Raw genomic sequence first — 49,026 nt, 5'->3', positions numbered from 1 at the left:
GGCCAGAAGAAAGTCACCAAAGAAGAGGCCCTGAACCGCACACCAGCACCACATGCACGAGCTGCGCCGTGCAGCAGCCCAACGGCTGTCGCGCACACGCGACCCGCTGCGCTCTCGCCGCTGTCCCTGTCACCAGCACCATCCATCGCACCACCTGCCCGCTTAACGCCGGCTGCACGCCGGGCTCACGAGGAATGCCAAAACAGCGGCGCTCGGGCGCCGCATTCAGCCGCGCTGACCCGTCCGACGCGTCGCCCCAGCGACGCCGCATTCGCATTCGCTGATAAGCCCGGCGTGCAGCCGGCGTTAACCGGCGTGAAGGGACGGTGGATGGTGCTCGTCATAGGGACAGCAGCGAGAGCGCAGCGGCTCGCGTCGGGGCGCAATGCCAGTGGGCGTTCTCGCGCGCCGCTCATGGCGTCGTCGCGATCGTGTGCGGTTCAGCGCCTCTTCTTTGGTGACTTTCTTCTGGCGCCGCAGAAGAAAGTTACCCGCCCGCCGGGGCGGACTCCCGGCACCACATTCGGCATCAACCAGGCGCAACGAGGCACCTCCCATAGATTGCCCGTTGAAAGCACCCCATGACAACCCAACTCCACTCCCCGCGCACAGCCGGGAAAGTCACCAGCACGCTGCGCATCAAGCTGGCCGTCATCCTCATCTACATGCTCTTCGGCGCCCTGCTCAACAGCGTCGGTGCCGTCAACCTGCTGGTCGTGCAGACCCTCGGCGTCGCCAGGCAAGACGCGGCGCTGCTCGACGCCTGGAAAGACCTCCCCATCGCCATCACGTCCTTCCTGGTGGCCTCGCTCCTGCCCAGGCTGGGCTTGAAGAAATCCATGCTGCTGGCCGTCGCTGCGGTCGGCGTCACCTGCGCGCTGATGCCGACGCTCTCCGCGTTCTGGGCCATCAAGCTGCTGTTCAGCACCCTCGGCGCCGGCTTCGCGCTCGTGAAGGTCTCGGCCTATTCCATGATCGGCCTCGTCACCCACGACAAGGCCGGCCACGCGCGCTTCACCAACCTGCTCGAAGGCCTGTTCATGGTCGGCGTGCTGGGCGGCTTCCTGCTGTTCAGCAACGCCGCCCGCGCGCAAGGCACCGGCTGGCTGCAGGTCTATCCGGTGCTCGCTGGCATCGCCGCGGCGGCCTTCGTGCTGCTGCTCGTCAGCCCGCTGGACGAAGGCCCCATCCAGTCGCCAAACACCACGCTGCGGCAGGACCTGCTCGCCATGGCGCCGCTGCTGAAGATGGGCCTCGTCGCCGTGTTCCTGCTGTCGGCCTTCCTCTATGTGCTCATCGAGCAAGGCATCTCCACCTGGCTGCCCAGCTTCAACAACGAAGTGCTGCACCTGCCCACCGCCATGAGCGTGGGCCTGGCGGTCATCATGCCGGCGACCACCGCGTTAGGCCGCCTGACCAGCGCGGCCGTCATCGGCCGGCTGGGCTGGTTCGCGGTCGTCATGGCCTGCCTCGTCGGCATCGCGGTGCTCATCCTCATCACGCTGCCGCTGTCCCGCAACATCACGCCGCTGGGCGCCGACGCCGGCTGGCTGAATGCACCGCCCGCGGCCTACCTGCTGCCGCTGACGGGCCTGCTGCTGGCGCCCATCTACCCCGCGATCAACTCGGCCATGCTGAGTGCGCTGCCGCAGCGCCAGCACGCCGCGATGACCGGCCTCATCGTCGTCTTCTCCGCGCTGGGCGGCACGCTGGGCAGCTTCATCACCGGCCGGCTGTTCGTCGCCTTCGATGGCGCGACCGCCTTTGCGCTGCTGCTCGTGCCCGTCGCGGCCCTCGCCGTCTCCCTCGCCCGGCTGCGCCGGCGTCTTGCGTCATGACCTCTTCCTGCCCGAGCCCTGCTGAGCCCTTGGCCACCGCCACGCCCCAAGCGCTCTACGGCGAGCTGTTCGTCGCCGTGCAGATGGCGCGCGTCTTCCCCGACGGCAAGAGCTTCGTCGATGCGCGCCCCAAGGCGGCGCCCGCGCTGATCCGCGCCCGCTTTGACGTCGAGCGCCACTCGCCCGGCTTCTCGCTGGCCGACTTCGTGCAAGCGCATTTCGTGCTGCCCGGGCATGACGAGCCCGCCGGCCCGCGCCCGACGAACCCGGGGCACATCCGCCAGCACATCCGCGCGCTGTGGCCGCTGTTGGTGCGCGAGCACCGTACCGCTGCCGAGGGCGACAGCCTGCTCGCGCTGCCGCGGCCCTACGTAGTGCCCGGCGGGCGCTTCCGCGAGCTGTACTACTGGGACAGCTATTTCACGATGCTGGGCCTCGTCGCCGACGGGCGGCGCGACCTGGCCGAGCACATGCTGGCCAACTTCGCGCACCTGATTGCCAGCTACGGCTTCATCCCCAACAGCAGCCGCAGCTACATGCTGAGCCGCTCGCAGCCGCCGTTCTTCTTCCGCATGGTCGAGCTGCTGCATGCCGACGACCCGGCCGCCGGCTTCGCCAAGCACCTGCCATCGCTGCAGGCTGAACACGCTTTCTGGATGGACGGCGAGGCCACGCTCGCACCGGACCACGCCCATCGCCGCGCGCTGCGCACCGTCGACGGCGCGCTGCTGAACCGCTACTGGGACGACCGCGACACGCCCCGCGAGGAGAGCTGGCGCGAGGACGTCGAGACCGCCGAAGCGAGCGGCCGGCCGCACGAACAGGTCTGGCGCGACCTGCGCGCCGGCGCCGAAAGCGGCTGGGACTTCTCCGGCCGCTGGTGCGCCGACCCGGCCGACATCGCCACCATCGAGACCACCGCGCTGGCGCCGGTGGACCTCAACGCGCTGCTGGCCGGCTTGGAAGGCGCCATCGCGCTGGGCGCCGCCCGCGCCGGAGACACGGCGACCGCCAGCGCCTTCGAGGCCCGCGCCGCCACGCGCACCCGGTGGCTGCAAACCCGCTTCTGGCGCGCCAAGGATGGCGGGATGGGAGGCCACTTCGCCGACCTGAACTGGCGCAACGCCGCCGACCTCCGACCGCTGACCGCCGCGGCGCTGGTGCCGCTCTACCTGGGCCTGGCCACGCCGTCCCAGGCCGACGCCATGGCGGCGCAGGTCCAGCGCCATCTGCTCGGCGCCAACGGCCTGCTGACGACGGCGCTGGCCACCGGCCAGCAATGGGACGCCCCCAACGGCTGGGCGCCGCTGCAGTGGATGGCGACCCAAGGCCTGGCCCGCTACGGCCACACCACGCTGGCCCGCGACATCGCCCGGCGCTGGTGCACCAGCGTGCAGCGCGTCTACCTCGCCACCGGCCGGCTGCTGGAGAAGTACGACGTTGCCGAGGACCGCCCCGGCGGCGGCGGCGAGTACGAAACGCAGGACGGCTTCGGCTGGACCAACGGCGTGTTCGCGGCGCTCAGCGACGGGCTGCTGCAAGCCGCCAACCCCTGAGGTCTAGGGGGCCGCGGCGGCCTGTGCCGCCATGGGCTCGGGCTAAGCTGGCGCCACATGCCCGCCGACACGCCCGCGCTCAGCCCCGCCGCCCTCGCCCGCTGCGTCCCGTTCGTCGTTTTCATGGCCCTGCTGGCGCTGCGGGGCTACCTGCCGGCCGACCTGGGCGTGGACGCGCGCTGGATCTACGGCGCCCAGACCGTCATCGTCGGCGGCCTGCTGGCCTGGTACTGGCGCGGCTACGGCGAGCTGGTGCGGCAGAACCTGCCCGACGCCCGCCAGACCGGCTGGGCGGTCGTCGTCGGCATCGCCGTCTTCGCCATCTGGGTGCAGCTGGACGCGCCCTGGATGCAGCTGGGCTCCGCCACCGCCACCTTCGTGCCGCTGGACAGCGCCGGCCAGCCGATCTGGCCGCTGATCGCGCTGCGCCTGGCCGGCGCGGCGCTGGTGGTGCCCGTCATGGAGGAGCTGTTCTGGCGCAGCTTCCTGATGCGCTGGATCCAGCACCCCGGCTTCGAGCGCGTCGACCCGCAGACCGTCGGCCTCAAGGCTGTGGCGCTGTCCACCTTCGTCTTCACGCTGGCCCACACGCTGTGGCTGGCCGCCATCGTCGCCGGCCTGGCGTATGCGCTGCTCTACCGTCAGACCGGCAAGCTGTGGACGGCCGTCATCGCGCACGCAGTGACGAACGGGCTGCTGGGCATCTGGGTCATCCGGACCGGGCGTTGGGAGTTCTGGTGAGCAGGGTCAGCACAAGGGCAAGCTTGACGGCGCGTCATCCCCTGGCCGACCCGGCCTGCGCGATGACGCGCCACCCGTCGTGGCCAGGCGATGCCCCTTCGGGCGGAGGCCTCGCCGCGCCGGCCGCGTCGTTGCAGCGCTTGCCAAGGCGAAGGGCCTTGGCCGCGCACTGCGCCTAGCCGCCAACCCGGCCAGGCCCCCGCGCGCCGCCAATCTCGCCCTTGCGCTGGCCCAGTCCTGGCCGCTCCAGATCCCGGAACGCCTCGAACACCCACGACCGCAGCCCGATGACGACGCTGTAGGGCCGCTTCTCGGCCGACGGCAGCTTCTGGTCCAGCAGGTGCTGGCGCGCGAAGTCGTCGGCGGCGCGCTGCAGCCGCTCGGCCAGCTCGCGCGCATGGCCGGCGCCGAACTCGCCGTGCACCAGCGTCAGCAGCTCGCCCTCGCCGTCGAAGCCACCGGCGAAGAAGTCCGCCATCACGCGCTCGCGGAAGAAGGTCATCACCGGGCCTTGCGGCCGCCAGCGCAGCGTCTTGGCGACCTTGAGCTTGTAGCGGTTGCCCGGCCGCAGCTCGATGACGCCGAGCCGGTCCAGCTTGGCCAGCGCGGCAATGGCGTCGGCCTCGCTGAGCCGGTAGCGCGCCAGCACGTCCTCCAGCGCCCAAAGGCTCAGGCAGCAGATGGCCACTAGCAGCAGCTTGGGGTCGGCGACGACGGCCTTCTCCTGCTCCAGGCTCAGCTCGCGCTGCGTTGGCGCCTGGGCCGCGAGGCGGCTGGCCAGTTCGGCGAACTCCAGCTTCAGCACGCGGCAGATCTCGTCCACGCGCGACAGCGGCATCTCGCCGCCCGGCGCCAGCATGCGCTTGACGCTGGACTCCGACAGGTCCAGCGCCTGGGCCAGCTCCGCATAGCTGATGCCCTGGCTCTTCAACTCGCCCTTGATCAGCGCGACGAGGGATTGGGTGCTCGACATGGGCGCGAACGGTAGCGCATGGCGCCCCCATCGGACGCAACCGCCGCGCCGGCACGACAAAAACGCGGCCGGCGCCCCGCCTCGCCACGAAGCTCGCGGCCTTCTTCACTGCCCGAGCGCCATCGTCATGTTGACCCGACGCCATCTGCTGTGCTGCGGCGCAGCCGCCGGCCTGTTCACCTCCCTCGCCGGCCCGGCCCGCGCCGGCCTGCTCAACCCCTGCCGCGGCGGGCTGCCGGAGCCGCTGCGGCCGCTCGTCGAGCGCACCTTCGCTGGCCTTGATCCACAGCAGCTCTGGGACGTGCACACCCACCTGCTGGGCACCGGCGACTCCGGCTCGGGCTGCACGGTCAACGCGCAGCTCAGCCAGTGGTGGCACCCGATGGAGATGCTGCGCAAGCGCTTCATCCTGAACGCCGCCTGCGTGCCGGCCGATGCGCCCAGCGTGGACCGCGCCTATGTCGAGCGCCTGTGCGCACTGGCCGCCGATTTCCCGCAAGGCGCACGCTGGATGCTGTTCGCCTTCGACCACGCCTGCGACAGCGCCGGCCGACCGCATGCCGCGCACACCACCTTCCATGTGCCCGACGCCTATGCGGCCCGCATCGCCGCCGAGCACGCGCAGCGCTTCGCCTGGGTGGCGTCCATCCACCCCTACCGGCCCGATGCGCTGGCGCGACTGGACGCGGCATTGGCCGGCGGCGCCGTCGCCCTGAAGTGGCTGCCGTCCAGCATGAACATCGACCTGCGCGATGCCAGGCTGCGACCCTTCTACGACCGCCTGGCCGCCGCGCGCCTGCCCGTCATCGTGCATTGCGGCGAGGAGCGCGCCGTGCCCGGCGCCGGCCGCGACGAGCTGGGCAACCCGCTGCTGGTGCGCTCGGCGCTCGAACACGGCGTGCGCGTGGTCATCGCGCATTGCGCGTCCCTGGGCAACGCGCTGGACCTGGACCAGAAACGTCCCCGCGAGACGCCGGCCTTCTCGCTGTTCACCCGGTTGATGGACGAGGACTGGGACGGCCGGCTGCTGGGCGACATCTCCGTCGCGCTGCAGACCAACCGCCATCCCGACGTGGGCCGCACGCTGCTCACGCGCCAGGACTGGCATCCGCGCCTGCTGCACGGTTCGGACTACCCGCTGCCGGGCATCCCCGCCGCGGTGCGCCTGCCTGTCCTCGTCAGCGCCGGCCTACTGGACGCCGCCGATGCGCCCGCGCTGGATGCCCTGCGCGAGCACAACCCGCTGCTGTTCGACCTGGCCCTCAAGCGCCTGGCCCGGTGGCGCGGCGCGCGCCTGTCACCGGCCGTCTTTGCCACCCGGGCGCACTTCCAACGCCCGTCGGTGTCATGAAGCGCTACCTTTCGGCGCTTGCCACGCGCCTCGGAACTATTCCCGAGGCCGACACCGGCCGCTTCACGCAAGATCGCGGCCATTCCAAACCACAGGGAGTTCTTGAGATGCCTTCCCCAATGACCATCCGTCGCGACACCAGCGCCTGGCGCCTGCAGGTCTGGGTCTCGTTCGGCATCAGCGTGCTGCTGTGCGCCTCCGGCCTGGCCTGGCTGCCGGGGCAGGATCTGGACCGCGCCTTCATGGTGATGGGCTATGTGTTCTGCCTGTCCACGGCGTTCGCGCTGGCCAAGTTCATCCGCGACAACCAGGGCCGCCAGGTCGACACCCCCATGTGGCGCGTCGTCGTGTGGGCCGGCTTCGTGCTGGCCATGGGCCTGACGGGCTGGGGCCTGTGGCGCATGGAGATACAGCCGGTGTGGAAGGCCTACCTGGGCGTCTGCTGGCTGTACCTCATTTCAAACGTCTTCACGCTGGCCAAGATGCTGCGCGACGCGCACGAGGCCGACCTGATGGAAGCCCGCATGCAAGGCCGCCGCGACGCGATGGCCGGCGACACCGAAACGCTGTGAAAAGGACCCACCCCATGAAACCCCTGCTTGCCGCCCTCGCGCTGTCGCTGGCCCTCTCGGCACACGCGCAATCCGAACTCAGCGCGATCTCCGTGGCGCCGGTGGCGATTTCCGTCGTGGCCGTCAGCGCCACCGGCGCGGCGCTCAGCGTGGCGCCCTCGGCCATCCTGTCGGCCGGCGTGACGCTGGTGGTCGTCAGCGTCGAGGTCGTCGGCGGCGTCACGGTCTGGGTGCTGGAGCGCGCGTCGGACGGTGCCCGCATCAGTCTGCGCACGTCCGGCCAGCTTGCCAAGGGCGTGGTCGTGTCCACCGGCGCGGCGGTGGCGGTCAGCGTCATCGGTGCGGGCACGGTGCTGTCGGTGGCCGGCGAGGTCATCGCCTTCATCCCGAACGAGATCGGCAAGGCGCTGCTGCACAACGAGCAGGTCACGCGGTGAGGCGCGCCGCCGCGCTGGTGCTGCTGGCCGCAACTACGGCCGCCCACGCCGGCCGCCCCTGCGAGGAGAAGGCGCAGACGACGCAGCAGGTCGAGCAGGGGCTGAGCCTGGCGCAGGCCGCCGCACGGCAGCTGGACGCGAGCGGCGCCCAGGTCGCCATCCTGGCCCGCGCGGGGCAGGACCTCAGCAAGTACGGCCTGCAGTGGTCGCACCTGGGCTTTGTCTACAAGGACACCCACCAGCAACCATCGGTCTGGCGCGTGATGCACAAGCTCAACCACTGCGGCACCGACCACGCGGCGCTGTACCGACAAGGCCTGGGCGAGTTCTTCCTGGACCGCCCGCACCGCTACGACGCCGCCTTCGTCGTGCTCAAGCCCGAGCTGCAGCAGGCGCTGCTGCCCGTGCTGGCCGACAACGCCCGCGTCGCGCGGCTGAACGAGCGCCGCTACAGCATGGTGGCCTACCCGTTCGCGACGACCTACCAGCAAAGCAACCAATGGGTGCTCGAAACGCTGGCGGCCGCCGCCGCGCCCAACGTCAACAGCCGCCGCGACGCCCAGGCCTGGCTGAAGGCCCAGGGCTACCAGCCCACCGACCTGCGCCTGTCCGCGCTGGAGCGGCTGGGCGGCCGGCTGACGCAGGCCAACATCGCCTTCGACGATCATCCGACCGCGCGGCGCATGACCCGGCACATCGACACGGTCACCGTGGACTCGATGTTCGCCTGGCTGCCGCGCGCCGGCCTTTCGCAACCCTCACAACTCGTCCAGCAATGAGCACCGAGCATCCCAATCAGTTCGCCCTGCTGGGCCAGCGCCGCTTCGCGCCCTTCTTCTGGACGCAGTTCCTCGGCGCCGCGAACGACAACGTCTTCAAGTTCGCGTTCACGCTGATGATCACCTACCAGCTGCAGCTGGAATGGCTGCCGCCCAGCCACGCCGGCCTGGTCATCGGCGCGCTGTTCATCCTGCCCTATGTGCTGTTCTCGGCCACCAGTGGCCAGCTCGCCGACAAGCACGACAAGGCCCGGCTGATGCAGCTGGTGAAGAGCCTGGAGATCGCCATCATGGCCATCGCCGGCTGGGGCTTCTACACGGCCAACGTGCCGGTGCTGCTGCTGTGCGTGTTCCTGATGGGGCTGCACTCCACGCTGTTCGGCCCGGTCAAGTACGCCTACATGCCGCAGCAGCTCAGCGAGCGCGAGCTGACCGGCGGCAACGGCATGGTGGAGATGGGCACCTTCGTGGCCATCCTGCTGGGCCAGCTGGCGGGCGGCATCCTGGTCGACACGCCGGTCGTCGGGCCGCAGCATGTGGCCTGGGCCTGCCTGGCACTCGCCGTGCTGGGCCGCGCCACCGCGCAAGCGATTCCGCCCAGCCCGTCGACCGACCCTGATCTCGTCATCAACTGGAACCCCATCACCGAGACCTGGCGCAACCTCAAGCTGGCGCATGAAGGCCTGGCCGTGTTCCGGTCCCTCTTGGGCATCTCGTGGATGTGGTTCTTCGGCGCGGTGTTCCTCAGCAACTTCCCGGCCTTCGCCAAGGAAGTGCTGCACGGCAGCCCGCAGGTCGCGTCGCTGCTGCTGGCGGTGTTCTCCATCGGCATCGGCATCGGCTCGCTGATGTGCGAGATGCTGAGCAAGCGGCATGTCGAGATCGGCCTGGTGCCGCTGGGCGCCATCGGCATGAGCGTGTTCGCCATCGACCTCTACTTCGCCGCCAGCGGCTTGGCCGCAAGCGCGCCGTACAGCGTCGGCGCCTTCCTCAGCGTGCCGGCGCACTGGCGCGTGCTGGCCGACCTGACGCTGCTGGCGCTGTTCGCGGGCCTGTACAGCGTGCCGATGTACGCGCTGATCCAGCTGCGCGCCCAGCCCACGCACCGGGCGCGCATCATCGCGGCCAACAACATCCTGAACGCGCTGTTCATGATCGCGAGCAGCGTCATCGCCGGCGTCATGCTGAGCGCGGGCCTGAGCATCCCGCAGATCTTCCTGGCCGTCGGCATCGCCAACGCGGTCGTGGCGTTCTACATCTTCCTCATCGTGCCGGAGTACCTGCTGCGCTTCGTCGCCTTCGTGCTGACGCGGCTGGTCTACCGCTTTCGCATCGTCAACGACGAGCGCATCCCCACCACCGGCCCGGCGGTGCTGGTCTGCAACCACGTCTCTTTCGTCGACGCCGTGCTGCTGATGGCCGCCAGCCCGCGGCCCATCCGCTTCCTGATGGACCACCAGATCTTCAAGACGCCGGTGCTGGGCTGGATGTTCAGGCTCGCCAAGGCCATCCCCATCGCACCGGCCAAGACCGACCCGGCGACTTATGAAGCCGCCTTCACCGCCGCCCGCGCCGTGCTGGCCGACGGCGAGATGGTCTGCATCTTCCCGGAGGGCGGCATCACGCGCGACGGCGAACTGCAGCCGTTCAAGGGCGGCGTCATGAAGCTCATCGACGGCATGCCCGACGTGCCCGTCATCCCGATGGCGCTGGGCAATCTGTGGGGCAGCTATTTCTCGCGCGTCGAGGGTGGCAAGGCGATGGCGAAGCCGCTGCGGCGCGGGTTCTGGAGCCGGGTGTCCTTGAACGTCGGTGAAGCGCTGCCGACGACGGCCGTGTCCCCAGATGGCCTCAAGACACGCGTGCAGGCGCTGTTGAGCGGAGCGGTGGCATGAGCACGGATGCCCAAACCTCTTTCGGCCGGATGGTGCTCATCAGCCTGCTGATCGTCGCCACGCTGGGCTTCGGCCTCGCGGGCCTGTGTGGCGCGGCGTTCACGGTGATGACGCTGCCCGACATGTTCTCCAGCCGCGTCGAGAACTACTCGGGCGCCTTCCTCATCATCTCCGTGCCCAGCCTGCTGATCGGCGGCATGCTCACCTGGCTCTGCGCGCGCAAGCTGTCGCGCATGCTCAAGCGCGACGCTTGATCACCGACGCCACCACCGCCGCCTGGGTCCACACGGCCTTTGCCTACGCCGGCATGGCCGTCGGCGCGGCGTTGTGGCGGCGCGCGATGCGGCAGCAGCAGCGCGGCGGCGCACTGGCGCCGGGCAACTTCGGCCTGCTGGTGGGCTTGCTGATCGGCGCAGCCATCGGCAACAAGCTCGTCTTCCTCATCGAGCGGCCGGACGTGGCACTGACCATGTGGCGCGGCGGGGCGCTGATGTTCCCGGGGCAGAGCATCGTCGGCGGCCTGCTCGGCGGACTGATAGGCGTGGAGATCGCCAAGAAGCTGACCGGCCAGACCCGCAGCACCGGCGACGCGATGGTACTGCCCATCGCCATCGGCCTCTGCATCGGCCGCGTGGGCTGCTTTCTCGCCGGCCTGCATGACGACACCTACGGCCTGCCGACTTCGCTGCCTTGGGGCGTGGACTTCGGCGACGGCGTTGCGCGCCACCCGACGCAGCTCTACGAGATCGCCGTGGTGCTGCCGCTGGGCCTGGCGCTGCACCGCGCCCGCCTGCCCACGCCGGGCCTGGCGTTCAAGCTGTTCCTGAGCGCCTACCTGCTGTGGCGCTTCGCCGTCGAGTTCCTCAAGCCCGTGCCGGTCGCTTATCCGCTGGGCCTGTCGGGCATCCAGTGGACCTGCCTCGTCGCGCTGGCCACCTACACGCCCCTCGTGCTGCGCGCCTGGCGCCGCCCACCTCGATTGGCCACGCCATGACACGCAAGGTCCGCCCCTACCTGTTCTACGACACGACGCAGTCGGTCTGCACGACCTGCCTGCGCCCCGTAGAAGCCAAGATCGTCATCAAGGACGATAGGGTCTACATGGACAAGTGGTGTCCCGCCCACGGCACCGAGCGGGTGCTCGTCAGCGACGACGCCGGCTACTACCGCCAATGCCGCGAGGTCTTCGTCAAGCCGCCCGAGATGCCGCAGCGCTTTGCCACGCCGATGAAGTACGGCTGCCCCTACGACTGCGGCCTGTGCCCCGATCACATGCAGCACAGCTGCCTGTCCCTCATCGAGATCAGCGACCACTGCAACCTACGCTGCCCGACCTGCTACGCGGGTTCGGGGCCGGAGCGGCTGTCGCACCGCACGATGGGAGAAGTCATCGCGATGCTGGACGCCGTCGTCGCCAGCGAGGGCGAGGCCGACGTCGTGCAGATCTCCGGCGGCGAGCCGACGCTGCACCCGCAGTTCTTCGACATCCTCGACGCGGCCAAGGCCCGGCCCATCAAGCACCTGATGGTCAACACGAATGGCCTGCGCATTGCGCAGGACGCCGCGTTCGCCGAGCGGCTGGCGGGCTATGCGCCGGGGCTGGAGGTCTACCTGCAGTTCGACTCGCTCAGGCGCGAGGCGCTGATGGACCTGCGCGGCGCCGACCTGCGCGGGCCACACGACGCGGCGCTGGCGCGGCTGGACGCGCTGGGCATCTCGACGACGCTGGTCATGACGGTGAAGCGCGGCATCAATGACGACGAGATCGGCGACGTGATCCGCCACGGCCAGCGCTACAGCTGCGTGCGCGGCGTGACGCTGCAGCCGATCCAGAACGCCGGCCGTGTCGAGGCCTACGACGCAGCGAAGCATCGCTTGACCGTCAGCGAACTGCGCCGCCGCATCGCCGAGCAGAGCGGCATCTTCACGCTGGCCGACGTGCTGCCGGTGCCCTGCAACCCCGACACGCTCGCCATGGCCTACGCGCTGCGTGGCCCCAACGGCCTGGTACCGCTGACGCGCTATCTGGACGCAGCCACGCTGCTCAGCGGCGACCGCAGCACCATCGTCTTCGAGGGCGACCCGGCGCTGAAGGCCTCGGTCTTCAAGCTGTTCTCCACCAACCACTCGCCCGAGAGCCAGTCCAACTGCCTGTCCGAGCTACTGTGCTGCCTGCCCAAGATCGACGCGCCGCAGCTCAGCTACCGCGACGTCTTCCGCGTGCTCATCGTGCAGTTCATGGACGCGCAATCGCTGGACATCCGCGCGCTGAAGAAGAGCTGCATCCACATCGCCCGGCCCGACGGCCGGCTCATCCCGTTCGAGGCCTACAACCTCTTCTACCGCGACGAGCGCCAGGCCGAGCTGTCGACCATCCGCGCCGAGATCGACGCGCAGCGCGAGCAGCGCCTGCAGTTCAGGCCGGCGGCACCTCTCGTGCGCGCCTGAAGAGGCGCTTGACGCGCAGCTTGATGGCCCGTGCCGTGCGCCACACGGCGCTGGCGCGCACCCAGGCCAGCAGCTCGGCCTTCCAGGCGGTCCAGCGTGCATGCACGCGGGCGAACCACGGCAGCTGCATCAGCGCGGGCTGGATGAGCTGGAACAACCAGGCCAGCAGCGCCGTGCCGATCAACTTGGCCGCGACGATGACGGCAATACCCAGCGTCACGCGGCCCTCGGCCACCAGCCACACGGCCAGCAGCTTGACCGGCAGGATCAGCAGGCTGGGCAGCACCAGCACGACAAAGGCCCAGCGCGGCGGCAGGCGTTTCAGCAACGCCTCGAACTGCCGGATGACCGGCAGCTTCGCGATCAGCGCGAAGACGCGCCGCAGCGGCTCCCAGCCCCATTCCTCGAAGAGGATGAGCAGCGCGAAGAAGACCCGGACCGTCCAGCGCAGCGGGGCGAGCAGGTGTTTGAGCATGAAGATCAGAGCCTGACCTTGCAGCGCAGCCCCGCCGGCAGTTCACCCTTGGCGTTGTCGATCTCCGCCACGATGCCGAAGGTGCCGGCCGCCGCGTCGAGCACGCGGTCCACCGTGCGCACCCTGGCCTGGATGGGTTTGTCGGCAAACGGCGCCTCGGGCGTCACGCTGACCATCTGCCCCGGCTTGACCCGCGTGAAGGCCTTGACGGGCAGCAGCGCCTGTACCTTGAGCGGATGCGTCTGCGCGATCTTCAGCACCGGCTTCTTGGTGTCGCTGCTGTCCATCAGCGCGCCGGGGTAGAGGTACTGGTCGACGACGACGCCGCTGAACGGCGCCAGGATCTGGCGGCGGCGCAGCTGGTCGACGGCCTGGCGGTGGTCGAGGCGGGCAATCTGGTTGTTCTCCGTGGCCGTTTTCAGTTCGGCCTCGGCCAACTTGAGTTCGGCCTGCGCGTCTTCAACCGCCTGCGCTGAAACAAATTCCTCGGCCAGCAGGTCCTGCAGCCGCCGCGCCTTCTCGCGCAGCGCATTCACCTTGGCGCGCGACATCTCGGCCTGGCCCTGCGCCTCGGCGCGCGCCCTGGCCGACTCCGCGGCGCTGGACTCGACGCTGCTCTCGATGCTGACCAGCACCTGGCCCTGGCGGATGGCCTCGCCGCGACGGGCGTGCACGCGCTCCAGGATGCCGACGACGGGGCTGCGGATCTCCACCGTCTGGGCGGGTTCGATCATGCAGTCGTAGTCCTGCGCCACGGCGGGCAGGCTGAGCAGGGAGAGAAGGAGGGGCGTGGGCTTCATGTCGTGGAACCGGCAATGCCAATGATGCGATGGAGTTCGCGGTCCTGGCGCAAGGTTTGTTTTCTCATCTGCCAGGCGCGGCGTTCGGCATCGCCTTGGGCGATGCGCACGGCGAGCGCCAGGCCCTGGCCGCGGGCGAGCGCGGCGCGCAGCGGTGCCGGCAGCGTTCTGAAGAGCGGATCATCCGCCGCCACCAGCGCCCGCACCGTGCCCGGCTGGCCCTGGCGGCCGCTGCGGCCGAAGAGCTGGCGGTCCACGCGCGGGGACTCGTGGTATTCGGTCAGGATGACGTGCAGGCCACCGGCGGCGAGCGCCGTCGCGTCGGGCTTGATGTCGGTGCCGCGGCCGGCCATGTTGGTGGCGACCGTGATGCGGCCCGACGCGCCGGCGCGGCCGACGATGGCGGCCTCTTCGGCGTCCTGGCGCGCGTTCAGCACGACGACCTCGGCGCCGCGTTCGGCCAGCGCCGCCGCGGCCGCCTCGCTGGCCTCGACGCTGCGCGTGCCCACCAGCACGGCCTGGCCGCGCGCGGCGGCGGCGATGGCGTCGTCGGCCACCGCCTGCCACTTGGTCGATGCGTTAGCGAAGCAGGCCGCCGGCAGCGCGCGGCGCTGGATGGGCTTGTTCGTCGGCAGCCGGCGCACGCGCAGCCGGTAGGTCGCCCACAGCTCGCGCGCGGCCTCGGCCGCGGTGCCGGTCAGCCCGGCCAGCAGGTAGTAGCGGCGGAAGAAGCGCTGGAAGGTCATGCGCGCCAGCGTGTCGCGGCCGGCGGTGAGCTTCACGCCCTCCTTGGCCTCGATGAGCTGGTGCAGGCCCTGCTCCCAGCTGCGGTCGGCCATCACGCGGCCGGTGCTCTCGTCGACGATCTGCACCTTCAGGCCGTCCTCGGGCTTCTCGCCGGGCGCCAGGATGTAGTGCTGGTCACGCGCGTAGAAATGCAACGCCGTCAGCGCCTGGCGCAGCAGCTGCTCGCGCCAGGGCCGCGCGCGCCAGACCGGGCGCACGCCGTCGGGCAGGGGCGGGCAGGCGTCGAGCGCGCCGGGCTTCAGCTCGACCTCGCGGGACGCCAGCTTCAGCGAGAAGTGTTCACCGTCGCGCAAGGCCCGCGCGGCACCGATGGCCCAGGCCAGCAGCGCCGGCTCATGGATGCCCTCGGCCTCCTGCGAAATGATCATCGGCGTGCGCGCCTCGTCGATCAGCACGCTGTCGGCCTCGTCGACGATGGCGAAATGCAGCGCCGGGATCAGCGGCTCGGGCGCGTCGCCTCTGACGAAGCCGCGCACACCTGCCACGCGACCGGGCAGCAGGCCGTGGCCGGCGAGGCGGTCCTTCAGGTAGTCGAACACCAGCTCCTTGCCGCTGACGTAGCAGACGGCATGGCGGTAGGCCGTGCGGCGCTCGTCGGGCTCCATGCCGCCCTTGACGAAGCCGCCGGCCAGGCCGAAGAACTCGAACAGCGGCCGCATCTCCTCGCAGTCGCGCTCGGCCAGGTAGTCGTTGGTGCTGACGACATGCACCCGCGCGCCGCTGGCGGCCATGACGGTGGCGGCCAGCGCGGCGACCAGCGTCTTGCCTTCGCCGGTGCGCATCTCGGCCAGGCGCCCGGTGATGAGGATGCGCGCGCCGGCGAACTGCACCGGGTGGGGCCACAGGCCCAGCGTGCGGCGGGCGGCTTCGCCAACGGCGCCCAGCGCGCGGGCCAATGCAGCGTCGTCGTTCGCGTCGGCGCGCAACGCGGCCATGGCGTCATGCAATTGCCGGACGAGCGACTCCTCGCTCGCCTCGCGCAGCGGCAGCGCGGCGATGGCGGCGTTCAGCGCGGCAATGCGCGACGCAGGCTCGCTGCGCACCGGCAGCCAGCCCGGCAGGTCGCGCAACCAGCGCTCCAGCTTCTTGCCGCTCTCGTCGCCGCGCTCGTCACGCAGCGTGTCGGCGCGGCGGAATTCGGGGCCGGCCAGCGCACGAATCCAACGGAGGTCGCTCGTCATGACCGTCATGGCGCCACCCGCAGTGGATGACCCTGCATTTCAGGCCGAGCGCCGGGCCGTCCCAAGCCGGCCCGGTGGGCGATGTGCTTGCCGGTCGATCCGGCAAGCATCGCCGTCCCCTCGGGGGACCGGCTGGGCTGGCCCGCGTCCAGCGGTGCCAGACCGGGCGAGGGGCATGTCACTCTAGACATTGAGGCGCGCCAGGAAGGCCTGCCGCAGGCGCAGCAGCCATTGCGCTGCCAGCGGCGTGGCGCCCAGGTCGAAGCGCACCCAGACCTTGTCGCCAAACACCGCGCTCGGCGAGGGCTTGTCGAGCTGCAGCTCGATATCGAACACGCGGCGCAGGCTGTGCTTGCCGCCCTCCTTGGCCGGGTCCACGCCGATCTCGCCGCCTCCCGACGAGCCCAGCGCCGGCGACACCAGCTCGAAGCCGCCGCCCGGAACCTCGCGGCGCACACGCGCATCCAGCATCGCGTGCGGCGCCTGCATCAGGCGCACCTGCACGGCCTGCGCACGGCGCTTGACCATGCCAGCGTCTTCCTGCGTGACGGCCACGCGCACGCGGTCCGTCGGGCCGGTGACGAGGTAGCCCAGCAGCTCGCCGCGCTTCACCGAGCGGCCGGTCAGCTCGGTCGGGGCGTCAGGCACCCAGCGGCCGGCGCTGCCGGCAGCCACGTCCAGCGCGGCGACGCGGGCACGCGCCTCGTCGTAACGGGACTGCCTTGCGGCCAGCTCGGTGCGCAGCGGGATGGCCTTGGCCGGTTCGGCCACCTCGGCGCGGCGCAGCGTGGCCTCGGTCTGCGCCAGCGCCGCGGCGGCCTGCGTCAGCTCGGCCTGCAGCGGCAGGTTGTCGATCTTCAGGATGGGCGCGCCGCGCGCCACGGCGCTGCCCGCGTCGGCCTGCACGGCGCTGATCTGGCCCGGCGCCTCGGCCCGTACCAGCGCTTCGTCCGGCAGCCAGATGACGCCCTGGTGCACCGAGTAGAACGGCAGCGGCACCAGCCCCAGGAAGCCCAGCACGCCGGCCAGCAACAGCAGCGCGCGGCGCTTGGACGTCTCGCGCTGGCGCGCCAGCGAGCCGCCTTCGTCGAGGTGCTTCCAGGCCTTCCAGATGGGCACCACCAGCGCCTGCCAGGCCGCCATGACGGCCATCAGGGCGCCCAGCAGCAGGTACTCGCTGGCGACGAACCAGATCAGGCCGACGGTGATGAGGAAGCGGTAGACCGGCGCGATGGCGCCGTACAGGAACAGGATCCAGCGCTCGCCCTGCGAGGCCAGCGGCGGCTCGGCATCCTTGGCGCCGAACAGGAAGCGGTCGCTGAGATACACCCAGTAGGCCTGCGCGCGCTGCGCCAGGTTGGGCAGCTCCAGCAGGTCGGTGGCGATGAAGTAGCCGTCGTAGCGCATCAGCGGGTTGCCGTTGACAAGCAGCGTCGACACGCCGGCGATCAGGATGACGTTGTAGGCGATGGCCGTGACCAGCCCCGGCTCGGCCGCCAGCCACACATAGACGGCCACCGCGCCCAGCGCCAGCTCGGCCAGGATGCCGGCGGCCGCCACTTGGGCGCGCGCCCATTTGGACGGGAAGGCATAGGACGAGGTGGCGTCCACATAGGGCACCGGCGTGAAGATGATGAACAGCAGCCCGATCTCGCGCACCGTGCCGCCGCGCGCCTTCACCGCCAGGCCGTGCGCCCATTCGTGGATGCCCTTGACGACCGGGTAGACGAACCACAGCAGCAGCAGGTTGCTGGCCGACAGCACCCGGTCCGACAGGTTCTCGGTCAGCGCCTGCCAGTGCTGAGCGCCCAGCACGGCGGCCGGCACGACGAGGGCCAGCCACAGCAGCGCAACAGGCAGGCTGAACAGCGCCCGCGCCAGTGCCGTCTGCCGGTCGAACCAGGCATCGGGGTGGAACAGCGGCAGCCGCAGGCTCATCAGGTTCAGCCAGTTCTGCTTGAACTTGGCCTTGCGCTGGCGCTCGAAGCGCTCGAACACCTCGCCGGCGTCGGGCGAGACCTGCGTCTGCAGCAGGTCGTTGGAATGCAGCGACGACACCAGCTGCACCAGCTCGTGCTGGGAGATGCTGGCGCCGCCGTCTGCGTTGTCCTCGCTGGCCGCCGCGCAGGCGGCATCCCAAACTTGATCGAGCGTGCGGCGGCCGTCGCACAGCGACAGCACCCGCCAGACCTCGGGCGTCATGCGGTGAAAGCGCTGGCTGACGGGGTCGGACAGCAGCACCCACGAGCGGCCGCGCAGGCGGCGGTGCAGCGGCTCGACGCCGTCTCTGAGCCTGGGCCTCAGATGGCGGAGCGCGTGCCAGTGTTCGGAGAGCAGCGCCTGCATGTCAGCACCCCCAACAAGATGCGGGTCGAGCGCCGGGCCACACCCAAGCCGGCCCGCACTGGCGATGTGCTTGCGGCCCAATGCCGCAAGCATCGCCGTCCCGGAGGGAGCCCGACCGGGCTTGCCCGCGTGCAGCGGGGCAAGACTGGGCGAGGGGCTTCATGTCAGATCCAGTACTGCCACAGCTTCAGCCGCAGCCAGGCGAGGGACTCGCGCGTCCAGATCGTCAGCAGGTTGGACGTGCCGACCACCACCTTGGCCACGCCCTGCATGCCGGGGCTCAGCGGCGGCACGTCGCCCACCCAGGCGGCCTCGGCGCGAAAGCCGTTGGTGCCGTCCTGCACGCTGGCCGTGGCCGTCACGCGGCTGAGCTCGAAGTCGTGGCCGTCCTGCGGCTGGCCAGCCAGGCGCAGCACGCCGCGCTGGCCGGTGCGCACGCGGGCGATGTCGTGCTCGGGCACATGCAGCACGACGCGGTAGCCCTCGGAGGCGATCTCGAACATCTCCTTGCCCAGCTCGGCCGGCGCGCCGACCTGCTGCACCCAGTCGCCGGTGACGATGAGCCCGTCGATGGGCGCCACCAGCCGCGCGCGTGCCAGCTTCGCCTCCACCAGCGCGAGCTGGCCTTCGGCGCCCTGCAGCTCGGCGCTGGCGAGCGCGACGCCGGCGGCCTCGCGGTCGGCCATGGCTTGGCGCAGCCTGCCCGCGGCCTGGTCGCGCTCGCCGCGCAGCTTGGCCTGCTCCAGCTTCAGGTCGCGATCGTCCAGCCGCAGCAAGACCTGGCCCTGCCGAACCCGGTCACCCGGCCGCACCAGCGCCTCGGCGATGAAGCCCTCGAAAGGCGCGGTGACGAGCTGGCGCGTGCGCCCCTCGATGACGGTGTGCGCGGTGACGCGGTCGTCCACCGGCACCAGCAGCAACACGGCCAGCACCAGCACGGCCGCTGCCGCGCCGGCCTTCCAGGCCCAGTGGCCCGGGCCGCTGAGCCGCGCGCCGACGCGGCGCAACGCGCGCCAGGCGTGCACCGGCAGCGGCAGCTCCGCCGTGCGCCAGTGGCGCAGCAGCGGCTCCGCCAACGCCGCGCTCGTGCGCAACACCTGCTGGGCTGCGGGCGGCGTCTGGCCCTGCGCGACCAGCACGGCCACCACCTCGCCCTGGTTGAGCAACGGCAGCGCCCAGACCTCGCGCTCCACCAACTCACGGCCTTCGACAAAGGCGCGTTGGGCGATCTCCGTGGCCGCCCGCACGGCCGGGCTGCCGGTCTCGGCATGCGCCACGTCGGCCGCCACCCACCAGCGTGCGCGCTCATGGCGCACCTCGAACAGCGACAGGCGCAGCTCCGCCTCGGGGGGCAGCTCGCGGCGCGCCCAGGCGGCCGTGCGGTTGACCCAGTCCTGCGCCGCGCCGCGCGCCTCCTTTTGCGAGGCGACATGGCCCATCAGCTCCAGCAGTTCGGCCGCGCGCTGGTTGTGCGCCAGGCTGGCGGCGGAGAGCGTCAGCTGCAGCCAGCCCAACGACAGCAGCAGCAGCTGCAGGCTGCGGTCGTTGTGCGGCGGGCTCAGCAGCGCGCCGACGATGCCGGGCTGGCCGCTGGGCAGCGCCAGGTGAGTGCCCACCAGCAGCTCACCCGTCGCCACCCGGCTCAGGGCGACCGGGCTGTCGCGGGTGACGCGCACGCGCGCCTCGGCCCAGGCCCCGGCAACGTCCTCGCGTTCGAAGGGTGCCCGCCAGGCCGCATCGGCCGCGTACAGCGCCACGCCCTGGCAGGCCAGGCCTGCGGCATGCAGGCGCTGCAGCCACATCGCCAGCGCTGGCGCCAGCTCGGCGGCCTGGGGTGTCGCGGATGGCGGCGGCAGCACGACCTCGTGGTCGCTCATGACCCGCTCCGGTCGCGCGCGCGACCCATCTCGTTCGGCTGGTGCGCCACCAACTGCGCATCCAGCGCCTGCCAGTCGCCCTCGCCGAGCGCGCCGGCAAGCGCCCTCAACCTGAAATAACTCGCCCACGCGTCGTGCCGCGCGCGGGACAGGTCGCGCCGGGCTTCGAAGAGCTTGCCCTGGGCCTCCAGCACGTCCGCGTTGGTCTTGATGCCGACCTCGAAGCCACGCTGGTTGGCCCGCACCGACAGCGCCTGCGAGCGTTCGGCCGTGCCCAGCGCCCGGGCCTGCGACAACGCCGACAGCGTCGCCACGAAGGCCTGGCGCACGCCGATGACCAGCGTGCGGCGCGCCAGGTCCAGCTCGCCGGCGGCCTTGTCGCGCAGTGCCAGCGTTTCGGCCACCTTGGACTGCGTCGCGCCGCTGGCGAACAACGGGATGGTCAACGTCGCGCCGACGGCCGATGAAGTGCCCCGGCGCGGGAAAATGCTGGTCACCGTGCCGGTGTCTTTGGAGTGGGTGTAGTTGTAGTTGATGTCCACCGTCGGCGCGTGCGCGAGCGATGCCTTGCGCGTCTCGGCCTCGGCGGCCTCAACGGCCAGGCGCGCCTGGCGCAGCGATGGGCTCTCGGCCTCCGCACGGGACAGCCAGGCCAGCACGCTGTCGGCCGGCAGCGGTGGCAGCGCCTCGGCCGCGACGGCGCGCGCCAGCAGCGCAGGCGTCGGGCCGGCAGCCACTTCGGCGAGCACCTGCTGGCGAAGGTCCAGCTCGGCCTCGGCGGCCAGCACCTGGGCCACCGCGTTGTCGACGCGCGCCTCGGCCTCGCGCACTTCGGGCGCCGCGGCGCGGCCCACCTGGAAGCTGCGCCGCGCCGCCGCCAGCTGCTCGCCGTAGGCCTCGCGGAGCGCGGTCGCATGGGCCAGCACGTCGCGCGCCTTGAAGACTTCGAGCACCGCCTCGGCCAGCCGCTGCTGGGCTTCCAGCCGGGCCTGCATCAGTGCGCTGTCGGCCTGTTCGAGCTGACTGCGCGCGGCCTGCATCGCGGGGTACAGCGCGCCGCGCCACAGCGGCTGGTTGACCTGCACGACGTACTGGTCGGACTTGAACGGCCGCATCTCGCCGGCGGGCGCCTCACGGTAGCGCGTCTCATTCGTCGTCGCCGTCAGGTTGGCCGTCGGACCATAGGCGGCCTTGGCCTGGAACAGGCGCTCCTCGGCCGCGCGCATCGAGGCGCTGCTGGCGCGCACGGCGGGGTCGGCGTCGAGCGCGCGGGCGGCCAGTTCGGGCAGCGTCTGGGCGGAGGCGGCCGCCGCGCACAGCAGCAGGGCCGGCGCCAGGATCACGAGGGAGGAGGGAAGGCGCGGCACGAAGGCGGAGTCAGCGGTGTGGGTCGAACACAGGGCAGGTGGTGACGCGGCGGGTGCCGGCACCCCGGAGCTGGCGTCCGGCTGGTATCAAGCCGGCAAGGCGCGCAGATGATCCACGACGCGGGCAATGTCGGCCTCGGACACGTCGGCACGCCCCTGGACGAACGTGCGCAGCGCGGCCAAACGATCCTCGAAGGCCGGGTTCCTGGCCAGCCAGGCGACGATCAGCGGCTTCAGGCTCAGGTTGCGGCCATAGGAGACATATTCATCGGCCAGGTTCTGCGACGCTAGCGGATGCAGGCCTGGGTAGTCGAACGGGAACAGCTGCGGCTGGTTCATGACCTGATCCAGGCCGCCAGGCTGGCGCGCCAGTTCGAGCACCGGCAGGGCGTGGCGGTCGAAGAGGTCGAGCAGTGCCCGGATTTCGCCCGAGTTCTCGATGGGCACCGACCCGGACTTGGCGCCGACAAACGCGGTCGGGTGGAACCAGAAGGTCTCCGGTATCCGGATCTCGTTGCCGAAGATCTCCTCGAAGATCGCTTCGACCTCGTCGCTGCGATGGCCGCACCGCAGCATGCACTTGAAATCGGGGCCACTCCCCGTCACGCGCATCTGCACGCTCTGGTAGCCGTCGAGCGTGGGCCGCACGAACCCGGCATCCCAGCCCGTGCCGATCATGCGAGGCACGAAGCCATGGGGCGCCAGCCGCTCGCGTAGCAGCGTGGCGGTGAGCTGCGCCACCTCGGTCTTCGTGAGCGGCGGTGAGTCCTGCAGCTGGGCCGTCAGCTCCGCCCATTGCGGCTGCATCTCGGGCGGCAGCACGCCACCGCCCGGCAGGAACACCATGGCCAACGGCTCGGAGAAGACAACCAGGCCCAGCGCGGTGGCCTGGTTGACGACGGCCTGCAGAGCGGAGACCAGATCGTCGCCAGGCAGGCTGAGGTTCCAGACCGCTTCCGGCGCACGCCGCACCCGCTCGACCAGCGGGGCCGACCAGCCGGCATCCACGCGAGGCTGGGCCTGCAGCGCCTGCGCCAAGGCGAGGAACTTGGGGTTGGGCCCCGGCCGCTGGGCCTCCAGCCGCTCAAGGCCCAGGCAGGCTTGATCGAAGCTGGCGGGCAGCAGCAGTGCGCCGTCCCAGAGACTGAGGTCGTTGTTCATGCGTCGGGGCGAGGCCGGGGGGCCTCGATTCTGGATCAGCCGCCAGGGGTGCGGCGGCGTCGCGTGGCCAGGGCGCCGGCAAGGGCCACGCCGGCGAGGGCGAGGCTGGCGGGTTCGGGGACGGTGTTGCCGGTGGCGTCGCGGGTTTGCAGCGTGAGCTTGATGTAACCCAGGCTGCCGCCATCACCCGGCGTGGCGCGAATTTCGATGCTGTTGTCGGTGCCGATGGCACCCAGAAACGCCGCCAGGTCAAAGCTGTCCAGCCAGGCCACGTTGCTGCCCAGGCCGTTCACATCGCCATCCGTGTTCGTCAGTGAACCCACCAGCTGGTGGTTCAGGTAGACGCCAGCATCGCCTTCCAGGCCCCAACCGCCAGAGAAGATTTGCAACGACGCCCCCGTCAGCGTGCCGCTCCAACTGACGCCGAGGGACGCCGTGAACCCGCCATCGGTCCAGTCGTTGGTGCCATCGGGCTGCGGGTTGACGAGGTCGTCGACGGCGAACGTCGCCCCGTGGCTCAGGCCGATGCCCAGGCCGTCGAGCGCGCCGAAGCGGGTCTCGACCGTGCCCGCCAACGCCGAAGAACTCGCCAGCGCCAGGCACAGGCCGAGGGTGGACAAACAGGAACGGGTCAGATGCTTCATGGATAGGCCTGTGATCATTCGCGCAATTTCGGGGATGCTAGGGAGGGGCGGTTGCCCCGCCCACCCCCGGGAGGGGGGGCGGGCGAAGCCGGAACGGGTGACGCGACCGTGCTCACTTGCCGCCCACCAGTTGCTGCCACTGGTGCTTGGCTCGCTCTTCCAGCTCCTTGAGCCAAGCGTCGCTCATCGCGCGGGCGCGCTCGGCTTCGGCTTGTGCAACCTCCGCGGCGGTCTTGGGCAGCGGGGCCGGTTCGGCCGCTGCGCCAAGATAGCCGCGGTCTCCCCCCAGCAGCGCCAGCGTCGCCTGGGAGGGGTGGACGGCCTGGCTGCCAGCCGTGGTCTGCGTTGCCTGAGCCGCCGCTGCCGTCGTGACAAAGGGGTTGATCCCCGCTGGCGTCGCGACGGGCGTGCCGGGCAGCACGCGCACGACGAAGCTCTGGCTGACGCTGGCGCTGGCGCCGTTGCTGGTCTCGGCACTCGCTGCACGCACCGTCAGACCGACGTCACCGGTGAAGCCGGCCGGCGGGGTCGCGCTGAGCTGATCGAGGTTCCAGCCAGTCAGATCGACGGCCGAGCCTCCCGTGGCGCTGCGCGTGCCGTCGCTGAGCACGGCGCCGGTGGGCAGGCCGATCAGCGTCAGTGCGAGCGTCTCGCTGCCGAAGGTGTCGGTCAGTGAAGCGGCGATCTTGGGCAGGGCGACAGGCGTGTTGGCGAGGCCGTAGACGCGGGCAATGCCGAGGGGCAGCGTCTCGACGATGCGGATGTCGTCGATGTTGGCAACGCGTTGCGGCACCGCGCCGCCGGCGATGGCATCGCCGCCTTCCAGCACGATGGCGATGCGCCGGGCCTGACCGTTGCCGTCGAAGCTGAAGCTCAGCGTCTCCCAGTTCAGTGACGAGGCCGGGCTGGCGGTGGCATAGCCGGCCACCTTCACGCCATCGACATAGATGCCGATGGCGCTGTTGGCCGCCGTCAGGCCCAGGCCGCCTGCGTAGTCGAGGCCGAGGGTGTAGCGAGCGCCATCGATGGTGTCGACCAGACGTTCAATGCCCAGGACCTGGTAGGCCAGGGTCGCCCGGCCATTGCGCAGCGTCAGCCATTGGCTGCCGTTGCCGGCCATGGGCTGCACGGTGATGAGGTTGCCGTTGAGGTTGCTGACACGGTCGCTGGCAGCCTGTATCTCGAACGCGGCGATCTTGCCCGAGGTCGTCGACTTCACCGTCCAGCCTTCCAGCGTCGGCCCGGACACGACGCTCGCCGACGTGTTGGCGTTCGCCGCGCTTTCCCAGCTCGTCGCCACCAACTCACGGCTGACGGCCACATCGCGCGGGCTCAGCGTCAAGCTGGGCGCATCGGCCACGGCGACGAATTGCGCGGTCAGCAGTTGCGTCGTCGTCGCGTACTCGCCGGTGGCGCCTTCGATGGCCGTGGCCTGGAGTTGCAAGGCCACGCTGCCGTTGAAGTCGCGCGGCGGCGTCAGCACGAGCGCGTCGAGCTGCCAGCCGGCGAGGTTGACGACGCGTTGCGTGGCGGACGGCGTGAAGCTGCGCGTGCCGTCGGAGAGGGTGAAGCCGTCCGGCAGACCGGTCAGCGTCAGCACCAAGGTCTCGGAGCCGTCGTTGTCGACGAGGCCGGCGACGATGGCGTGCAGGGCCAGGGCCGCGTCCTCCAGTCCGGTGGCGGTGTTGCCGCCAGTAATGGTGAGCGACGGCGTGTCGGCCACGGCGGCGATGTCGATGACAAGGCGCGCCGCCGGGCTGTAGAGCTCGCCGTCGTAGGCCTTGAAACCGATGTGGGCGTAGTGCGACTGGCGGTTGCCCTCGCCCGTGACGAAGTAGCCGGCGCCACCGGAGGCATTGGCCGCCGGCAGGAAGCGCAGGCCGCGGGCGGCGAGTTCGGATTGGCTGAAGCGTTCGCCCAGTGCGACCGCCGCCCAGCTGCCGTCAGGCTGCCGGCGTTGCAGTTCACCCTCCACCGGCAGGGCCGTGATCTCGACCTTGAGCAGGTCCGGCCGGTCGTCGGGGTCGACGACGGAAAACATCCCCCAGGTCAGTGCCAGCGCCTGGTCTTCGGTGCCGGCGGCCTGGCCGTCGGTGGCCGTCGGGGCCTGGTTGGCCGGCGCGTCACTGGTGACCGAGAGGGACACGGTGACCGTCGCGGAGTGGGCCTGGCCGTCGCTGACCTGGTAGCTGAAGCTGTCGTCGCCGGCGTAGCCGTGGGCGGCCGTGTAGCTGAAGCTGCCGTCCGCCAGCACGCTCAGCACGCCATGGGCCGGGCCGTCGACCACCGCGGCGGTGAGCGCGTCGCCGTCCACGTCAAACGACGTGCTCAGCGGGTTGAGCTTCAGCGGCACGCCGGCCTGCGCGGCCACGCTGCGGCCGGCCAGGGTCGGCGCGTCGTTGACCGGGCGCACCGTCAAGCTGACCGTGGCGGTGTTGCTGGTCTTGCCGTCGAAGGTGAAGCGGTAGCTGAAGCCGTCGCTGCCGTGGAAGTCGGCGGCCGGCTGGTAGTGGAACTTGCCGTCGGCGCCGAACGTGAGGCTGCCGTGCGCCGGGCCGTCGACCTGCTCGACCACGACTGCGGCGCCCAGCGTCACGTCGTTGGCGAGCACGTCGATGACGGCGGCGGCGTCCTCGTCGAAAGTGGCGGCGTCGTCCATGGCCTGGGCGTCGGCCACGACGTGGATGCCGCGGACGCCGACGATGCTGTCCTGCGCGGCAAAGCCGAGCAGGTCAAAACTGAGCAGCACGGACTTGCCGAGAAGCTCAGGCGCCAGCGCGACGAAGTAGGTGACGCTACCGTCGGCATTGCGCTGGCGGGTGACGCCCGGCGCGAGCCGTTCGGTGCCGTTGGTCTGCAGGTTGACGAGGGCGTCGGAGCCGTTCAGCGCGACGTGGCCCGCCACCGGCAGCCCGGTGTCGGCATCGAGCAGCGCCACCTCGAAGGCGTCGCCGGGGCCGCTGCGATTGGCGATGAGCTGGCGCGCATCGACCGTGAAGCTGAGCGCCTGATCTTCGGCATGAATGCGGAAGACCTGCGCCAGGCGGGTCTGGCTAGTGGCGCTTTCGTGCAGCGCGAAGCCGCCTGGCAGCGTCTCGGTGGCGTTGCCTGTCGGGTTCCACGCCGACAGGCCCGTGGGCACGAGGCGGTCATTCACGACCAGCGGCACATGCACGGCCGCGCGGGTGGTGCGGACGGTGGTGGTGGTGCCGATGCGCAGCGCTTCGCGCGTCTGCACGGCGGTGGCCGGCGTGCCGGCCTGGTGCAGGGCGAGCCAGGCGGCCACGTCCTGCGTGCCGGGCAGGTGGCGCATGCCCGGCAGCAGCGCGGCGCTCATCACGGCGGTGCCGTCGATGACGTCATCCAGCCCGAGCACATGGCCCATCTCGTGGATCATCACCGTGAGCAGGTCGACGCGCGAGCGGGCGACGCTGTCGGCCGGCGCCAGCCAGGTGTTGGACAGCGTGGCGCTGAACTCGTCCTGCTGATCCGGCGTGGCGTCGACGAACCAGCCCCAGCCGCCGGCGTCGACGGACAGCTGGATCTGGGCGCCGGACTCCTGGCCCACGACGCCGACCGGCAGCGTGGCGACGCTGAAGGACACGTTGTCCAGCAGCGCTTCGGGAATGCCGGCTGCGAGCCAGTAGCCGCGGGCCACGGGCAGCAGGGCCGCGATGTCTTCGGCCGAGAGCAGCTCGATGTCCTGGTCGAGCAGGTAGGTGATGGGCAGCAGCTCGTTCTTCTGCGAGAAGTCGTACTGGACGGGGACCTCGCGGTCCGTGGGCTCCATCTTGACCTTGTCGCTGTACTTGCGCAGCTCCATCTGGATGGTCTTGTGCTCCAGGTTGGTCAGGATCTGGCCGTCCTTGTAGGCGCCGTTGTCGCCCTTGATGCGCACCTGCACCTTGCCGGAGTTGATCAGCGGGTAGTTGATGCGCTGGTGGTCGGTCAGCGTGTTGGCCAGGTTGTAGCCGTCCTCCAGGAAGGTTTCGCGGGCGTAGCTGGACTTGGCCTCGACGATCTTGCTCTTGCCGGCGTCCTCGACGATGAAGTCGAAGATGCCCGGCTCGCCGACCACCTTGCCCGTGGCGGTGTCCACGAGTTCGTAGTGCACCTGCTCGGTGATGGTGGCGTTGGGCTGGCGCTCCCGGAGCTTCGGGCCTACATATTCTTCGTGCCGCTTGCCCATGTTGCGGATGCGGTCGAACAGCTCGCCCTTGAAGGCCTCCTTCTCGTAACGGGCCAGCAGTTGCTCGGCCGTCAGCATGTCGCTGGTGAACGTGGCCGTGCTGTGCAGGTCGTCGTTGATGATCTTCTGCAGCTCCGTACGCAGCATGCCCTGGCTGCCGCGAAGCTCGATGGCCCTCATCGTCAGGCTGTACTCCAGCTGCTCATGCATCAGCGCGGTCATGAAGCCCTGGTCGGTAAGCAGCATGTCCTCCCGCAGGAAGAAGGTGATCGGCTGTCCTTTCATCTCCTCGAAAGTGATGCGGCCGGGCCCCTTGGCGCTTTGATAGTTCGGCAGCTCGTAGGCGGCGATGGCTTCGGCCATGCCCGACGGGTTCTTGTTGAAGAGCTTGGCCATCTGGGTGGGCGTCTCGATGATGAGACGCACTTCCTGACCGGCAAACGCACCATCGCCACGCTTCATGACGACAACGCGACTCTCCGTCGGCAGCTTGGATGCGGCCAGCTCGGCCTCCGACATCATGCGGATGCTGGCCTTGTCGATCTTCCAGGCGTCGAGCGCGCCGGATTCCATCGCCACCTTGAGCGACTCCAGCGGCGACCGCGCGGACGTCAGCTTCTTCCAGGCGCTGACCAACTCCTGCTCGGCCTTCAGGGCCGTGCCGAAGATGCGCTCCGGCGGATCCAGCCTGACCCCCTTGGGGCCGTCCTCGGTCACCTTCTGGTTGGAGTTCTTCTGCTTGGCCTCCACCAGGTTCTGCAGGCGCTGTTTCAGCGACTTGGAGGCGTTGTAGACCTCCTGCATGGTGTTCAGCGCGGCTTTGCGGCTCGCGCCGAGAACCTCGGCCGCCGCGGCCGCCGCCGTGGGCGCAGAGCGCGCTTCGGCAATGACGGCGCGGGTCGCCACGCCCACGGACTTCAAGTTGGCCGTGGCCATCTTGGCGCTCAGGCCAAGACCGAGTATCGAAGCAAGAATGCCCTCCACGTCGCCTGCCTTGGCCGACTTCGCCAGGCCCTCGGCACTCAGGATCGCGCCGCCGACCGGGTGCACGGCCACGGTCTGGATGCCGGCCATCTTGAGCAGGTCGCCCATCGTGGCGCCGTTCTCGTAGGCACGGGCCATCTGGCTCATCATCGGCAGGTCCGGCGGGATGTAGACCACATCGCCGACCGGCACGCCGATCGCGGTGCCCATCTGCTTGAGGTTGTTGATGTTCTCCGCCAGGATCATCGCGGCGATGCGGGACGTGCCTTCGACGAACTCCAGCGGCAGGTCCACCAAGCCGGTTGCAAAGCCTTCGATGACGTTCAGCGCAGTGCCGGCCACCCAGCTGCCCGCACCGGCCGACTTGTCGTACTTGACCGTGTCGAGGACCCCGCGCGCCTCCTTCATCGTGGCGATCTGGTCCTTGGTCTCCAGGCCGACGACGCCTCGCATCGAGCCATAAAGGCCCGATAGCAGGTAGACCGTTTCGGCGCCGGCGCGGATGGCCAGCGTCTGCAGGATGCCGAGCTTGGGCTCCGCCGACTCGGGCGAATACGTCAGCGACTCGGCGGGCGGGTCCGGCGGAATAGCCGGCAACGACGGGCCGTTCTGCTTCAGCTCGATGATGGCGCCCGGCGGCACGTAGCTGCCCAGGCCGTAGATCCAGTTGAAGTTGCTGCTGCCGTCCACGCCGTCATAGCGATGCGGCACCACCAGCTGCGGGCCGGTCGCGCCGCCGACGCGGTCGCGGTCGATGGGGAATGACGTCGGGCGCCCCTCGGCGCGAATGGCCGCTTCGATGATCTGCTCGGCGTTCCAGACGAACAGCGACTGGTACATCTGCCAGCCGCCGCCGGCGTAATACTCGTCGATCCACACGTTCGCCGACAGGCTGCCGTCGACCGACAGTGCCAGCGAGCCGATGGTGCCGCCCGGGATGGGCGTCGTGGCGCCGAGGTAGGTCGGGCCGCCGGCGCGGCCGAACGGGTCGCGGATGACGCCGATCTTGCCGCCGATCTGCTTGCCGAAGCCCCAGTTCTCGTAATCGGTGAAATGGACGTCGTTGAAGATGAAGTTGTAGTCGGCCACCAGCGCGTACTCGACGCCGCCGTAGGTGACGACGACGTTGCCGGCCGCGCGCTGGATGTTCTGCTGGAAGCGCTTCTGCAGCCAGTTGCCGTCGGTCGCCGCCGGCGTGAGCTTGGTGTTGTAGGCGGTGGCGCCGCCGGCCAGGTTGCCGTTCTCGTCCAGGTTGATGGCCAGGCCGGTGATGCCGTGGTTGTAGTCCTTGGAGCTGGACAGCAGGAACTCGCCCGGCATGCTGCCCGCGGTGATGTACTTGGGCGCCCGGCCCACGTTCTGGCCGGGGAAGTTGGACGCGTTCAGCGCGATGGAGTTGTTGACGTAGCCATCGTTCGTCAGCGTCGCCAGGTCGATGACGTAGACGTCGCCCGGCTCGGGCTTGGGCCAGTTGGAGACGCCGTCGTACTGGTGCAGCGCCGTCACCGCCAGGTAGCGGCCGAAGCTGATGGCCATGTCGCCGAAGCCCAGCGGCGTGGCGCCGGCCGAGAGGCGCAGCTGCTGCTGGGTCTTCAGGAACTCGGCGGAGGTCTGGTCGACGTTGATGCGCATCAGCCGGCCGTTGCCGTACTGGCCCTCGGCGACGTAGAGCCAGCCGTCGGCGACGAGGATGCTGTTCAGGTTGCCATTGCTGCCTTCCACGCGCAGCGTGTGAACGATCTCCTGCGTCTGCGTGTCCATCACGTAGATGCGCCCGTTGCGGCCGGCGATGAAGGCCAGCGTGGCGTCTTCCGTGAAAGCGATCAGGTCGGTGCGGCCGCCGCGGAAGTCCAGCGGCTGGCCGCGCTCGTCCTGGGTCAGCCGCTTCACGAGCGCCAGCGTCACATGGTCCGACGCCGGCGTGAAGATGCTGATCTCGTTGGCCGAGATCACCAGCGTGTTGATGTAGGCGGCTTCCTCCCAGGCGTGCTCGTGCTCGCTCTCGATCGAGTCGCCTTCCTCGAACAGGCCGTTGGCGTCGGGCACCAGCGCGATGCGCTCGATGTGCACGATGTGCTGCGACAGCGCGACACCCTTGTCCAGCGTGATCTCCAGCGAGGTGGCGGACGCGTTCCACGGCGAGAAGCTCTGCCAGATCAGCCCGCGGTCCGGCCAGGTGCCGTAGTCGCTGGCTTGCTCGATCTGGTCGCCACGCGGCTCCAGCCAGACCTTGAGCTGGTAGTTGCCGGACGAGCCGGTGGGCGGATAGAAGTTGTTGCCGGTGATGACGAGCTTGCGCGTCACCGGGTCGAAGTTCATGCCGGTGATGTCCGGCCGGTAGTCCGGGCCCTCGGGCTCGGGCGGGAACTCCAGCGAGATCTTCTCGGGCGTCAGCGCCGAGATGGGCACGTCGACCTGGTAGCTGCCGGCCAGCGTGTAGCTCATGGCATACACGGGCGACGCGGCGGCGGCGAAGATGCCCATGGCCGCGACGGCCATCATGGGGCTGGGCGCCATCGCGATGAAGGCCATCTGCGCCCAGATCGCGTTGAAGTCGATGAAGGCGCCCTTGACTTCCACCTCGCCGGTCGCTTCGTTCTTGACCGTGCGCTTGGTGGCCACCAGCATGCCGCCACCGCTCGCGCCGCCGTACGGCGGGCTGGAGGTGCGCGCATAGCCGTCGGCGCCGATGACGCCGTTGTCCACCAGCCACCAGGTGTCGTGCATGACGCCCTGGGCATCGGCGATGGTGCCCTTGCGCCAGAAGAAGACCTCTTCGCCGGCCTCGAACGTGACGGGCTGGCCGGTGGCCGGGTCGATGCCCGGGTTGAGCTTGATGGCAAGCTGCAGCGGCAGCTCGGCCTTGACACCGCTCAGGTCCAGGTCCACCGCGCCGAGCGCGGTCATGATGTTGGCGGCCGGCACCGGGATGCCGAGTTCGTCCAGGCGGCGCTCCTTGATGGACACCGTGGTGCCCGCAGGCAGCGCGCCCGGCGCCACCAGCAGCAGGTTGCCCGCGGCGTCGGCCACGGCCGCGCCGGCCGCGGTCGTCGTGGCGGTGTCCAGCGTGGGCTGCTGCACCTTCAGCACGATGTCGTGCTGCATGCCTTCGTGCACGACGGTGATGGTCGTCTCGCCCAGGCCCACCGAGCGGATCAGGCCGTCGGCCGTCACCTCGGCCACGGTCGGGTCGGCGACGAAGTAGCGCGTGCCGGTGCTGCCGGCGGAGATGTTGGTGCGGTCGGGCAGCGTGACCTTGAGCTGGCGCTGGCCGTTGGGGGTCAGCACGATGGCGCGCGGGTAGACGCCCACCTCGAAACCGTCGGCGTCCAGGAAGGGACCGTAGCCGTCGGTCGTCACGGCGATGGCGTTGATGGCCTCGATGCCGCGTGCCTTCAGGCTGACGATGCCGTGGCCCTTGGCCGTGCCACGCACGAAGCCTTGGGCATCGACGCTGATCGAGCCGGCACCGTCGATGACGCTGAAGTCGATGTAGGCCGCCGTCAGCGCGACACCGGTCTCGTCCTCGAAGTCGCCCTTCACCTGGAAGGCGCGCGTCTGGCCGGCGGTGAGCATGGCCAGGCGGTCCACGCGCAGTGCGACCAGCTTGGCGCCGCTGACGTTGAAGCCGACCGTGATCGGCGTGGAGGCCGAGTAGCCGTCGTCGGCCTGCAGCGTCACGCTGGCCAGGCCCGCGTAGCCGGCTTCGGGCGTGAACTCGAGCGACAGGCCGTCGGCGGTGATGCGCGCGGTGCCGTGCGTGGCGGAGAGCACGCGCCAGTAGAGGGCGTCGCCCTCGCCGTCCAGCGCCACGCTCTCCAGGCCCACGGTCTTGCCGAGGTCGGTGTGCGTCAGCGCCGGCGGGGCGCTGGGCGTGCCGACGGGGGCGAGGTTGGCGCGCCAGCCGTAGTTGGCGTAGAGGATCTGGCGGTCGGTGTCGTTGGCGAAACCGTCGCCGTTCAGGTCCACGCCGGCCGCGGCGTATGCGGCGGAGTCGCTGCCGTCAATCTTGCCGTCGCGGTCCAGGTCGCCGGCCACCGTCACCTTGACACTGGCGGCGCCGCTGCCCGCGAGGGTCAGCAGCTTGAGGCCGGCTTCGGTCACGCGCAGCAGCGTGACGGTCTTGCCGCCGTGGCTGGCCGTGCCGAGCACGACGGCGCCCTCGACGGCCAGCGTGGTGCCGGCGGTTGTTTCGACGGCATAGAGGATGGCGCCAGTGGCGCCGGGCGTCTTGGCCGCACTGGCCAGTTCGCTGTCGCGCGCGACGAAGGTGAAGCGCGCTGGTGTGCCGGCGGCGAGGTTGCCGCTCCAGGTGTTGGTGGGCGCGGTGGCACCGGCCAGCCACCCGGCGGCGGTGCCGAGCTGGGCGGTGATGGCCTCGCTGATGACGGAGCCGTCGGGGTGGTAGCCGATGCTCTGGTTGAGGTTGCCAGCGCCGTAGAGGTTGCGCGCCAGCGCCAGGCGGCCCTGGCTGTCGTAGCGGTAGACGAGTGCGGCGTTGCTGCCGCCGGCCTCGCGGCCGATGGCGCGCACCATGCGGCCCTGCGTGTCACGCTCGAAGACGAGGCGCTCGCCGGGGTCGGTGCTGCCGACCATTGCCACGCCGGCGTCCGACACCAGCCATTGCTGGCCGTCGGCGAAGCGCACGCTCTGCACCTGGCCGCGTGCGTCCAGGCGGTAGCGCGTGCCGTCGGGCCCGGTCAGCGCGTAGCCGGTGGGCTGCCACGGCAGGGCGGTGCTGCGGTCCAGCAGCCGCTGGCCCTGGGCCTGCAGCGCGACGGGCATGTCGGGGTTGGGGTTCAGCGGGGTCAGCGTCCAGCCGGCGATGCTGCTGGTGAAGACGGGCCGCAGCACCTGCGGCGAGGTCGGGTCGGTGGACAGCGCCTCGCTCGTCGTGTCGAGGCTGAAGCTGAGGTAGCTGATGCCCGCGCCGACGGTCGACAGGCTCGTCGGCATCTGCAGCCAGACGCGCGCACCCAGGCGCCACGCCGCGGACGCGCCGAGGTTGTCGCTGCCGGCCTGGTCGTGGCTGAGGCGGGTGTCCAGCAGCGGCAGCGTCCAGTTGCCGAAGTCGCCGACGGCGTTGGCGTCGAGATGGCGCGTCAGCGCGAGGTCGTGGTTGCCGAGGCGGAAGACCGCGTCGGTGGCCTCGGCCTGCACGAGCTGCTTGGCCGAGGAGTCGACCAACAGGCGGGCGGTGATCTCGGTCGTGCGGCCGGTCAGATCCCAGCCGCGCAGGCGCAGCACATAGACGCCGTTGGCCCAGCGCGAGGGGTCGAGCGTGGCGAGTGCGATGCTGCCGTTGAGTGTGGCGGCGGCATGGCTGCCCTCGGCGAGCGTGCGCCAGGCGGACTCATCCACCCGGTCGCCATTGGAGGGCGCGGCTTCGAGCACATAGCCCATCAGCTGCAGCTCGGCGATGCGGGCGCTCAGCGTGGTCGTGCTGGTGATGACGACGGGTGCCAGGCTGCCCGTGTCCAGCGCGCCGGTGAAGGCGAGCGTGGGCGCGGCGGTGTCCAGCGGGTCGCGCACGCGCACGGTCTGTGTCGTCGTGGCGGTGAAGCCGTCGGCGTCGGTGGCCGTCACGCGCAGCTCGACGAGGCCCGGCGCGCTGGGCGTGATGCGCACGCGGCCAAGGCCGTCGAGCGTCACGGGCACCCAGTCGGCCTGGCCGATCGCGGCACCGCGCGCCTGCACGACGATGCTGGCAATGGGGCTGAAGGCATCGGCCCGCACGGTGGCGAGCACCACCTGGCCGGGCAGCACCGGTGTGCTGGGCGTCAATTGCACCAGCAGCTTGGGCGCATTGGCCTCGGCCTCGGCGACGACGCGCAGGACGAAGCTGCGGGTGGTCGTGTTGCGGCCGTCGCCCACCGTGGCGAGCACGGTGAAGTCACCGACCTGGCCGGGGCCGGGCGTCCAGTTCAGGCGGCCGTTGGCGGCGTCGTAGACGGCACCTTCGGGCAGGCCCTGGAAGCTGACGGCCAGCCCGGCGGTCTGCGCGGCGCCGTCGGCGTCCGAGACGCGCAGCGCGCCGACTGGCGCCGTCGCACCCTTGACGACGGGCAGCGAGAAGCTCTGGCCCACCAGCAGCGCATGGCTGGCCGTCACGATCTCGGGCGGCTGGTTGAGGTCGAACACCCGCACCTGCACCGAGCGGGTCACGGTGGCCTGGCCATCGGTGCCACTGAAGTTGAAGGTGAAGGCGCGCGTGAGGGCGGTGGCGTTGTCGACGATGTCGGCGCCCGGCGTCCATTCGAAGTAGCCGGAGGCGGCGTCGAAGAACACGCCGGCGGGCGTGTCGGCGTCGTAGATCAGCGCGAGCTGCGTCGGGTCGTTGTCGCCGTCGGTCGCGCGGATGTTGAAGCCCAGCGTCAGGCCCTCGGGCACCAGCTGCAGCGGCATCGGCAGCAGCACCGGCGCCTGGTTGACGTTGGCGACGACGATCTCCAGCTCACGCGTGAAGCTGGCACTGCCGTCGCTGGCGGTCAGCTTGAGCAGATAGCGGCCGGGCGTGGCGCCGTTCTGGTTGTCGCTTTGCGCGCCGAACAGGCCGGGCGTCCAGTTCAGCTTGAGCCGCGTCTGGCCACCGCTGGCGGCGCTGGGCGTCAGCTGCATGCCGGCGGGCAGGCCTTCGACGGTCCAGTGCAGCAGATCGAGGTCGGTGTCGAGGCCGGACAGGTCCACCGTCAGCGGCGTGCCTTCGTCGACCTTGACCACCGTGCGCGGGCCGGCGAGCGGGTCGCCCTGCACCGCGCCGCCGCCAGCGCCGATGGCGAACAGCGTGGGCGCGGCATTGGCGGCGCGCACGACGATGCGCAGGTCCTTCACCGAGGTGTTGGGCACCGGCGGGTTCAGCGGGTCGAGCACATAGCCCGAGTCGGCCGGCGGCAGACCTTCGTCGGTGACGGCCAGGCTGATGTCGAAGTTGCCGCTCGTGCCGGCCGGCGGCGTCCACACCAGCGTGGCGTGGCCGTAGCGCGGGTCGTTCTCGATGCGTGCGCCGGTGGGCAGGTTGGTGGCGACGTAGGTGAGTGTGTCCTGGTCCAGGTCGGAGACGAGGATGGGCACGCGCAGCTCGGTGCCGGCCACGGCGACGACCTGGCTGGGCAGGCTGATGACGGGCGCCTCGCTCGGGCTGCGCACGGTGATGACGAAGCTCTCGGCGACGGCCAGCACCTGGTTCACGTCGCCGTCGCCGTTGTCCTGCGCGGTGACGGTGATGGTGTAGTCGCCGCGGTCGCCAGCGCCCGGGGCGAAGCGCAGCACGCCGGTCAGCTTGCCGGTGTTGCTGAGCGTCTGCGTATAGGTGGCAAAGCGCGGCAGGCCGCTGAGGGTCAGGGTGAGCGGGTTGCCGTCGGCGTCCAGCACCTCCAGCGGGATCTCCAGCACGGCACCGCGGTCGACGAAGGCGTTCGTCAGGTCCTGCAGCTGGGGCGCGCGGTTGGCGTTGCTGACGATGATGGGTAGCGTGATCTGGCTGGTCAGCGGGGTGCCGGTGCCGTCGCCGTCGTCGGTGGCCGTGACGGTCACATAGTAGGTGCCGGCCTGCGCGTAGCCGGGCGTCCACAGCAGCTCCAGCGTTTCCTCGTCGAAGCTGGCGCCCGGCGGCAGGCCGGTGACGTCGTAGCTGACGGTGGGGGCCGTCGTTTCCTGGCCGCGTGCGGGGGCGCCGGGGGCCAGGCGGACCTTGGGCTGGAAGCCCGGGTTGTCGGGGTCGAAGGCGAACACGCTGATGGCCAGCGGTTGGCCTTCCAGCACCTGCCAGGTCTGCACGGCGTCGAAGCGCGGCGCGCCGTTGGCGTTGCGCACGTCGAAGTTGACGGTGCGCGTGACGCGGGTTTCCTTCGTGCTGCCGTCGGGCTGCGTGAAGATGGCACTCAGCGTCACCGGCAATGCGATCTGCCCGGCCTGGGCGTAGCCCGGCGTCCAGGAGAACCAGCCGGTGTCGGCGTCCAGCGTGGCACCGCCGGGCAGCCAGGCGGCGTACCACTCCAGCTTGACGCTGCTGCCATCGGCCTGTTGCAGGCCGCCCGGCACGCTGCCGGGCAGTTGCAGCGCGTAGCGGTCGCCCTCGCGCAGCACCTGCGTTTCGAGCTGCGGGAAGACGGGCTGCGGCCAGCCCTGCCCGACCGTGATGCTGAAGCGGCGCTGCACCTCGTGCTTGCCGTCGCTGGCTACGACGACGATGTCGTCGTAGTGGCCGGCCTGGTCGTAGCCGGGCGTCCAGCTCAGCACGCCGGTGGCAGCGTCGAACACGGCGCCGGCCGGCAGGTTGCGCACCAACAGCGTCAGAGGGTCGCCGTCGGCATCGATGGCGAGCAGTGGCAGTTGCAGGCGGCCGCCTTCGTCGAGCTCCTGGTCCTGGATGGCGCTGAGCACCGGCACGTGGTTGGCGCCGGCCACGTTGAGCGTGAAACGCCTGAGTGCGACGCCGCCGCGGCTGTCGATGACGCGCACCAGCACCTCGCTGTCCGCGCGGTCGGTGGGCTTCGGAACCCAGTGCAGCGTGGCGTTGTTGCCGTAGCCGCTGGCGCTGCTTTCCACCCGCGCGTCCTGCGTGATGGACATGCCGGCCGGGGCGCTCAGGATCTCCCAGTAGAAGAGTCGGCCGTCGGTGTCCAGCGCGCCGAGGTTGGCGCTCCAGGGCGTGCCGGCGGTGGCTGCCGGCAGGTTGTTGGTCTGCGTGTCCAGCGTGCCGTCGGCGTCGACCTTGCCGAGCTGCGGCGGCGTGTTGTCGTAGGGCAGCGCGTAGACGCCGTGGCCCAGGTTGAACTTGACGAGCTGGCCGGTGCCGGGCTGGGTGCCCAGGCTGTCGGCGGCGCGCACGGTGACGGTGCGGTTGGCCAGCGTCTCGCCGGTCTTCAGCGGCTTGCCCTGCAATGCGCTGCTGAGGTCCAGCACCCACAGCTCGGCATGGGCGCCGTCGCCCAGGCTGGCACCGACGATGTCGTCGCCGAAGTAGCGGCCCGGGTCGAGCAGCAGCATCAGCGGGCCCTTGAGGTCGTCGTCACCGATGTTGGTGATATCGACGTCGTAGCTGATCGCGCCGGTCAGGCGGTCGGCGCGGGTGTTGGCGAACGTCAGCCGCACGAGGTTGGAGATGTCGGTGACGGCGGTGAAGGCCAGGTCCCACGTGCTGCCGAGCTCGATCTGCTGCACGCTGCGCACCCGGCCGGACACCTCCAGCAGCCAGCCGCCCGACGGCAGGTTGGGCAGCGTCAGGATGGCGCTCTTGCTGGCCGCATCCCAGCGCACGCTCTCGGGCGCCAGCGTCAGGTTGCTGTGGGCGCCGGTGGCGACGAAGCTGTAGTTGTCGGGGTTCAGCACCGAGGCGAGGGCTTCGGCGTCGTTGCCGTCGTTGCCCGTCCACATGGCCTGGTCGAAGCTGATGGCGACCTGCGTCAGCGGCAGCGGCACAAGCGCGCCGTCGGCCAGGCTGGCGGTGAGCACCTTGGGCGCCTTGACGGGCGCGAGCTCGTCGATGCGCGTCGTCTGCGCGATGAGGATGCGGCCGTCGGCCGTGGCGACGATGCTCTCGCCGCGCGTGCCGCCCTCGGCGAGCTTGAGCGTGCGGCGGCTCTGCAGCTCAATGGCCCAGACGGCGCTCTTGTGCGCCGGCGCGGCGCCGGCAGCGACGGGGCGCTGCGGCGTGTTGCTGCTGGCCAGCAGCAGGCCGGCGAGGCCCGAGCCGGCCTGGCCGAAGGCGATGCTGTCCACCAGCCCCGCAAGGCGGTATTCCAGCTCGGCGCGGCCCTTGGTGGCGCCGCTCATGGGGAAGCTGATGACGTCGGTCGTCGCTTCGGGCAGCGCGCCCTTCACGTCGCTGCCGGTCCAGCGCACGGCCCAGAGGCGTCCGTCCGGACCGAAGGCGAGGTCGCCGACGCGGGTGTTGCTGAAATGGGTCCAGCCACGGCCGGCTTCGGCCTTCGGGTCGAAGACCTCGACGCCGTTGCCGCTGGCCACGTAGATGAGGCCGCTGCCCGGCTGGATCGCCAGCGCATGCGTCAGCGGCTCGCCGGCCGGCGCGCGGGTGCGGCTGATGACGGCGCCGGTGCTCGCGTCGACCATCATCAGCTCGGAGCCGGTCATCACCCACAAGTTGCCGTTGGCGTCCAGCGCCATGTCGAGGATGGCGGCCTGCGTCGTGAACAGCGGCTGCACGGAGCGGCCGCCCTCCTTGGCGAAGCGGAAGACTTGGTTGCGCTCGGAGCCGGCGCTGGCCAGCACGCTGCCGTCGGCCAGCTCGACCATGGCGAGTGCGCCGATGTCGCCCTGGCTTGCGCCAAAGCCACTGGCGAAGCCCTTCAACTGCAGCGGCGCGAGCACGGACTGCAGGTCCGCCCCCAGGCCGCCCAGGGCCGGTGTGATGACGAAGCCGGGGAGCTTGAGCATCGCCTCGGCGAACAGGGCGCTCTCGGCGTAGTTGCGGCCGGGCATGGCGGCGGGCAGCTCGTCGGTACCGTCCAGCGTGTCGGTGACGCCCAGCGCCTGCTGAGCTTCGCTGCGGCTGCCGTCGTCCGGCAGCACGGCGTTGCTGACGCTGGCGGCCTCGCGGTTGCCGGCGTTGTCGGTCGCGACGGCGAGGAACTCGTAGTGGTGGCCGGCCTGCCCGGTAAACAGGGCCGTGCTTTCACCGCCCGCCACCTGCTTCAGCCAGATCTTGAAATCGCCACCGTCCACGGCGACGTAGACGGTGACGTGCTTCACATCGGAGGCGTCGTCGACGGCCTTCCAGTTGACCTTGTAGGTGGGCTGGCCGGCGGCGTCGTTGCCGTTGCTCGTCACGGTCAGCGTGGTCACGGGCGCCTCGGCGTCCAGCGTGTGGCTGATGGCACTGCTGACGATGGGGGGCGTCGCGTCGAAGAACACGCGCGCCGCGGCGGTGATGTTGGCACCGGTGGTGGCCAGTTCGCTGGCGTGCACGGTGTACGACACGAAGCCGCCGGTGGCCTTGCCGTTGGCGTCGGGCGGCAGCAGGCCGCGGGCCGGGTCGTGCAGCACCTCGCCGGTGTCGGGGTCGATGGCCTGCAGCAGCCAGGTCGCGACGCGCTCCTCGGCGTCGATGCCGGCGCTGACGCGCAGCACATAGCCCTTGCCACCGGCGCCGGTGAAGTCGAAGTCGCCCTGGAAGACGGCCTGGCCCTCGGGCACGTGGATGTTGATGTCGCCGATCTTCAGGTCGCCCAGGCGCAGGCTGCGCGCGTCGAGGTCGGGGTCGATGGCCGTCACGAGACGGATTTCTCCCACGGCGGCGCTGGTCGCGTTGTTGAAGCTCAGCGTGTAGGGCAGCGCGTAGCCGGTCGGGATGTAGGTGGAGCCGTTCGCGGCGGGCAGGGCCTGCGGGCCGCGCACGCTGATCGTGGCGCCGGCATTGGCCTGGGCCTGCGCGGCCTGCTGCAGGTAGTTGGTGAGGTTGAGGGCCTGCGGGCCCACCGGGCGGAACTTTTCGTCCAGCACGCCGATGTGGCGCAGGTACTCCAGCTCGGCGCGGTTGCCGGCGAAGACGTCGAAGCTGATGAAGTGCGTGGCTTGGCCGGCGTGCTGGTCGTAGTCGGCCGCATTCGGCGCGACGGGCACGGGCACTTCGACGAAGGTGCCGTCCTCCAGCTCGCGGTATTCCTTGTAGTCGACCGGCGCGTGCCGCGCATTGGGATCCCCGGCGTAGCGGGCCGTGTCGCCGTACCACTGCTGCACCTTGGCGAAGAAGGCCAGGATGTCGGCCTGGGTGCGGTAGCTCTCGCCGCCCCTGGACAGCAGGATGCCGGTGGCCAGCGTCGCGTTCAGGCTCAGCACGAGCTCGTCGCTGCGGATGGCGGGGGCGGTGCCCTCGGCGCGCAGCAGCCCGCCGGCTTCCAGCGCGCCCAGCCAGCCCTGCACCCACTGCGCCTCGTCGGCGGCCAGCACGGCCAGCGCGTGCGGCGCGGTGGTGTCGGCCAGGATGGCCGCGCGCAGCCGCTTGGCATGGGCCGTCTGGTCGGCGATGAACTCGGCGCGGGTCAGCGTCGTCACGCTGGCCAGCGTGTCGAAGCGGAAGGGCATGGCCAGTGCCTCTTCCTTGGTGATGTGGACCTCCGGCTCGCGGGAGAGGAACTTGGCGGTCAGTCCGGGTGAGATCTTGTTCAGGCCCGAGACGCCTTCATCGAGGATGCCGGCGGCCTTCCAGTCGGGGCGGATGGCGTAGAGCTTGTCGCGCAGGCCTTCGAAGTCGTAGTTGATCCATTCCTGCAGGCCCGGGTAGGTCTGAACCTTGAAGGTGGCGCCGGCAAAGCCGTTGGCGCCCAGGTCGAAGGCGTAGCCGGGGGCGAGGTTCCAGCCCTGGGTGTTGCTCATGCCGTCCAGCGACGCCCACGGCACGTCGGCGCGCACACCGGTGGTGGGCGTGGTGCCGTACTGCTGGTTGTTGCCGTCGCCGGCAGCGATGGCACCGTCGGGCTTGCCACCGACGTTGCTGCCGAAGACGACGTAGGGCAGCGACAGGCCTTCCAGCACGTACTCGCTGTTGCCCATGTCGGTGGCGCCCACGTCGAAACGGACGTAGGGCGTGTCGACGTTGGTGAGGCTTTGCAGGCTGACGCTGTAGGTCGCCGAGTCGCCCGGCTCGATGTTGCGAGCACCGCCGATGCCGATGGCGGCATCGACTTCGACCATGCGTTCGACGAGGTAGCGGTAGGGCTCGACGACGCGCGCGCCGTCGGGGTTGGTGACGATGACGTCGTACAGGCCCAGCGGCACGTGGCGCAGGTCGAAGACGGCGCGGATGCGTGTCGCGTCCAGCACCTGCCAGCGTTCGGGTTCGATCTCGAACTCGCCGGGGCGGGCCAGCTTGACGAGCGCGCCGGCGCCGAAGCGGGCGCCTTCGATGTCCATCGTGACCCAGCGGTGGTCGTCGTCACCGACGCCGCCCTGGTCCGGCGTGACCTTGGTGATGGACAGCGGCAGCAGGTCGGCGCGCAGCGTGACGGGCGTGCCCTGGCCGTTCTGGCGCGCGCGCACGAGGATGTAGTAGTCGCCCGACTGGGTGGTAGGCACCACCAGCGTCTGGTCGGGCGAGACGGGGTTGCTGTAGGCGACATCGAAGGCGCTGCCGGTGGGCACGTCGTTCCAGCGGATGTAGACCTCGTTGGCGCCCGCGGCGGCGGTGGAGTCGAGCAGCACGCGCAGCGTCTCGCCGGCGCCGACGCTGACCTTGTAGACCTGGGTCTGGCCGGTGGACAGCGTGGTGGCCAGCGTCTGGCCGACGGTCAGCACCGGCACCGTGACGTTGAGCGTCGCGCCCGAGGCGGTGCGGTTGTTGGCCTCGCCCGGCGGCAGGTTCAGGCCGGTGTCGGTGTAGGTGATCCTGCCTTCGAAGACCTCGTTGTAGAGGTCGGGGCGCACGATGACTCGCCAGCCACCGTCCTTCAGCGCGGGCAGCTTGGCCTTGAGGGTGGCGGTGTAGGTGCCGTCCTTGCCCAGATCGCCGACGTGGGCGACCTTGCCGATCTGGATGTCGTTGAGATCCCAGGCGTTGTCGGCGGACAGGTAGAGGGCGTCCGTCCAGCGGCCGTAGGCGGGGTTGATGGAGGTGTTCTGGATCGTGAACGTGATCTCGATCTCGTCGCCGATCCTGGCGGTGTTGGGCACCACGACGTTGGTGACGACGAGGTCTGCCGGCGGCGGCGTCTCGATGCGCATCGGCTGGACTGCCGCGGCGTTGTTGTTGTCGTCCTTGCCGAACTCCAGCACCTGGCCGGTGTCGCCGCTGCCCCAGATGCGCGCCGGGTCGGTCACCACGAAGACGTAGTAGGGCCCTTCGAGGTCGCGTGGCGCGGTGTAGGTCAGGCTGCCGGTGTAGCTGGCGCCGGCGGCCAGGCCGCCGCCGTGCTGCACGTAGCCGAGGTAGCGGTCCTTGTTCAGGTCCAGGAAGCGGTCCTTGGATAGGTAGACCATGTCGTACCAGCTGCCCTGGTCGGCCGGCGTCTTGCCACCGAGGTTCTCGACCTTGTAGTCGACGGTGAAGTTCTGGCCGGCATAGACCGCCTCGGGTGCCGTGACGCTCGTGACCTGCAGGTCCGGCGGCGTGGCCAGCGTGATGGGCAGCGCGATCTTGTCGGTGTTGTTGGCCTCGTCCTTGAACTCCAGCACGCCGTTCGTGCCGGTCTCGGCGATGACGGGCAGGCCGGTGCGGATGGTGCTGGGGGCCGAGGCGTAGAAGTCCTTGAAGACGCCGGTGTCGGCCTTGACGATGAGCTGGAAGTTGCCGCTGATGGACGACGGGATCGTGAACGTGGCGGTCTGCGTGTAGCTCTCGCCCTTCTTCAGCACGCGGGGCTTGCCCTTCTCGTCGGTCAGGTAGACCTGGCGGGCGCGCAGCAGCACTTCGATCTCGCTGCCGCGGTCCACGAGGGGGTAGTCGCTCGGGTCCAGCGTCGCGTCGCGCGACAGGTAGACGCCGTCCATCCAGCCCGGCACGCGGGTGTCGCGCGTGCCGCGGTTGGTGACCGTCCAGGTCGCGGTGATGGTGTCCCCGGAGCTCGGGTTGGGGTTGCTGACGGTGATCGAGTCGATCTGCAGGTCGGGCTCGCGGTAGATGATGTCCAGCGTGCCCTGGCCGAGGTTGTTGTCGCGCCGGGCGCCCTCGAAGACCGAGGTCGTGTAGTAGATGTCGCGGCTGTAGGCGTTGTAGTCGCTGTAGGCGGGCGGCAGCAGGATCTCGTCCTGCGACTGCTGGCTCGGCGTGGGGCTCTCGCCGCGGCCCATCTCGGGCGCGAGTGACGACGCGTCGTGCTTGCCGTCGGTCATCACGTAGATGTAGTACTTGCCATCCGTGCCCGGCGGCAGCTTGACGACCGCGCTGGCCGTGTAGCTGTCGCCCGCGGCCAGCGTCGTCGTGTTGCTGTGCACGACGGAACCGATCTGCGTGGCGCGCGACGGGATGAAGGTCGGGTCCGGGCTGACCCAGATGTGGTCCAGCCAGCCCCTGGTGCCGCTCCACACGGCGCCGCCGAAGTTCTTCACCGTCCAGGTGACGGTGGTGTCCTCGCCGGAGTAGTTGGTGGGCAGCGTCGTGACGTCGGTGACGCGCAGGTCGGCCGGCACGTTGGTGACGTTGGACACGGCGCGGTTGACGTTGTTGTCCTCCGCGACTTCACGCACGTCATTGCGGCTGAGGAAGCCGTAGCCGGCGTCGGTCTGCACGACCAGGTAGCCGCCGCTGACCGCAGGGGAGAGGTCGACCGTCTGGCTGACGGTGTAGCTCTCTCGGTTGCCGAGCGTGCGCTGCTGCGAGAACTCGCCGAGCAGCCACATCACCTTGGCCTGCGTCGGGTCGGGGCTGTCCATCAGCCAGACCTTGTCGGTCCAGCCGCCCTCGAAGGCGTCGCCGCGGTTCTGCACCGTGTAGCTGAAGGTGTAGGCGCCGGCGGCCTGCGCCGCGGCGGGCGCGATGACGCTGCTGACGACGAGGTCGGGCGGCGTGATGCCGAGGATCTTCATCGGGCCGATCGCGCCCGTGTCCCGCGCCTTGTAGTTGTTGTTGTCGATCTGGGTCGGGTCGTCGGGGTTGATGTTGGAGGACAGCGTGTCCTCCAGGATGGCGTCGTAGGTGTCGCTCCAGACGGTCACGTAGTAGCGCGCGGACTGGATGTCGTCCGGAATCTTGACGTTGACGGTGTTGATGTAGTCCTCGCCCACGGCGAGCTTGCCGGTGTGCGTGAACGAGCCGATGCGGATGTCGCCCTTGCCCGGATTGGGGCGGGTCTTGTCGACGGTGAGCCAGACGGTGTCGGTCCAGCTGTTGGTGGTGGCGGCGTCGCCGCGGGTCTCGGCCGAGCCCTTGTTGGTGACCTTGTAGCGGACCTCGATGGTCGCGCCGTGCACGACCTGGTCGGGTGCGACAACGTCGCTGGTGACGAGGTCGGCGAAAGGCACGGGGTTGATGTGCAGCTTCTGCGGCAGCGCGTTGTTGGCGTCGCTGGGGTACTCGTCAACGCGGTTGCCACCGTCGGCGACGACGATGATGTAGACGTCGCCGCGGTAGCGGATGGGAATCTCGACGCCATTGACCGTGGTGGTGTAGGGGTCGCCGCCGGGGCTCAGCGCGGAGCCGCTGTCGACGCGCGCCAGGAGCACGTCGTCGGCGCTGACGATGCCGTCCAGCGACAGGTAGACGTAGTCCTGCCACTGGCCACTGGTGGCTTCGGGGCCGAAGTTGCCGACCGTGAACTTCAGGCCGGTGCTGGTGCCGGCCGTCACCTCGGTAGGCACCTCGATCTTGGTGACGCGCAGGTCCGGCCGGTCGTTCAGGCGGACGGTGATGGTGTCGGTGTCGGTCGTGGTGTTGTTGCTGCGGGCGTCGCCGTACTCGTAGACCTGCGGGCCGCCGCTGCCGCCGAGCAGGCTGTTGGTGACGACGCGCAGGCGGTAGCCGCCCTCGATCTTGGCGGGCAGGCGGACCTGCTCGGTGCGCGTGTAGAACTTGCCGGCCTCCAGGCCGCGGTCATAGACGTAGTTGCCCAGCACGACGGTGGAGCCGTTGGGCGCGAGCAGCAGCACGGTGTCCTGCCACTGGCCGGTGGCGTGGGCCTGGCCCTTGTTGCGCACGGTCCAGCTGACGTCGACGAGGGCGCCTTCCTGCGCCGAGGCGGGTGCGTCCAGCGACTCGACGACAAGGTCGGGCGAGTCGCTCAGCGTCACGGGCACGGCCACCGAGTGGCCGACGTTGTCATTGCCGTGGATGAACTCGTAGGGGCCGCTCGTGGAGACGTTGAGGAACCAGTCGCCCGAGATGCCCTCGGGCAACCGCACGACGATGCTGCGGTTGTAGGTGTCGCCCACGGCCATCTGGCCGAGGTGGCCGGCGTTGCCGAGTTCGTAGCGCTGGCCGCTGCCGTCGGCGTTGCGGCTGAGCCAGACGCTGTCGTTCCAGCTGGTGGTGTTGGTGATGCCGATGCCGCGGTTGGCCACCGTCCATTGCACGGTCAGCTCGCGGCCGCTGTAGGCGGTGCTGGGCGTGCTGACGGACTCCACGCGCATGTCGGCGTAGGGGATGGGCATGACATCGGTCGTGTGGCCGGCGTCCTGGGTGTTGTTGGCTTCGCCCCCGTTCTCCCAGACGGCGCCGGTGGCGTCCGACTTGACGAAGAGGGTGCCGTGGCGGCTGAAGGCTGGGCCGAAGCTGTAGTCCAGATGCCCGGTGTAGCTGCTGCCTGCGGCCAGCGCGCCGTTGCGCACGACGTCGCCCAGCACGATGTCGTCGTTGTCGCCCAGCACGGCGTTGGTGCTGTAGATGATGCGGTCGGTCCAGCTGGTCATGCGGCCGGCGCCGACGCCGACGTTCTGCACGGTCCACTCCACCGTGATGCTGGCCGGGTCGTCGATGACCTGCGTGGGCGCGCTGACGCTGACGACGGCGAGGTCGGCATAGGCGTCCTGCGCGATGTTGACGGCCAGGCCGTCCTGGTTGTTGTTCTCGTTCGTCGACTCGTTGTTGGCGGCACCGGTGTCGGTGACGACGATGAGGCGCCACGCGCCGGACAGGTCGACCGGCAGCGTGAAGCCCAGCGTGCCGTTGCTGGATGCGCCCGCGGCCAGCGCGTCGATGAGGCGCTCGCCCAGCAGCGTGTCGGCGTTGTCGACCAGGCCATCCCTGGACAGGTAGACCTTCTCGCGGATGCTGGTGGCCGGCGCGCTGCCCGTGTTGCGCGTGGTCCAGTTCAGCGTGATGGCTTCGCCGCCCTGCAGCAGGCCGGTGGTGGTGAGGTTGCCGACGACGAGGTCGGGCGCCACGATGGCGACGGCGGCCGTCGCGACGTTGTCGGCCTCGCTGGATTCGGCGACGTAGTTGCCCTTGTCGGCCGCGATCTCCAGGCGCCAGTTGCCCGGCGGGAGGGCCGGCACGGCCAGGCTCAGGTTCTGCACCAGCGTGCCGCCGGCGGCCAGCGTCTGGAAGGCCCAGGTCGTCGTCAGCACCTGCGTGGGCGCCAGGCCCAGCGTGTCGACGAGGCGGATCTCCTCGCCGAAGAAGCCGCTGATGGCGTCGTTGCCGGCGTTGCGCACGGTGTAGCCGAGCTGCACGGTCTGGCCGACGCGCCAACTGGCGGGGGCGCTGATCCCTTCGATCTGGAGGTTAGGTTTTGGCTCGGCCTTGACGGTCGTGGCGTCGGTCGCGACGACGACGTTGTTGTCCGTGCGGCCCAGTTCATAAACGGCCGTGAAGGCGTCGGTCTTGACGATGAAATAACGCGCGCCGGCGGCGTCGCGCGGCACGGTGAAGTCCAGGCCCGCGGTGTAGCTGTCGCCCACGGCCAGCGTGCCGACGCGGGTGACCGAGCCGAGCAGCGTGGACTGCGCGGTGAGGCTGGGCGTGCTGCTGAGGTAGACCTGGTCGACCCAGCGGTTCACGTCGGTGGCGACGGTGCCCGAATTGCGGACGGACCACTCCACCCGAGCGCTGCGGCCCGCGAAAACTTCGGCCGGCACGACGGTCAGCGTCGGCGCGAGGTCGGCGTAGGTCTGGCTGACGGTGATCGCGGCCGAGACCCTGGCATTGTCGGCGCGCGTGTCGGGCTCGGTGACCTTGGCGGTCGCGTCGCTGATGACGGCGATGCGGTAGGCGCCGTCGATGCGCGTCGGGATGCGCACGGTCGCCGTCTGGCTGTACTCGGCGCCGGATGCGAGGCCGGCGCTGCGCGGCACTTCGGCCAGCACGACGTCGTCACCATTGCCGGCGATGTCGTCGCGGCTCAGCACGATGCGGTCGACCCAACCGCCGGTGGCGCTGGCGGCGGCGCCGCCGTTGTTCTTGACGGTCCAGGCCACGCTGATGTCGGCGCCGGAGTTGGCGCTGGCCGGCACGTCCACGGCGGTGACGGCCAGGTCGGCATAGGTGTGCAGCGCGGCCGTGAAGCTCCACGCCGCGTCGTTGTTGCTCTCGGCCGTGCCGTCGGCATTGGCCTCGAACAGGATGCCCGCGCCCGTGCTGCTGCGGTCCACGCTGACGGTCACGTCGAACGTGCCCGCGCCCTTCAGGCCCTGCGGCAGCGCGAAGCTGTAGCTGCGCTGGCGCACCTCGCCGGCGGCCAGCGGCAGCGCGGCGTTGCCGGCGAAGCTGACCAGCGTGTCGACGATGACGGGGCCGGCGCTGCCGTCGGCATTGCGCTGGCGGATGACGACGCGGTCCTGGTGGCTCAGGTTGGTCGCGACCTTGCCCTGGTTGACGTCCTCCCAGCGCAGCGTCAGCACATCGCCCGAGGTGGGCGTGGCCGAGTCGAGGCTGAGGTTGCGCGCGATCAGGTCGCTGCCGACGTTGACGTTGCGCTCCAGCTGGTTGTCGTTCTCCAGCGAGCCGGTGCTGTTGAACTCGGCGATCTCGTTGCCGGCGTCGACGGTGACGCGCAGGCGGATGGCGCCGGCCGCGTTGGCGCCGCCGGGCCAGTTGAACGTGGCCGTGCGGTCGATGCTGGCGCCGGGCGCTGCTTCAGCCGGCGTGCCGGTGCGCGTGACGCTGGCGATGACGACGCCGGTCGTCTGGTTCAGCACCTCGACGCGCTCGGTCCAGTTGCGGCCGGGCGGGATGGTGCCGGCGTTGGTCGTCGTCCAGCCGACGGTGACGGTGTCGCCCTGCTGCCAGTCGCCGGCCGGCGTGACGCTGAGGTTGCCGGCCTGCAGGTTGACGTAGTTGACGTATTCGGCCAGCGTGCTCGTGAAGCCGACCTGGCCGCGGTTGTTGGTCTCGGTCGCGCTCCCTTCCTTCTGCGTGTTGCCGAAGTCGGTCTCGATGACGGCGAGCAGGTTGCCCGCGCCGGTCGGGCCGTCGGGCAGCTTGAGCGTGGCCGTGCGCGTGATGCTGGCGCCGGACGCGAGTGCGCCCGAAGTGGCCTCGACATAGGGGACGAGGAACTCGGCGATGACGTCACCGCCGGCGGAGCGCAGCGTGACGCGGTCGGCGAAGTCGCCGATGGTGGCGGTGGGGCCCTGGTTGAGCGTCGTCCACGTCACGACGACGTTGCCGCCGGACAGGAACTGGCTGGCACCGGCGGCCGGCGCCACGGCCACGTCGCGCACGACGAGGTCCATGCCGACGGCCTTGTCGACCTCGGCGACCAGGGCGTTCAGGTCCCAGGTCGTGCCGTCGTCGAACTTGACCTGCTGCAGCGGGTTGTAGCCGTTGCGCGGGTCATTGTTGTAGAAGAAGTAGGAGACCGTCAGCTTGTCGTCGCTGTTGGCCAGGCCGATGCTGATGGCCGTGTACTGCGCGGTGCGGTAGTCGAACACGCGGCGGACGATGACGTCGGCCGGCGTGATGCCCGGCTTGAACTGCAGCGTGTTGACCTTGCTGGTGTTGTGCGGGCTCTCCAGCAGCGTGTCCTGGCCGTCGCCACGGCCGAACAGGTAGATGTTGTTGCCCTGGCCGGGGTTGAGCGTGTCGTTGCCGGCGCCGCCGTCGAAGCTGTCGTTGCCGTCGGAGCCGATGAGGCTGTCGTCGCCCTCCTCGCCCTTGATGACGTCGTTGCCGCCACCGGCCAGCACCGTGTCGTTGCCGGCGCCCGCCGCGATGGTCTCCGACCAGCCGCTGGCCAGGATGCTGTCGTTGCCGGCACCGCCGGTCGCAACGCGCGCGACG

21 protein-coding genes are annotated in these 49,026 nt (G+C 70.2%); 11 read left to right on the top strand and 10 right to left on the bottom strand.

From position 1 onward, the window contains the following. The first annotated feature begins 581 nt into the window (after nucleotides 1–581). The 3 genes from ASD35_RS00105 to ASD35_RS00095 are packed head-to-tail and all read left to right on the top strand — an operon-like array spanning nucleotide 582 to nucleotide 4,135. Entirely contained in the window at nucleotides 582–1,838 is a 1,257-nt protein-coding gene (locus ASD35_RS00105) for a sugar MFS transporter (protein WP_082579777.1), read from the top strand. Nucleotides 1,839–1,867: 29 nt separating this feature from the next. Next, nucleotides 1,868–3,394, top strand: coding sequence for an alpha,alpha-trehalase TreF (gene treF / locus ASD35_RS00100; protein ID WP_200955995.1), 1,527 nt, complete (start codon nucleotides 1,868–1,870; stop codon nucleotides 3,392–3,394). A 57-nt stretch (nucleotides 3,395–3,451) separates the two neighbouring features. Beyond that, complete coding sequence (locus ASD35_RS00095; RefSeq protein ID WP_056872874.1) at nucleotides 3,452–4,135, top strand: CAAX prenyl protease-related protein; 684 nt, start codon at nucleotides 3,452–3,454, stop codon at nucleotides 4,133–4,135. Between the two features lie 175 nt (nucleotides 4,136–4,310). Here ASD35_RS00095 and ASD35_RS00090 read toward each other — a convergent pair whose 3' ends face one another. Beyond that, nucleotides 4,311–5,108 (bottom strand): helix-turn-helix transcriptional regulator, encoded by a 798-nt coding sequence (locus tag ASD35_RS00090; RefSeq protein ID WP_056872873.1) that lies wholly within the window; start codon nucleotides 5,106–5,108, stop codon nucleotides 4,311–4,313. A 127-nt stretch (nucleotides 5,109–5,235) separates the two neighbouring features. On the opposite strand from ASD35_RS00090, the gene ASD35_RS00085 reads away from it, so the two are divergent. The 8 genes from ASD35_RS00085 (at nucleotide 5,236) to ASD35_RS00050 (ending at nucleotide 12,590) form a co-directional block, all read left to right on the top strand. Then, nucleotides 5,236–6,459, top strand: a complete 1,224-nt coding sequence (locus ASD35_RS00085; protein WP_056872872.1) for an amidohydrolase family protein — start codon at nucleotides 5,236–5,238, stop codon at nucleotides 6,457–6,459. Between the two features lie 119 nt (nucleotides 6,460–6,578). After that, nucleotides 6,579–7,031: a YiaA/YiaB family inner membrane protein gene (locus ASD35_RS00080; protein WP_369819182.1), complete on the top strand. Its 453-nt coding sequence runs from the start codon at nucleotides 6,579–6,581 to the stop codon at nucleotides 7,029–7,031. Between the two features lie 14 nt (nucleotides 7,032–7,045). Further along, nucleotides 7,046–7,468 (top strand): hypothetical protein, encoded by a 423-nt coding sequence (locus tag ASD35_RS00075; protein WP_056872870.1) that lies wholly within the window; start codon nucleotides 7,046–7,048, stop codon nucleotides 7,466–7,468. Beyond that, nucleotides 7,465–8,247, top strand: coding sequence for a DUF2145 domain-containing protein (locus ASD35_RS00070; protein ID WP_056872869.1), 783 nt, complete (start codon nucleotides 7,465–7,467; stop codon nucleotides 8,245–8,247). Before ASD35_RS00075 ends, ASD35_RS00070 begins: the two co-directional genes overlap by 4 nt. Beyond that, a complete protein-coding gene (locus ASD35_RS00065) occupies nucleotides 8,244–10,142 on the top strand; it encodes an MFS transporter (RefSeq protein ID WP_082579775.1) in 1,899 nt (632 codons plus the stop codon). Before ASD35_RS00070 ends, ASD35_RS00065 begins: the two co-directional genes overlap by 4 nt. After that, the gene (locus tag ASD35_RS00060; RefSeq protein WP_157275281.1) at nucleotides 10,139–10,396 is read left to right on the top strand and encodes a hypothetical protein; all 258 of its coding nucleotides are present in this window, start codon (nucleotides 10,139–10,141) and stop codon (nucleotides 10,394–10,396) included. Before ASD35_RS00065 ends, ASD35_RS00060 begins: the two co-directional genes overlap by 4 nt. Then, complete coding sequence (locus ASD35_RS00055) at nucleotides 10,393–11,136, top strand: prolipoprotein diacylglyceryl transferase (protein WP_200955994.1); 744 nt, start codon at nucleotides 10,393–10,395, stop codon at nucleotides 11,134–11,136. The genes ASD35_RS00060 and ASD35_RS00055 overlap by 4 nt, the downstream gene beginning before the upstream one ends. Then, complete coding sequence (locus ASD35_RS00050) at nucleotides 11,133–12,590, top strand: radical SAM protein (protein WP_056872867.1); 1,458 nt, start codon at nucleotides 11,133–11,135, stop codon at nucleotides 12,588–12,590. The genes ASD35_RS00055 and ASD35_RS00050 overlap by 4 nt, the downstream gene beginning before the upstream one ends. On the opposite strand, the gene ASD35_RS00045 is transcribed toward ASD35_RS00050, so the two are convergent. The 9 genes from ASD35_RS00045 to ASD35_RS00005 all read right to left on the bottom strand — a co-directional run bounded on the left by ASD35_RS00045 (nucleotide 12,559) and on the right by ASD35_RS00005 (nucleotide 48,959). Then, nucleotides 12,559–13,065, bottom strand: a complete 507-nt coding sequence (locus ASD35_RS00045; protein WP_056872866.1) for a hypothetical protein — start codon at nucleotides 13,063–13,065, stop codon at nucleotides 12,559–12,561. The two genes, ASD35_RS00050 and ASD35_RS00045, sit on opposite strands and share 32 nt — an antisense overlap. Nucleotides 13,066–13,070: 5 nt before the next feature. Beyond that, on the bottom strand, nucleotides 13,071–13,865 hold the full coding sequence (locus tag ASD35_RS00040) for an efflux RND transporter periplasmic adaptor subunit (RefSeq protein WP_056872865.1): 795 nt from the start codon (nucleotides 13,863–13,865) through the stop codon (nucleotides 13,071–13,073). Then, on the bottom strand, nucleotides 13,862–15,862 hold the full coding sequence (locus tag ASD35_RS00035; protein WP_056872864.1) for a DEAD/DEAH box helicase: 2,001 nt from the start codon (nucleotides 15,860–15,862) through the stop codon (nucleotides 13,862–13,864). The genes ASD35_RS00040 and ASD35_RS00035 overlap by 4 nt, the downstream gene beginning before the upstream one ends. A gap of 174 nt (nucleotides 15,863–16,036) precedes the next feature. Further along, entirely contained in the window at nucleotides 16,037–18,199 is a 2,163-nt protein-coding gene (locus ASD35_RS00030) for a M50 family metallopeptidase (RefSeq protein WP_056872863.1), read from the bottom strand. A gap of 164 nt (nucleotides 18,200–18,363) precedes the next feature. Next, nucleotides 18,364–20,076, bottom strand: a complete 1,713-nt coding sequence (locus ASD35_RS00025; protein WP_056872862.1) for an HlyD family efflux transporter periplasmic adaptor subunit — start codon at nucleotides 20,074–20,076, stop codon at nucleotides 18,364–18,366. Further along, a complete protein-coding gene (locus ASD35_RS00020) occupies nucleotides 20,073–21,443 on the bottom strand; it encodes a TolC family protein (protein ID WP_162254399.1) in 1,371 nt (456 codons plus the stop codon). The genes ASD35_RS00025 and ASD35_RS00020 overlap by 4 nt, the downstream gene beginning before the upstream one ends. A gap of 87 nt (nucleotides 21,444–21,530) precedes the next feature. Continuing rightward, nucleotides 21,531–22,604 carry a hypothetical protein gene (locus tag ASD35_RS00015; RefSeq protein ID WP_056872860.1) on the bottom strand — a complete coding sequence of 358 codons (1,074 nt, stop codon included), beginning with the start codon at nucleotides 22,602–22,604 and terminating at the stop codon, nucleotides 21,531–21,533. 35 nt (nucleotides 22,605–22,639) lie between these two features. Next, nucleotides 22,640–23,248, bottom strand: a complete 609-nt coding sequence (locus ASD35_RS00010) for a PEP-CTERM sorting domain-containing protein (protein WP_056872859.1) — start codon at nucleotides 23,246–23,248, stop codon at nucleotides 22,640–22,642. A 112-nt stretch (nucleotides 23,249–23,360) separates the two neighbouring features. After that, entirely contained in the window at nucleotides 23,361–48,959 is a 25,599-nt protein-coding gene (locus tag ASD35_RS00005; RefSeq protein WP_255354483.1) for a CARDB domain-containing protein, read from the bottom strand. Nucleotides 48,960–49,026: the final 67 nt, after the last annotated feature.

The sequence above is a fragment of the Pelomonas sp. Root1444 genome, assembly GCF_001426885.1.
Lineage (GTDB): Bacteria > Pseudomonadota > Gammaproteobacteria > Burkholderiales > Burkholderiaceae_C > Pelomonas.
The sequence above is the reverse complement of the archived record's forward strand: the minus strand, read 5'-3'. Positions and strand labels throughout refer to the sequence as shown.

What these genes read in the sequence shown, in the direction of transcription:
- ASD35_RS00105 (WP_082579777.1), top strand. Translation starts at nt 582, where the DNA reads ATGACAACCCAACTCCACTCCCCGCGCACAGCCGGGAAAGTCACCAGC.
- ASD35_RS00095 (WP_056872874.1), top strand. Translation starts at nt 3,452, where the DNA reads ATGCCCGCCGACACGCCCGCGCTCAGCCCCGCCGCCCTCGCCCGCTGC.
- ASD35_RS00090 (WP_056872873.1), bottom strand. Translation starts at nt 5,108, where the DNA reads ATGTCGAGCACCCAATCCCTCGTCGCGCTGATCAAGGGCGAGTTGAAG.
- ASD35_RS00085 (WP_056872872.1), top strand. Translation starts at nt 5,236, where the DNA reads ATGTTGACCCGACGCCATCTGCTGTGCTGCGGCGCAGCCGCCGGCCTG.
- ASD35_RS00080 (WP_369819182.1), top strand. Translation starts at nt 6,579, where the DNA reads ATGACCATCCGTCGCGACACCAGCGCCTGGCGCCTGCAGGTCTGGGTC.
- ASD35_RS00075 (WP_056872870.1), top strand. Translation starts at nt 7,046, where the DNA reads ATGAAACCCCTGCTTGCCGCCCTCGCGCTGTCGCTGGCCCTCTCGGCA.
- ASD35_RS00065 (WP_082579775.1), top strand. Translation starts at nt 8,244, where the DNA reads ATGAGCACCGAGCATCCCAATCAGTTCGCCCTGCTGGGCCAGCGCCGC.
- ASD35_RS00060 (WP_157275281.1), top strand. Translation starts at nt 10,139, where the DNA reads ATGAGCACGGATGCCCAAACCTCTTTCGGCCGGATGGTGCTCATCAGC.
- ASD35_RS00050 (WP_056872867.1), top strand. Translation starts at nt 11,133, where the DNA reads ATGACACGCAAGGTCCGCCCCTACCTGTTCTACGACACGACGCAGTCG.
- ASD35_RS00045 (WP_056872866.1), bottom strand. Translation starts at nt 13,065, where the DNA reads ATGCTCAAACACCTGCTCGCCCCGCTGCGCTGGACGGTCCGGGTCTTC.
- ASD35_RS00040 (WP_056872865.1), bottom strand. Translation starts at nt 13,865, where the DNA reads ATGAAGCCCACGCCCCTCCTTCTCTCCCTGCTCAGCCTGCCCGCCGTG.
- ASD35_RS00035 (WP_056872864.1), bottom strand. Translation starts at nt 15,862, where the DNA reads ATGACGGTCATGACGAGCGACCTCCGTTGGATTCGTGCGCTGGCCGGC.
- ASD35_RS00030 (WP_056872863.1), bottom strand. Translation starts at nt 18,199, where the DNA reads ATGCAGGCGCTGCTCTCCGAACACTGGCACGCGCTCCGCCATCTGAGG.
- ASD35_RS00025 (WP_056872862.1), bottom strand. Translation starts at nt 20,076, where the DNA reads ATGAGCGACCACGAGGTCGTGCTGCCGCCGCCATCCGCGACACCCCAG.
- ASD35_RS00015 (WP_056872860.1), bottom strand. Translation starts at nt 22,604, where the DNA reads ATGAACAACGACCTCAGTCTCTGGGACGGCGCACTGCTGCTGCCCGCC.
- ASD35_RS00010 (WP_056872859.1), bottom strand. Translation starts at nt 23,248, where the DNA reads ATGAAGCATCTGACCCGTTCCTGTTTGTCCACCCTCGGCCTGTGCCTG.